Here is a 55623-nt window from a genome sequence, read left to right as displayed (position 1 = left end):
GCGACCTCTACCGCCTGGGCGAGCTCACGGAACTGTCGCAGGCGGTGGACCAGGGGCTGCTGGAGCGTTCGGTGCGCTGGCGTACGGGTATCGCGGCCCGCCAGCTCGGCGAGCTGGACAAGGCGCGGACGACGCTGTCGTCGGTGGTCGGCCTGTACCGGGAGGCGCAGCACGACGCGGGCGCGGCACTCGCGCTGTGCTCGCTCGGCATCACGCTGCACCACCAGGGCAACCTGACGGAGGCCGCGGCGAGACTGCACGAGGCCATCGAGCTGCAGTCCTCGCCCGAGCAGGCCGCGGACCGCGCGTGGTCGCTGCACGCCCTGGCCGCGGTGGAACGCGACCGGGCCGATCTGGCGGAAGCGCTGCGGCTGCTGGAGACGGCGCTGCGGCTGCACCGCGAGGGGGAGTCGCTGCACGGCGAGGCGTGGACGCGGTTCCAGCTGGGGCAGGTGTGCCTGCGGATGGGGGACGTCGCGGACGCCGAGGCGGCGCTGCGGGCGGCGCTCGACCTGTACGGGCGCACCCGCGACGACCGCGGCGAGGCGTGGGCGCTGACCCAGCTGGCGCGGGCGCGGCTGGTGGACGGTGATCCGGGCGCGGCGGTGGACGAGCTGAGGGCGGCGCTGTCCCGTCACCGGGAGAACGAGGACGCCCGCGGTGAGGCGTGGACCCTGTACTACCTGGGCCAGGCCCTGGAGGAACGCGGCGACCGGGACGAGGCGGTGCGCGAGCTGGAGCGGTCGCGGACGATGTTCTCGCGGATGCGTGACGTGTACGGGCTGGCCTGTGCGCGCCACCACTCGGGCCGTGTCACGCGCGACCAGCGCGCGGCGCAGACGGGCAACCTGCGCAACTCGGGATTCGCCCGGCAGCTGCTGATGGACGCCCGCGCGGATTTCGCGCGCATCAAGGTCGCCCACGGCGAGGCGTGGACGTGCCTGGAGCTGGCCCTGATCGACGCGGGCAACAACCGGGCCGCGCAGGCGCTGGCACTGTGCGACGAGGCGGCGGAGCTGTTCGCCTCCTACGAGGACCGTCGCGGCGCGGACTGGGCGGCGTTCCTGCGCTGCACGCTGCTGCCGTACGCGTCCCCGGGCGGGACGGAGGTCGGCACGGTGGTGGCGCAGGAGGAACTGGCCGGACTGATGGCGTCCACGCACGCCTTCAGGGACCCGAAGCTGGAGGACTGCGCGGAGGCGCTGACGGTGATGCTGGACCGCGGCATCCGCCTGGAGGACGGCTGGCAGGCCTGGCACCTGGGCCTGGTCCCGACGCGGCACGCGCGGGAGGTGATGGGGGTGCCTGTGGGGACGGCGAAGTAGGGCGGGTGCCGGTGCCGCGTTTGGAGCAGATGTACATCTGATCCGCTCGCGACCGCGCGCACGGCGTGACTCCGGGGCGCCATGTGCTGGATGCCCCGGAGTCAACACGCCTGATCGTCAGGCCGAGTCGCCCGCGGGCTTCCGCGACGCAGGCTTCTGCGACGCGGGCTCCCGCGTGGGCTCCGGCTCCTCCTCGAAGTTCACGCGCCCCATGTGCCGGTTCATCGACTTCATCAGGGCCCACACTCCGACCGCCAGCGCCGCGAACACGAGAAAGCCCAGGACACCAGGGGTGACCTTGTTCTCGTCGAGTTCCTTGGCGAGGGTGGCGACGTGCGTCATGGCGAGGTTTGCGCTTGCGCTCATGTCAGGCATTGTCCCGGATGCCCGCGAAGAGGTCGTCCTCGGGGAGGGACGTATCGACGAGCGACTTCGCCAGCTCGTACTCCTCCGTCGGCCAGACCTCCTTCTGGATCTCCATCGGCACGCGGAACCAGCCGCCGTCCGGGTCGATCTGCGTCGCGTGCGCGATCAGCGCCCTGTCGCGGACCTCGAAGAAGTCGGCGCACGGCACGTGCGTGGTCAGCGTGCGCTCGGCGCGCTGGAACTCTTTCCAGCGCTCCAGCCACTCCCCGTACGGCGACTCCAGGCCGCGCGCGAGCAGCGCCTCGTGCAGGGCGACCGTGCGCGGGCGGTTGAAGCCCTGGTTGTAGTAGAGCTTCTGCGGCTGGTACGCCTGCCCGTACTCGGACTCGGGGAACTTCTCGGTGTCCGCCGCGCCCTCGAACGCCACCATCGAGATCTTGTGGGTCATGATGTGGTCGGGGTGCGGGTAACCGCCGTTCTCGTCGTACGTCGTGATGACCTGCGGACGGAACGCGCGGATCTTGCGCACCAGCTCCCCCGCCGCCTTGTCGATGTCCTCCAGCGCGAAGCAGCCCTCGGGCAGCGGCGGCAGCGGGTCGCCCTCCGGCAGGCCGGAGTCGACGAAGCCGAGCCACTCCTGCTTGACGCCGAGGATCTCCCGGGCCTCGTCCATCTCCTTCCTGCGGACCTCGTGGATGTTCTCCTCGATGTAGGGGTCGCCCTGGAGCTTGGGGTTGAGGATGGAGCCGCGCTCACCGCCCGTGCAGGTCACGACCAGCACGTCCACCCCCTCGGACACATACTTGGCCATCGTGGCCGCGCCCTTGCTCGACTCGTCGTCGGGGTGGGCATGCACGGCCATCAGTCGAAGCTGCTCAGTCAAGACTCGATCCTCAGTGATTCGTCGCGATTCATAGGTGCCGTCCCGGAGGGACGTCGATGTGGGGCGGCGGTCGGGCGGCGGGAGGGAGACTTCTATAGTGACCGAATCGGCGGACGGAAAATTCCTGCCACCGCACTCGAGAGGACGATCATGACGGCTGTGCGCGAGGAGCTACCGCAGGGGCGTTACGGCCGCTCCGCGGACGAGCGTGCGGACCGCAGGCTCAAGATCCTCGGTGCCGTGCTGGGTGCCGGGCTGCTCGCGATGATCGGCTGGTTCGGCTACGACTACATCGCCGGCCAGAAGATCAGCGCCGAGGTGATCAAGTTCGATGTCGTCGAGGGCGCGAACGAGGTCCAGGTGCACCTGGAGGTGCGCAAGGACGAGGACGCCACCGGCACCTGCACCCTGCGCTCGCTGTCGGAGTCGGGCGCCGAGGTGGGCCGCCTGGACGTGCGGATCGGCCGTACGGGCGAGAGCCGGATCGACCAGGTCGTGAAGATCCGTACGACCGAGCAGGCGACCAGCGCCCAGCTGGTGGGCTGCAGCGCCGCCTGACCGGGCGGTTCCACCGGGCGCGTCACCCGTGTGACCAGGCCTTTTTCGTCCTGATCGTTTTTGTCTTCCCCCTTTCGCCCCGCAATTGTTAGGCTCGTGGTTTCGCCCGCTCGGGACGGACAATCCTTCTGAGTAGGGCGATGCTTTGTATTCCCAGTACCTACGAGGAGCACCTGTGACCCAGACCAGCGACAACGTCACCTGGCTCACCCAGGAGGCGTACAACCAGCTCAAGGCCGAGCTGGAGTACCTGTCTGGTCCCGCGCGCACGGAGATCGCCAAGAAGATCGAGGCGGCCCGTGAGGAGGGCGACCTGCGGGAGAACGGCGGGTACCACGCGGCCAAGGAGGAGCAGGGCAAGCAGGAGCTCCGTGTGCGCCAGCTGACCCAGCTCCTGGACAACGCGAAGGTCGGCGAGGCCCCCGCGGACGACGGCATCGTCGAGCCCGGCATGGTCGTCACGATCGCCTTCGACGGCGACGAGGACGACACCCTGACCTTCCTCATGGCGTCGCGGGAGTACGCGAGCTCGGACATCGAGACCTATTCGCCGCAGTCGCCGCTGGGCGTCGGTGTGAACGGCAAGAAGGTCGGCGACGAGGCCGAGTACGAGCTGCCGAACGGCAAGAAGGCCATGGTCAAGATCCTGGACGCCAAGCCGTACACAGGCTGATCCCCGCATCGCACGGCGAAGGGGCCGGCACCGCGCCAGGCGCGGTCCGGCCCCTTCCCGCTGTCCGGAGGATGCCGCTCAGGCGGTCGCCGAGCGGTACTTGCGCACCGCGAGGGTCCGGAAGACCGCGATGATGACGAGCGACCAGACGATCGAGGCGATCACGGGGTGCTGCATCGGCCAGGCGTCCGACGGCGAGGCGCCGGGGTTGCCGAAGAGCTCGCGGCAGGCCTGGACGGTGGCGCTGAAGGGGTTCCACTCCGCGATGTGCCGCAGCCACGGGGTGAGCTTGCTGGAGTCCACGAAGGCGTTCGAGATGAACGTGACCGGGAAGAGCCAGATCAGGCCCCCGGAGGTGGCGGCCTCGGGCGTGCGGACCGAGAGTCCGATCAGGGCGCCGATCCACGAGAACGCGTAGCCGAGGAGCAGCAGCAGGGCGAAGGCGCCGAGGGCCTTGGCGATGCCCTCGTGGGCCCGCCAGCCGACGAGCAGCGCGACGACCACGAGGACGACGACGGTCAGCGCGGTCTGCACGAGGTCGGCGAGCGTACGGCCGGTGAGGACCGCGCCGCGGGCCATCGGCAGCGAGCGGAACCGGTCGATGAGGCCCTTGTGCATGTCGTCGGCGATCCCCGCGCCCGCGCCCGCGGTGGCGAAGGTCACGGTCTGGGCGAAGATGCCGGCCATCAGGAACTCGCGGTAGACCTCGGGGGAGGTCGACTGGCCGATCTGCATGGAGCCGCCGAAGACGTAGCTGAACAGCACCACGAACATGACCGGCTGGATCATGCCGAAGATGATCATCTCCGGGATCCGGGTCATGCGGATCAGGTTCCGCTTGGCGACGACGAGCGAGTCGCCGACCGACTGCCCGATGCCGCCGCGCGGCCGGGGGGCCACGACGGTGGCGGCGTCCACTGAGGTGCTCACTTCGCGCTCTCCTTCCGGTTCTTGCGACCGTGGGTCTGGGGCCTGGCGTCCTGTTCCCCGTCGTCGGTCTCGTCGGCGACCTCGGCCGCGTGGCCGGTCAGCGAGATGAACACGTCGTCGAGGGTGGGGCGGCGCAGACCGATGTCGTCGATCTCCACGCCGCGGGAGTCGAGGTCGCGGATGACCTCGGCCAGCAGCTTGGCGCCGCCGGTGACCGGGACGGTCAGCTTGCGGGTGTGCTCGGCGATCGTGACCTCCCCCTTGCCGTAGCCGGCGAGGACCTCGCGGGCTGGGCCGATCTCGTCGGGCTCGTGCACGACGACCTCCACGCGCTCGCCGCCGGTGCGCGCCTTGAGCTGGTCGGCGGTGCCGCGGGCGATGACCTTGCCGTGGTCGACGACGCAGATGGTGTCGGCGAGGTGGTCGGCCTCCTCCAGGTACTGCGTCGTGAGCAGCAGGGTCGTACCGCCCCTGACGAGCTCCTGGATGACCTCCCACAGCTGCTGGCGGTTGCGGGGGTCGAGACCGGTGGTCGGCTCGTCCATGAACATCACGGGCGGGGAGACGACCAGTGCCGCGGCCAGGTCGAGCCGCCTGCGCATGCCGCCGGAGTAGGTCTTGGCGGGACGGTCGGCGGCCTCGGCGAGGTTGAAGCGGTCCAGCAGCTCGCCCGCGCGGATCTTCGCCTCGCGCGCGTTCATCTGGTAGAGCCGGCCGACCATCTGGAGGTTCTCCCGGCCGGTCAGGTACTCGTCGACGGCGGCGAACTGGCCGGACAGGCCGATGGACCTGCGCACCTCGTTGGGGTGCTTGAGGACGTCGATCCCGGCGACCACGGCGGAGCCGCTGTCGGGCCGGAGGAGGGTGGTCAGCACGCGCACGGTGGTCGTCTTGCCGGCGCCGTTCGGGCCGAGAAGTCCGAGGACCGTGCCTTCCGGGACGTCGAGATCGACGCCGTCGAGTGCCCTGACGTCGCCGAAGGTCTTCACCAGACCTTCGGCGTGGATGGCGCCTGGCATGGGGGTCTCCCAAGGAACAGGTGGAATGGGTCACTTCTGGACGCAAACATGCATGGAGTCGCGCATCCACCCAGGTGGATACGGTCACATGTTCACGGTATCGCGATACATCGCGTCTCATCAAGCGAATCGAGACATGACAAGGGGACGGATGCGGCGCGGTGGCCGCCGGAGCGCCCGCCGGGTCGGCGGGTCTCAGTCGAGAATGGTGTAACCCTTCGCGCGCAGGGCCGCCGCGACCTCCTCGCAATGCTCCGGCCCCTTCGTCTCCAGGTGCAGTTCCACCTCGACCTCCGTGAGCCCGAGCCGCGGATCGGTCCGCACATGACTCACGTCGAGGACATTGGCGTCCGCCACCGACAGCGCCCCCAGCAGCCCGGCCAGCGCGCCCGGACGGTCCGTCAGACGCAGCCGCAGCGACAGGTACCGCCCCGCCGCCGCCATGCCGTGACGCAGGATGCGCTGCATCAGCAGCGGATCCACGTTGCCCCCCGACAGCAGTGCCACCACCGGGCCCTCGAACGACGTCGGATCGCTCAGCAGCGCCGCCACCGTGCTCGCCCCGGCCGGCTCGACCACCATCTTGGCCCGCTCCAGACAGAGCAGCAGCGCGCTGGAGAGCTCGTCCTCGGAGACCGTACGGACGTCGTCCACAAGATCGCCAATGATTTTGAACGGCACGTCCCCTGGCCGGCCGACCTTGATCCCGTCCGCCATCGTCGCCGGAGCCTCGATCGACACCGGCCGCCCCGCCGCCAGCGAGGGCGGATACGCCGCCGCACCCTCCGCCTGCACGCCGATCACCTTCACATCGGGCCGCAGCGCCTTCACCGCCACGGCGATGCCGGCCACGAGACCGCCGCCGCCGACGCCCACGAGGATCGTCCGCACCTCCGGGCACTGCTCCAGGATCTCCAGCCCCACCGTGCCCTGGCCCGCCACGATGTCCGGGTGGTCGAAGGGGTGGATGAACACCGCGCCCGTCTCTCGCGCGTACCCCTCGGCCGCGGCCAGCGTCTCGTCGACCACGTGCCCCACCAGCCGCACGTCCGCGCCGTACTCCCGCGTCGCGGCCACCTTCGGAAGCGGGGCGCCGACCGGCATGAAGACGGTGGAGCGCACCCCGAGCAGCGACGACGCCAGCGCCACACCCTGCGCGTGGTTGCCCGCGGACGCGGCGACCACTCCGGCCGCACGCTCCTCCGGCCGCAGGCCGGCGATGCGCACGTAGGCGCCGCGCAGCTTGAACGACCCCGTGCGCTGCAGGTTCTCGCACTTCAGGTGGACCGGCGCCCCCACCAGCCGCGACAGGTGCCTGCTGCCCTCCATCGGCGTCATCCGCGCCACCCCGGACAGCATCTTCCGGGCTCCGCGGATGTCGTCGAGGATGACGGAACGGAGGATCTCGGGCGTGCGGAAGCTCATGCGACAAGTCTCGCAGTTCGCCCCGCTCCCCGGGTTGCCGTCCGCATCCCGGGCGGTCTGCCGCAGGATTGTGCAGCGCCCGTACGCGCCACGGCCCGGCCGCGTACTCTGTCCCCCACCAACCGACCACCGCACGAGAGAGCCCCCCACTGCCATGCCCACTTCACAGGACATGACGACAGATCTCGCTCCCGGCCTCCTCGATGCCCTCCAGCACCAGGTGGCCGTTTTCGCCCGGCGCGCGGAACAGACCCGGCTCGGTGGCGTGGGCCAGGTCCGCAACTCCATGGACCGCGCCGCCTACCTGCTGCTCAACCGCCTCGACCAGGAAGGCCCCATGGGCGTCAAGGCGCTCGCGGCGGGCATGGGGATCGACTCGTCGACCGTGACCCGCCAGGTGGCGCCGCTCGTCGACACCGGCCTGGTCAAGCGCACCTCGCATCCGGAGGACGGCCGCGCCGTCGTGCTGCAGCTCTCGCCCCGCGGCCAGGCCCGCCTCGACGAGGTACGTGCCTCACGGCGCGAACTGATGCGGCAGGTCACGGAAGGCTGGACGGAGAGCGAGCGCGAGTCGTTCTGCACGCTGCTCACCCGCTTCAACACCGCCCTGTCGGCCCGCCAGGCGGGGCTGCCCACGGCGGAGGCGGAGACACCGCCGGCCTCCTGACCAGGGCGGGGCCGACGGCCCCCGCCGACCCCTTGACCGGGGACGCGGCTTGGGCCCTATATGAGGACGTGAGCGAGCGGAATCCGGCCAGGGACCGCCGCCGTGCCCAGGAGTTCGACGCCTTCGTGGCGGGCGCGGCCGGCCGGCTGCTGCACGCCGCGACCCTGCTCACGGCCGAGCCCGCGGGCGCCAACCCCTGCGCCCAGCAACTGCTCACCGCCGCGCTCGCCCGCACCTACGCCGACTGGGACCGGCTGCGCGGAGAGGACCCGTACGACCGCACCCGCCAGGAGCTCGCCACCCGCTTCGCGCGCGGCGCCTGGCGTCACCACCGCTCGCGGGGCGGGGTGCTCGCCCGGCTCAGCCCGCAGGAGCGCCTGATCCTGGTGCTGCGGCTGTACGAAGGGGTCGCCGAGGAGCAGACCGCAGCGCTGCTCGGCATCCCCGCGGACCGGGTGCGTGCCATCTGCACGCGGGCCGTCGCGGTCATGCGCAGTGCGCCGCCCCGGCCTCCGGCGGCCCGGCTGCGGGCGGCGTCATGAGCGGCGCCGACCGCAAGGAGGGCGAGGTCCGCCGGATGATGGAGGGCCCCCTGCCCGCCGTGCCCGCCGATCTCGGGGTGCGCGCCACGGCCCACGGCGGACGGCTGCTGCGCCGCCGGCGCGCACTGCGCCGGACGGCCTGGCTGCTGATCGTCGCCGCGGCCGTCGCCTTCGTGGTCTGGGCGACGGTGAACCAGCCGTGGGTGGTCCCGCCGTCGGAGACGACACCACCGATCGAAGGCTTCTGACCTGCGACGATGCGCAACGGTGAGGTGAGGGCGACCGTCCGTCATGCCGGGTCGGCCCGGTCGTCCGGATCTATCCTGAGAACGAGCGGCACCCAGAGAAGCCGAGGAGGCCCCTCATGACCAGGAAAGTCGTCGACTGCCGCAAGAGCCCGAGCGTCTCCGGATGCACCCTCACCATCTCCGGCGAGGAGGACGAAGTCATACGGGCGGCCGCCGAGCACGCCGTGTCCGTCCACGAACACACCGACGGACCCGAGCTGCGGCAGATGATCCGTGACTCCCTCGAGGACGAGAAGGTGACTGCCTGACCCGGCACACGCACGTCGGGCCCCGGCCGTACCCGGCCGGGGCCCGACGTCGTCCGCGGGGGTCAACTCCCTCAGCCGAGCGCCTGCTTGAGGTCCGCCAGCAGGTCGTCGGCCGCCTCGATGCCCACCGACAGCCGCACCAGGTCGCCCGGCACCTCCAGCGCCGAACCGACCACCGACGCGTGAGTCATCCGCCCCGGGTGCTCGATCAGCGACTCGACGCCGCCCAGCGACTCGCCCAGCGTGAACAGCCTCGCGCGGTTGCAGACCTCGACCGCGGCCGCCTCGCCGCCCGCGACCCGGAACGACACCATGCCGCCGAACGCCTTCATCTGCTTCGCCGCCACCTCGTGTCCCGGGTGCTCCGGCAGGCCCGGGTAGAGCACCGAGGTGACCTTCGGGTGCTTGGTCAGCATCTCCGCGACGCGGGTCGCGTTCTCGCTGTGGCGGTCCATGCGCACGGGGAGCGTCTTGATGCCCCGCAGCACCAGCCACGCGTCGAACGGGCCGGCCACCGCTCCCATCGCGTTCTGGTGGTACGCCAGCTCCTCGCCCAGCTCCGCGTCGGCCGCGATCAGCGCACCGCCCACGACGTCCGAGTGACCGCCCATGTACTTGGTCAGCGAGTGCACGACGACGTCGGCGCCGAGGGAGATCGGCTGTTGGAGGTAGGGGCTCGCGAACGTGTTGTCGACGACGAGCTTCGCGCCCGCCGAGCGCGCCACCTCCGCGACCGCCGCGATGTCCGTGATGCCGAGGAGCGGGTTCGACGGGGTCTCGACCCAGATCAGCTGCGTACGGTCGTTGACCGCCGCGCGCACCGCCGCCGGGTCCGAGGTGTCCGCCACGGAGAAGTCCACGCCCCACCGCTCGACCACCTTGGCGAACAGCCGGAACGTGCCGCCGTACGCGTCGTTAGGGATCACCACGTGGGCACCGGGCTTCAGCAGCGTACGCAGCAGGCAGTCCTCCGCCGCGAGCCCGGACGCGAAGGCCAGACCGCGCCGGCCGCCCTCGACGGCGGCCAGGTTCTCCTCCAGGGCGGTCCGGGTCGGGTTGGCGCTGCGGCTGTACTCGTAACCGCCCCGCAGCCCGCCCACGCCGTCCTGCTTGTAGGTGGAGACCTGGTAGATCGGCGGCACGACGGCGCCGGTCAGCGGGTCGGCGGTGTTGCCCGCATGGATGGCGCGGGTCTCGAAGCTGTGCAAGGTGTGGTCGTCGCTCATGAGCCCCGAGCGTAGTCCCGCGCGAGGCGGTTCGCGGCGCGGACCTGCCCGCTGTGGACGCGGTGCCCGTCAAGGACAATGGAGCCATGGAGATTCTCTGGTTCCTGATCGCGATGTGCATGCTGGCCGCAGTCATCGGCCCCGTCCTCAGGCGCCGCAGCACGGGCATCCGGCTCGCCCGCCCCGGCTCGCCGGACGCCGCCGACCCGGACAACTACGGCTTCCTGCGTCAGGAGGAGCTGGACGTGCGCCTGCCCGGACCGGACCAGGACCTCCTCGACGTGCTCGACGTCGTCCAGCGCACCCAGGACTGGCGTGCCGCCGCCCAGCTGCTCGCCGGCACGCCGAAGGAGGGCGAGGTGCGCTGGCAGCGCGTCCAGGCCTTCGCCGGCGCCGCGTCGCTCGAGCTCCAGCAGCAGCCCGGCACCGGGGGCGCGTGGCTGCGCGCCTGGCGCGCCCAGTCTCCGAAGGACGCGGGCGGCGCCCAGGTGCACGCCGAGTTCCTCGTCCAGCAGGCGTGGCGGTCGTCGGCCGCCGGCACGGACGACTTCCGGATCATCCTGGAGGAGGCCAGGTCCGTGTGCGCCGAGGCCGCGCTCCTGGCGCCCGGAGACCCGGTCCCGTACATCACCGAACTGGCCGTCGCGCGCGGGCTCGGCGACTCCCAGGAGCAGTTCGACCAGCTGTGGGCGAAGGTCATCGACCGGGCGCCCAACCACATGGGCGCCCACCTCGCCGCCCTCCACTACCTGTGCGAGAAGTGGCACGGCTCCCGCGAGGAGGCCGACCACTTCGCGACGACCGCTGCGGCCCGCGCGCCGCAGGGCTCGCTGCTCGCGGCCCTGCCGCTGTTCGCGGTGTACGAGCACCTGCCCGAGCTCAACCTGGTCAGCGGCTTCTACCAGAGCGCGGTGGTCACCAAGGCGGTGGAAGGCGCCCTGTACGCGGTCCACTCGGCCCGCCCCGACGACCCGATGCTCGCGCACGTGCGCCATCTGCTCGTGATGTTCCTGGTCCGCTCCGAGCGCTGGGCCGAGGCGATGAACCAGCTGGTCCACGTGGACGGCCACGTGGGCGCGCTGCCGTGGACGCACAGCAGCGACCCGGCGGCCGAGTACGCGGTCTACCGCGCTCTCGCGGTGGCGGGCTACGAGGCGAACGGCGGCAGCCCGGCGACGCTTCCGCACTGACCCGGCGTGCCGCCCGCACGGGGCGGCCGTCCGGAATTCCCGGGGGCGCCGGGACGTTGTCCCGGTGCCGTCACAGTGAAGGAGAACCGCCATGCTCTTCGGCCGTACGCCCGTGCTGCCCACCCCGGAGGAGGCCCTCAAGGGCCGCCCCGAGCCGTCCTTCACCGTGCCCGACCGCCACACGGTCCTCGGCAACCCGCTGCTGGGCCCCTACCCCGAGGGCCTGGAGGTCGCCGACTTCGCCCTGGGCTGTTTCTGGGGCGCTGAGCGGAAGTTCTGGCAGACGAAGGGCGTGTGGACGACCCTCGTCGGCTATCAGGGCGGCCACACCCCCAACCCGACGTACGAAGAGGCCTGCTCGGGCCTGACCGGCCACACGGAGGCGGTCCGCGTCGTCTTCGACCCCGCGGTCGTGTCGTACGAGCAACTGCTGAAGCTGTTCTGGGAGTCCCACGACCCGACCCAGGGCTTCCGCCAGGGCAACGACGTGGGCACGCAGTACCGCTCGGCGATCTACACCCACTCCCCGGCCCAGGAGTTGGCGGCCAAGGCGTCGCGCGAGTCCTACCAGAAGGTCCTGACGGGCTCGGGCTACGGCACGATCACCACGGAACTGCTCCCGGCGGAGGGCCGCCCGTTCTATCCGGCCGAGGCGTACCACCAGCAGTACCTCGACAAGAACCCGGGCGGCTACTGCGGCATCGGCGGGACGGGCGTCTCCTGCCCGATCGGTGTCGCCAAGGCCGAAGGCTGACGTCGCCGGGTCGCCCTGGCAACCCCGTCCCATAACCTCGTTCCTGAGACGTCGGATGCCGTCTGCATCGACCTTGAGGGAGGCGATGGTGCGCGGAAGGGGCACATGGCTGCTCGCGGGCGCCATGACCGTCGCGTGCATGGTGCTCATCGGCCCCAGCGCACCGAGCGATGCCTTCCTGGCCGGGCCGCTGCCCGTGGGAGCCGTCAGGGATGTCGTGCCGAACCGGGTCATGACGTGGAACATCTGCAACCCCTGCGAGGGGAGCAATGCCGGCCGGGCAGCGGAGATCGCCACGTACGCGCCCCAGGTCATCGGTCTGCAGGAAGCGTGCGTGCGTGACGTCGAGAGCATCCGGGACCGTCTGGAGAGCCGCTACGGGCTGGTCTACCGGGTCGAGTACGGGACGGTTCTCCGCAACCGGGGCCGCTGCGGGGGATGGCCGTGGAGTCCGGGGGCGTACGGCCAGGCGATCCTCTCGGCGGCCCCGATGACGGACCGCGTGAACGTGGAATACCCCGACGGCGGATCCGAGGACCGTGGGTACATGGCAGTGACCACCACGGTGGGCGACCGACCCGTCAGAGTCTTCAACACGCACCTCGCCCAACGGCGTCAGGAAGCGGTCCGAGCCGACCAGGTCGGCGTGCTCGCCGCAGAGGTCGCCCGGCACGACCGGGCGATCGTTCTCGGCGACTTCAACGCCGTGCCGAACGCCCCCGAACTCACCGGGATGTGGGCACTGGCCGCGGATGCGGACCCCCATTGCCGTCCCTCGCCCACGGGCACCTGCGAGCCCACCACTGACTGGCACAGCAAGTTCGACTACGTCTTCCTGCGAGACCTCGTCCCGCTCGGGCACGGTGTGCATCCCACCTCGTACTCGGACCACCACCTGCTGCACACCGACGTGGACACATCGCGGGGCAGCTGACAGGGCACGACCGGGAGCCGGCACCGGAGATCGTCCCGCGGTCACTCAGCCGGGGCGCACGGCTTGCCGCCCATGTCCTCGGTGAACAGCCCGGGTTGGGCTCGACGCGGCCCGGGCCCGGGGGCCCGGGCCGTTAGGGTTCCGCCGTGGGGATCAGTGAGCGAGTCGTCACGGGGCCGGCCGCCGGAGCGCGGGGGGCGGCGGCGTGGTGGCGTGTCCCGCTGGTCGTGACGGGCGCCGTCGTGCCGCTGTACGCGCTGTGGGCCCTCGTGCTCGCGACCGGCGGTGGCGACCTGGCGGCGCAGTTCGCCTGGGCCGGGTTCTTCGAGCGGCACCCGGGCTCCGCGTACAACCTGTCCTGGTACGGCGGCACGCACACCGCGAACTACAGCCTGCTGACGCCGCCGTTGATGGCGCTCCTCGGTGTGCGCACGGTGTCGGTCGCCGCCGGGCTGGCGGCGACGTGGCTGCTTGCGCTGCTGTTGGTGCGGCGCGGCGTGCGGCATCCGCCGTGGCCGGCGCTCGCGGGAGCGCTCGCGCTGTGGTGCAACATCGCGTCGGGCCGTACGACGTTCGCCGTGGGGGTCACGATCGGTCTCGCGGCCGTGCTGTACGTGCGCCGCGCGGCACTCGCCGCGGTGTGCGCGGCGCTGGCGACCGCGGCGAGCCCGGTGGCCGGGCTGTTCCTCGTGGTCGTGGGGGTGGCGTACGGGCTGGACCGGCGGTGGCGCAGCGCGGCGGTGCTCGTGCTGCCGCCGGTGGCGGTGGTGGGCGCGGTGACGCTGCTGTTCCCGTTCGAGGGCGAACAGCCCATGGCCGCGGGCAAGGTGTGGCTGCCGGTGGTGCTGTCCGCGGTGACGGCCGTCGCGGCGCCGCGCGAGTGGCGGGTGGTGCGGTACGGCGCCGGGATCTACGGCGTGGGGGTCGTGCTCACGTATCTGATCGCCTCACCGATCGGTACGAACGTGGAGCGGCTGCTGGGCCTCGCCGGTCCGCCCGTGCTGATGGCGGCGGTGCTCGCGGGCGGTGTGGCGCGGATCCTGCGCACGCTGCTCGCCGCCGCGCTGGTGTTCGACGCGTACTGGCTGGCGGACAAGACGGAGGACGACCTCGTCGTCTCCAACGACGTGCCGGCGTGGGCGGCGCACACCGACGGTGTCGTCGCCGAGCTGGAGCGGCTGGGCGCCGACCGCACCCGGGTCGAGGTGGTGCCCGCCCGCAACCACCGCGAGGCGACCGCGCTCGCGCCGCACGTGAACATGGCGCGCGGCTGGAACCGTCAGCTGGACGTGGAGCGCGGGCGGCTGTTCTACGACGGGTCGCTGTCCCCCGCGACGTACCGCGCCTGGCTGGACCGATGGGCGGTGGGCCTGGTGGTCCTGCACCACGGCAAGCCCGACGGACCCGCGGAGGCCGAGGCGGCGATCGTGCGCGGCGAACCGGCGTGGCTGGAGCGGGTGTGGCGGGACGCCCACTGGACGGTCTACCGCGTGCGGGACGCGGTGCCGCTGGCCGCTGCCCCGGCGAGCGTGGTGGGCGGCGACGACGCGCAGCTGGTGGTCAGGATGCCGCGCGCGGGGACGGTGACGGTGCGGGTGGCGTACTCGCCGTGGCTGCGGGCGAAGGGGGCGTGTGTCCGGCCGGACGGCGCGTGGACGCGTCTGACCGTGCCGCACGCCGGTGACTACCGGCTGGACTCGGCGTACCGGCTGGACCGTTCGGCGGACGGCTCGTGCGACTGAGTCCGGTGCGGCTGAGCCCGGTGGGGCGGGGACTGTCAGTGGCGTGTGTCACGCTCGTGGAATGATCGACCACATCGCGGTCCAGGTGGCGGACCCCGCGGCGAGTGCCGCGTTCTACGACCGGGTCCTCGCACCGCTCGGCGGGAAGCGGCTGTTCGAGCGTGGCGAGGGCAGGGTGATCGGGTACGGGACCTCGTTCCCGACGTTCTGGATCGGCCCGGTGACGACGGGCGGGCAGGCGCGCGAGGGACACCTCGCGTTCTCCGCGCCCGACCGCGCCGCCGTGCGGGCCTTCTTCGCGGCGGCGGTGGACGCGGGCGCCGAGGTGCTGCACGAGCCGCGGGTGTGGCCCGAGTACCACCCGGCGTACTACGGGGCGTTCGTCCGCGACCCGGACGGCAACAACGTGGAGGCGGTCTGCCACGTGCCGGAGCAGCCCTAGCGGGTGCGGGCTCGTCCTGCGGTCGCCGTGACAGGCCGGGCCGGGCCGTTGGGCGCGTGGCCGGGCCGGGCCCGCCGGAGGCTGCGCGTCACGCCGCGGACTGCGCGGCGCGCAGCCGAGCCGCGGTCGCCGCGGCGTCGTAGCCGGGGGCGACCCCGTCGACGAGGACGACGTCGCCCGCCATGTGGCGGGTGCGCAGCGGTATCAGCTCCTGGTAGGCGGCTGACGCGTACCAGGCGCGCGCCTCGTCGATGCCGGGGAAACCGACGACGACGAGCCCGCCCGGCCAGCTGCCCTCGAGGACCTCGACGGTGGCGCCGTGGACGAGGAAGCGGCCGCCGAAGGGGGCGAGGGTCGACTGGATGCGCTCCATGTCGGCGAACACCTCCCCGTCGAGGCGGGCGGCGGGGTACAGGTGGCCGACGGCGTACGCGGTCATGGTGTCCTCCCGGGATCGGGGCCGTTGCGGTGCCTCGATCCTGCCGGGAACGGCGGCGCCCGGCGATTACCGTGAGGTAACCGCCGGGCAGCCGCGCGCGTGCCTCAGATCGTCGCCGCGTCGATCACGAAGCGGTAGCGGACGTCGCTCGCGAGCACCCGCTCGTACGCCTCGTTGATCTGGTCGGCCCGGATCAGCTCGATCTCGGCCCCGAAGCCGTGCTCGGCGCAGAAGTCGAGCATCTCCTGCGTCTCGCGGATGCCGCCGATCATGGAGCCCGCGAGCGTCTTGCGGCCGCCGATCACGGAGAACAGGTTGAGGGAGACCGGCTCCTCGGGCGCACCGACGTTGACGAGGGCGCCGTCGGTCTTCAGCAGGCCCAGGTACTTGTCGAACGGCAGCGGCGCGGACACGGTCGACACGATCAGGTCGAAGGTGCCGGCCAGCGCCTCGAACGTCGCCTCGTCGCTGGTGGCGTAGTAGTGGTCGGCGCCCAGCGCGAGGCCGTCGTCCTTCTTGCGCAGCGTCTGGGACAGCACGGTCACCTCGGCGCCGAGCGCGTGCGCGATCTTGACGCCCATGTGGCCCAGGCCGCCGAGGCCGACGACGGCGACCTTCTTGCCGGGGCCGGCGTTCCAGTGGCGCAGTGGCGAGTACAGCGTGATCCCGGCGCAGAGCAGCGGCGCGGCCTGGTCGAGGGACAGGCCCTCGGGAATGCGGACGGTGTAGTTCTCGTCGACGACGATGTGCGTGGAGTAGCCGCCGTAGGTGGGCTCCCCGTTCTTGTCGAGCGCGTTGTACGTGGCGGTCCCGCCCCCGGTGCAGTACTGCTCCAGACCCTGCCGGCAGTACTCGCACTCGCGGCAGGAGTCGACGAAGCAGCCGACGCCGACGCGGTCGCCCACCGCGAACCTCGTGACGCCGGGCCCGACCTCGGTGACCACGCCGGCGATCTCGTGGCCCGGGACCATCGGGTAGATGCCCTTGCCCCAGCCGTCACGGGCCTGGTGGATGTCGGAGTGGCAGATGCCCGCGTACTTGATGTCGATCAGGACGTCGTGCTCACCGACGGCGCGGCGGGGGACGGTCGTGCGCTCCAGCGGCGCGCCCGCTGCGGGAGCGGCGTATGCAGGGACAGAGGAAACGTTCGTGGTCATGGCCCCAAGCCTGTCCGGTCCCGAGGCGGCCACCCAGCCCCCTGTTGTGCCTACGTCCGCTGTGCCTACCACTGGCAGGGTCAGGACGATCGGACCGCACCGTCGCGCGAGCCGGAATACTTGCCGTATGGACCAGCGTGCCGAACTCAGCGAATTCCTCCGGTCCCGGCGGGCCAGGCTGAAGCCGGGGGACGTCGGGCTGCCCGATTTCGGACGTCACCGGCGGGTGCCGGGACTGCGCCGCGAGGAGCTGGCGCAGCTGGCCGGGGTGTCCGTCGCGTACTACACGCGTCTGGAGCAGGGCAACGGGCAGAACGTGTCCACGGAGGTGCTGGGCTCCATCGCTCGTGCGCTGCGCCTGACGGAGACGGAGCACGCGCATCTGACCCACCTGGCGAAGCCGAAGGCCAAGAAGAAGCGGGCGGCCGCGGCCCGGCCGCAGAAGCTGCGGCCCCAGCTCCAGCAGCTGATCGACGCGATGGAGACGGTGCCCGCGCTGTTCCTCGGGCGGCGGCTGGACATCCTGGGGTGGAACCGGATGGCCCGCGCGCTGCTCGGCGACTTCGCGGCCATGGCGCCGGAGGAGCGCAACATGGCCCGGTTGGTCTTCCTCGACCCGAACGCCCGCTCGCTGTACGCCGAGTGGGAGTGCAAGGCGGTCGAGGTGGTGAGCGTGCTGCGGCTGTGCGCGGGCTGCTATCCGGACGATCCGCAGCTGTCGGCGCTGGTGGGCGAACTATCCGTCAAGAGCGAGGAGTTCCGTTCACTGTGGGCGGCGCACACGGTGCAGGACAAGGGCCACGGCATCAAGCGCCTGCACCATCCGCTGGTGGGCGAGCTGACGGTGGCGTACGAGACGCTGAGGTTCCCCGACGACCACGACCTCTCCCTGCTCACGTACCACGCCGAGCCGGGCAGCCGCTCGGAGGAGTCGCTGCGGCTGCTGTCCGGCTGGGGCGTGGACGAGGTGGTGGACGCGGACGCGCGCTGAGCGGGGTCACTCCCGGAGCGTGGCCTGGAAGTAGCCGGCCGTCCGCTCGCGCCGGTAGCCGAGGCGTTCGTTGACGGCCAGCATCGGGCCGTTGTCGTCGGCGACGGTGGTGCCGATCTCCCGCACGCCGGGGCACGCCGCGGCGACGGCGCCCATCATGTGGTGCTTCACGGCTGTCCCGAGGCCGCGCCCGCGGTGGGCGGGGACGACGACGGTGTCGTACTGGAGCGCTCTGGTGGCCGAGGGATCGCGCAGGACGAGCTCGGTGTAGGCGGCGACGGTCTCCGCTCCGTGCGCCCCATGGAGGACCGCCGAGGACAGGATGACGCCGCCGCGGTCCTCCACCACCTGGGCAGCGGCGCGCACGCGTGCCGCGTTCCAGGCGCGCGGGGCCTGGTCCATGTCGCCGGTGGGCGCGTCCCGCATGGAGTCGTGGGCCTCGGCGAAGGCGTCGGCCAGCCGGTCGGGCACCACACCGGTCCAGTGCGCGTAGGCGTATCCGTCGGGCAGGACGGGCTGCGCGGGGCGGGCGGCGAGGGCGTCGGGGACGTTCTGTACGTACCAGCCGAGCGGGAGCACGTTCTCGAAGCCGAGGCCGCGGGCGAACGTCTCGCCCCGGCCGCCGTGTTCGACGACGGTGGACACGGAGGCCCGCCCGTCCCCGGCGAGTTCCGCGCGGGCGGCCTGCCACAGCGCGGCGCCGGTGCCCCGGTTCCTGGCGCGCGGGTGCACGGCGAGGAGGTCGAGGAAGGCGGTGTGCCGGTTGACGTCCTCGTCGAAGAGCACGAGCGTGGCCACGCCGTCGTACGAGCCGTCGGCGGCGACGGCGGCGAGGTGGACGGCACGGGTGCCGGGCCCGGTGTGGCGTAGCTTGCCCGCGCTCTCGGCCCGGCCGGGCGGGGGCACGGTGGCGGGCAGGTCGTGCGCGTGAGCGGCACGGACGACCTCGTGCCAGGCGTCGACGGCGCGGTCGGCGGGGGCGGCGGGCAGGCGTAGGACGGTCATCCGGTGGACGCTACGGGTCGCTGCGGGCGGCCGCAGGCGAATTTCCGCCGCCGGTCCGGGGACGGCTTCGGGGCCCGGACGCGGCCCTGGGCGGACGCCCCGGGCTCGTGGCCCCGGGCGGATTCGGGGGCCCGGACGTGGCCTCGGGCGGACTCGGGCCCGGGCGCGGCCCCGGAGCGGATTCGGGGGCCCGGACGTGGCCTCGGGCGGATTCGGGGCCCGGGCGCGGCCCCGGGCCCGGACGCAGCTCAGGCGGACTCCGGGCCCGGAACCGGCCCCGGGCGGGCTCGGACGGGAGCCGCACGCGGAAGCGGCGGCCCCGACTCCGGGTGCCGCCGCTTCGTGGTCGTGCGTGGTCGTGTACGGGGTGCGGATCAGACGGCGGAGCCGGCCTTCCACTGCGCCCAGTCCATGTTCCAGCCGTTCAGGCCGTTGTCCGGCTTGATGGTGGTGTCCTTGGAGTTCTTCACGATCACGACGTCGCCGATGAGCGAGTTGTTGTAGAACCAGGCAGCCGGCTGCTTGGGGTCGTTCGCGCCCTTGACGTCGTTGAGGCCGACACAGCCGTGGCTGGTGTTGGCGTTGCCGAAGACGGAGTCGGCGCCCCAGTAGTTGCCGTGGATGAACGTGCCCGACGTGGACAGCCGCATGGCGTGCGGGACGTCCTTGATGTCGTACTCGCCCTTGCCGTCGTCGTCGGTGAAGCCGACGGTGGCACCGTTCATCCGGGTCTCCTTGAACTTCTCGGAGATCACCATCTGACCGTTGTACGTGGGGTTCTCCGGAGAGCCGGCGGAGATCGGGATGGTCTTGACCGTCTTGCCGTCCTGCGTGACCGTCATGGTCTTGGTGCTCGCGTCGACGGTGGAGACCTGGTTGCGGCCGATCGTGAAGGAGACCGTCTTCTGCTGGACGCCGAAGACGCCTTCGGAGCCCTCGACGCCGTCCAGCGCGAGCTTCATGGTGACGGTCGAGCCCTCGGCCCAGTACTGCTCGGGGCGGAAGTCCAGACGCTGGCTGTTGAACCAGTGCCCGACGACCTCCTGGCCGCTGCTGGACGTGACGGTGATGCCGGACTGGACGGCCTTGCGGTCGGTGATCGGCTTGTTGAAGTTGATCGAGACCGGCATGCCGACGCCGACGGTGGAGCCGTCCTCGGGCGTGAAGTTCCCGATGAAGCTGTTCGCCGGCGAGACGGTGGTGAAGGACGCGTTCTCGTGGGCCTCCAGGCCCGCGTCGTCCTTGGCCGTCGCGGCGATCTTGTACGTGGTGGAGCGCTGCAGCTGGCCGTCCGGCTTCCAGCTCTTGCCGTCGGCGGAGAGGGTGCCCGCGACGGCCGTGCCGTCCGCCGTGGTCATGGTGACCTCGGTCAGAGTGCCGTCGGTGACGGTGACCTTGGCGGCGTTGTTGATGCTGGCGTTGGTCGAGCCGTTCTTCGGCGAGATCGCTATTCGGGCCTTGGAGACCTCCTTGGCCGCCGCCTCGTCGACCTGGGCCTGTGACGCCTTCGAGCTCTCGGCGCTGCCGGCTTCCTTGTCCCCGCCCCCGTCATTGCATGCGGAAAGCACCAGCACGCCGCCGAGCACCGCGGATGCGGCCATCAGACCCCTGCGCCGCTTGCTGTCCGTCATCACACGCTTCTCCATCGTTGCCGATTCCCCTGACCCTCTTCCATGGAAACCCCCATCTCGGGGCATCCGGTTCCCCATCCGCAAGGATGTGGGAAACACCACTGCCTGGCGGCGTGACCCCCGGCACCCACCTCACCGATGTGATCGACGCTGCTCCCGTCCCGACGGTTGCACGGGTCCCACAGATTCGGTGCGGAAAATTTCCGGGCCCCGGTGCGCCTGCCCGGCGGACCGGGACCCGATGCGTGCCGTCTCGCGGAGGGCCGGCCGCCACGCGTGCCACGGCGGGCGTCCGTTCCCCCCTCCCATCATCCCTCTCGCCGGCCCCGCCCCGGCACACGCCTCCCGTCCCGGCCCGGCGCGCTACGGCCTCCGCTCGTCCACGTCCGCGTCGTCGTACTCGTCGTCCTCGTCGTCCTCGTCGTCCTCGTCGTCCTCGTCACGGAGGCCGTCGAGGTCGTCGTCGAGGTCCCACTCCTGCGCCTCGGGGTCGTAGTCGACCTGCTCGCTGCTCCAGGACGCCTGCGCCAGCTCCACCCCGGGCACCTCGGCGACCAGGTCGAAGGGGTCGACGAGGTACGCGAGGGCCTCCGCCTCGTCCTCGCGCACGGCGGACTGCGCGCGGGTCCGCTCCTCGTCCGGCATGAACTCGTCGGCGTCGATGCGCTCCAGTGCCGCGCCGGTCAGGGCCTCGGAGTCCTCGATCTCCAGCACCAGTTCCACACGCAGCCGCACAAACCGTGATGTCTCAGAAGTCGTCATGGAGCGGAGCGTAGGGTGCCCGGCCGCCCGGGTTTCCCGCGACCCGCTGCTTTCACTAGCATCAGGTCACCCGGCCAATTCCAGGATGCCTCAAGGGGGATCGAGTCCGTGTCCGTCGCACGTCGACCGCTGCTGACCGCCACTGCCGCAGGGACTCTGCTGTGTGCGCTGTGGTTCGTCCCCTCGGCGAACGCCACTGCCGAGAGAGCGGGCGCGCAGCAGGCCGCCACCGGCTCGGCCGCCGACGCGCGGACGTCCGGCGGACAGGAGCTGCGGCTCGCGGAGACCGGCAGCGTGGACACCACCCCGTATGTGATCGGCGGGACGGCCTTCCTCGTGGTCGGCGCCGGTTTCGTGGCGTACTCCGTGCGCCGGAGCGGCGAGTACGCCGTCTGACGCCCACCCGACGCGCCGGAAGGGCCGCTCCGCCGTCGCCGGCGGGGCGGCCCTTCCACTCGGGCGTCAGGCCAGCGGGCCGGTCACCGGCTCCACGGCCGCGACGAGCCTCCCCTCCCGTACGAACGCCTCCGCTGCGTCCAGGTCGGGGGCGAGGAAGCGGTCGGGGCCCGGTCCCTCGACACCGGCCGCGCGCAGGGCGGCGATGGCGGCCTGCGAAGCGGGGGCGGGGGTCAGGTGGCGGCGCAGCTCGATGGCGCGGGTCGCCGCGTACAGCTCGACGGCGATGACGCGCGCCAGGTTGCCGACGGCGGTGCGCAGCTTGCGGGCGGCGGACCAGCCCATGGAGACGTGGTCCTCCTGCATGGCGGAGGACGGGATGGAGTCGGCGGACGCCGGGACGGCGAGCCGCTTCATCTCGCTGACCAGGGCGGCCTGCGTGTACTGGGCGATCATCAGGCCCGAGTCGACGCCGGCGTCGTCGGCGAGGAACGGCGGCAGGCCGTGCGAGCGGTTCTTGTCCAGGAGCCGGTCGGTGCGGCGCTCGGAGATCGAGCCGAGGTCGGCGGCGGCGACGGCGAGGAAGTCCAGGACGTAGGCGACGGGCGCACCGTGGAAGTTGCCGTTGGACTCCACCCTGCCGTCGCGGAGCACGATCGGGTTGTCGACGGCGGAGGCGAGCTCGCGCTCGGCGACCAGGCGGGCGTGCGCCATGGTGTCGCGGCCGGCGCCGGCGACCTGCGGGGCGCAGCGCACCGAGTACGCGTCCTGGACTCGGGGCGCTTCCTCCTCCTGGAAGTGGCCGGTGAGGCCCGAGCCCTTGAGGACGGCGAGCATGTTGGCCGCGGCGGCGCCCTGGCCGGGGTGCGGGCGGACGGTGTGCAGCTCGGGCGCGAGGACCTTCTCCGTGCCGAGCAGCGCCTCCAGGGTCAGCGCGGCGGTGATGTCGGCGGACTTGTAGAGGCGGTCGAGGTCGGCGAGGGCCATGATCAGCATGCCGAGCATGCCGTCGGTGCCGTTGAGGAGGGCGAGGCCCTCCTTCTCGCGCAGCTCGACGGGCTCGATGCCGTGCTCGGCGAGCAGCTCGCCCGCGGGCCGCACGGTGCCGTCGGGGCCCTCCGCGTCGCCTTCGCCCATGAGAGCGAGCGCGCAGTGGGACAGCGGAGCGAGGTCACCGGAGCAGCCGAGCGAGCCGTACTCGTGGACGACGGGCGTGATGCCCGCGTTGAGCACGTCGGCCATGGTCTGCGCGACCTCGGGGCGTACGCCGGTGTACCCGGAGCACACGGTCTTGAGCCGCAGGAACATCAACGCGCGCACGACCTCGCGCTCGACGCGCGGGCCCATGCCGGCGGCGTGCGAGCGGACGATGTTGCGCTGGAGCTGGGCACGGAGCTCGGGGCTGATGTGCCGGGTGGCGAGGGCGCCGAATCCGGTGGAGACCCCGTAGACGGGCTCGGGCTTGGCGGCCAGGGCGTCCACGATGGAACGGGCCTCGGCGAGGGCGGTGCGGGCTTCGGCGGAGAGCTCGACGCGGGCGCCGTCGCGGGCCACGGCGATGACGTCTTCGGCGGTGGTACCGGACGTCCCCACCACGACAGTGTGCATATCCATATTCAGCAGCGTACGGACTGAATCCCAACCTGTCACCAGTCGGCTCGGGACCCGCCCCTCACCGCCTCACGGCTCGCTCCACGGCTCCTGCGCGTCGGCGTCCTCCTCCGGGCGTGCGTCGCGGAAGCGGCGGCGGTCCTGCGCGGAGCGCGGCGGGCTGTCGGCGAGCCGCATGACGGCGTCGTCGCGGCCGGCGACCACGGGCCGGGGCGACCGGGCCGCTTTCGCCCGGTACTGGGCGGCGTCCGCCAGCCGGAACAGCCGCCGGCCCGAGTGGACCTGTCCGATCGGGTCGCCGGTGGACGCGACCCCGCACGCGACCCCCGCCCCGAGCTCCAACTCGCCGGCCCTCACGCACAGTTCGTCCGCCGCCTTGATCACCTCGTCGGCCGAGGGGCCCACGCTGACCAGACAGAACTCGTCACCGCCCAGGCGCGCCGCGAGGGCGCCCGGCAGCATCGCGCCGCACCGTGAGAGCACCGAGCCGAAGCGCTCCAGCAGACGGTCGCCGACCGCGTGCCCGAGTGTGTCGTTGACCTGCTTGAGACCGTTGAGGTCGCACACCACGAGGCTCACCACCGACTCGTCCCTGCGGTGCTGCTCCAGCGCCTCGTCGAGGCGGGTGTCCACGGCCCGGCGGTTGGCGAGGCCGGTCAGCGGGTCCGTGTACGCGAGCCTGCGCACCTCCTCCAGCCGCTCGGTCTGCGCGATGCCCGCGGCCACGACCGAGGCGAGCACGGTGGCGAAGTCGGCGTCCTCCCGGTCGAAGACGGGGGCGCCGAGCGGCCGCGCCACGTACAACTCGCCCCAGGCCCGGCCGTGCAGCACGATCGGGGCCACGACGCAGCAGCCGCGCCTGCGCCTGCGCAGCGCGGCGACCCTCTGGTGGCAGTAGCCGTGCCCGTCGGTGGCCGGCCCGTCCGCCGTCTCGACCCAGGCGTCCGGCTCGCCGCCACCGGCCCACTGCTCGTGCAGGAACTCGGTGATCTCGGGAAAACGGTTCACCGGGTACGTCTCCGACTCGGGGAACTCCTCCTCCCCCTCCGCCCGTTGCCCGGCGTTGACCAGCACCTTGAGCCGGCCCCGCTCGCGCTCCCACACCGAGAGCGCGGCGAAGGCGCCGTCCAGCGCGACGCAGCCGCCCAGGGCCGCCGCCCGCCAGGACTCGCGCGGCGTGTGGGCGGCCGCCATCGCCTGCGCCAGTGCCACCACGGCCCGCAATCGCCGATCCTCAGCCATCTCCCCAGCTTAGGGAGGTTTCGGCCGATTTGATCCCTTGACGCGGGTCACTCGCCGGGCCAGGCGGGCTTCCGCTTCTCGTTGAACGCGGCGACCCCCTCGGCGCGGTCGCCGGAGAAGGCCGTCGCCCGCCAGGCCGCGTCCTCGACCTCGAGCCCTGCGCGCAGGTCGAGTCCCTGCCCGAGCCGCATGGCCTTCTTGGCGTTGCGCAGGCCCACGGGTGAGTTGACGGCGATCCGGGCGGCGAGCGCGAGGGCCTCCGTGCGGGCGTCCGCCGCGAGCATGTCGACGAGCCCCAACTCCCGCGCCTCGGCCGCCTCCACGCGCCGTGCGGTGAACACCAGCTCGGCGGCCCGCGCCGCCCCGACCCGGCGGGGCAGCAGCTGGGTCCCGCCGCCGCCGGGGATCACGCCGACGGAGACCTCGGGCAGGCCGACCACGGCGGTGTCGTCGGCGACGATCACGTCGCAGGAGAGCGCGAGCTCGAACCCGCCGCCGAGGGCGAAGCCGTGCACGGCGGCGACGGTGGGCATGGGCAGCTCCAGCACGCCGGTGTACGCCCCGCGGGCGGTGGGGCGCTGGCGCACGAGGTCGGCGTCGGAGAAGGAGTTGCGCTCCTTGAGGTCGGCGCCGACGCAGAAGGCGCGGTCGTTGCTGGAGGTCAGCACGGTGACGCGCACCTCCCGGTCGCCGGCGAGCGCGTCGCAGGCGGCGCCGATGGAACGGGCCATGTCGGTGGACACGGCGTTCATGGCCTTGGGCCGGTCGAGCACGAGCTCGGCGACGTGCCCCTGCTCGTGCCTGCGGACGACGACGAACTCCCCGAAGCGCTGCTCGGACTCCGACATGACAGCCACCCTCCCGGTTAACGCTGGTTCACTCCGCGCAGCCTAGCGCCCTACGGGTCCGGGCCCGGCACCGAGCGGGTTCTTCACCGCGCCCGGAGAGGCCCCGGGCCACGTCCGACGCCACGGCGCCCGCGCCCGCCAGGCCCGGAGGGCAGCCGGCACCACGGGCGGGTGCCCGACCGGACTCCCGCAGCTGCGGCCGCGGGGGGCGCGTCGTCCGCGCCGCGAGGCGGGTGCCCGACCGGAACCCGCAGACACCCCCGCGAGGAGGCGACCGAACCCAGGCGCGGGCGCATCTGAGTCACGTGGCCCACGCCGCGAAGCCTGCCCAGCAACAAGGGGCCGCCGAGCCCGGCGAGCTGCCCGCGCGGCGAAGCAGGCGCTCGGCTCGAACGCTGGGAACACCGCCGTAAGGCGGTCGCACACGTCCACAGCCGCGCTGGCCGCGCGCCTAGCGTGTTCAACCGAGCTCAGCCCGCCGCACATGGGAGCAGGCCGTACCGGGAAACAGCTGCTTGGCCGGAGTCGCCCAGACACCGAGGAGCCGGGCGCAGTAAGAGCGGGGCCGGGGGGCAGCCCGCGCCGCGAGGCGGGCGCTCAACCGAAAACACCCCGCGAGGGGGTGACCGAACCCAGGCGCCGCACAGGCGCATCTGGAGTCACGCGGCCCACGCCGCGAAGCCTGCCCGGCAAAAACGGGGCCTCTGAGCCCGGCGAGCCGCCCGCGCCCCGAGGCGGGTGCACGACCGGAACCCTGCAGACACCCCCGCGAGGAGGCGACCGAACCCAGGTGCCACACGGGCGCACCCTGGAACCACGCGGCCCAAGCCGCGAAGCCTGCCCGGCAACAAGGGGCCGCCGAGCCCGGCGAGCCGCCCGCGCCGCGGAGCAGGCGCTCGAGCCGAACCCCGGAAGAACACCGCCGTAAGGCGGTCGCACCGAACGCGGCCCATGCGCCGCGAAGCGGGCGCAGCAGGAGCCCGGGCCGTCGGGCTCGGAGAGCAGGCGCTGCAGAAGCGGGTGCGTCGAGCAAGCGCACGGCCCGCGTGCGCAGCCGAAGCGCCGGACGCCGGGGCGTCGGCGGGCCTCGTCAGAGTTTCGGGGAGGGGCGGGGTGGGGGCGACCCTCACGCGGTGGGGCGCCGCGAGAGCAGCCACGGCTCCACCACGCCCAGGCCACGCACCGGGCGCTGCCACATCGGCTGGAGGCCGTAGCGGTAGGGCAGCGGCTCGTCGCTCTCCTTCTCCGCCGCGGCCGCCTCCGCCTCCGACCTCGGCGCGTCACCCGTCCTGATCAGCTCCTCCGCGAACGCGCCGTCCACCAGTACCGCGTCCTTCGGCGCTATCGACGTCAGCCGGCTCGCCAGGTTCACCGTCGTACCGAACACGTCGCCCATCCGCGTCGTGACCGTCCCGAACGCGATGCCCACCCGCAGTGCCGGCATCGTCTCGTCCTGGGTCATCGCGTCGATCAGCCGAAGCGCGATCTCCGCCGCCGTGCGGGCCTCGTCCGCCGCGTACAGGACCTCGTCGCCGAGGGTCTTGATGAGGCGGCCGCCGTGGGCCGCGACCAGGTCCGCGCAGGTCGTCTCGAAGGACTCGACGAGCTCGCCCAGTTCCTCCTCCTCCAGCCGGCGCGTCAGCCGGGTGAAGCCGACGAGGTCCGCGAAGCCGACGGCGAGACGGCGGTCGACCATCTCCTCGTCGTCGGCGGCCTGCACGACCCGGCCGGTCGCCGCGGCGAGCTGGCGCCGCCAGACGTAGACGAGGAACTCCTCCAGCTCGGGCAGGAGCAGCTCGACGAGCGGATACGTGACCTCCGTGCGGGTCATGCCGGGCTCGGGCGGCTCCGTCAGCCCCTCCAGGAAGGAGTCGATCTGCCATTCGGCCAGTCGGGCGGTGGTCTGCCCGGTGGACCGGGCCACCTGCACGGCCATCGGCTCGCTCAGCAGGCCGGCCTCGACCAGACCGGCGAGCCGCCGCAGCGCGAGCACGTCGGCCTCGGTGAGCGCCTTGGCCTGGCCGATGTCGGCGAAGCCCATCGCCCGCCAGAAGCGGGAGGCCAGCTCCATGGAGACGCCCGCGGTCCGGGCGGCCTGGAAGGCGGTGTAGCGCCGCTCGGCGCCGAGGATGAGCTGTTCCAGGCGGATCGCCAGCGGGTCGTCGGTCGGCTCCGCCGTGTGGTCGACCTCGTGGTGCGGTGTCGGATGCACCGACCCGGAGCCGGAGCCCGCACCGGAGCCGGGGCCCCGATCGCCCGCGCCGGAAGTGGTGTCGTCGACGGTCACCACCCGCCTCCTGCCCGTTCCCTGCGCACTGCCCTGCCGATCTGTCGCTCGATCGCCTCAACGATACGGCAGGTGTGCCCCAGCTCACGTCCCGACGACGGACCCGATTCGCGGCCGCCCCGCGGGGCGGCCGCCGAGCCCGCGCGGGGCACGGCGGGGCCGCTTCAGTCCGCCGGCCGCAGATGCACGATGTCGCCCGCGCTCACCGCGATCCGCTCGCCGTCCCCGGCCGCCACCAGCACCACCCGGCCCTGCCCGTCCACGGCCACGGCCTCGCCGGTGACGGAGCGCCCGCCGGGCAGGTCCGCGCGCACCGTGCGGCCGAGGGTCGCGCAGCCCGCCGCGTACGCCTCCTGGACCCCCGACGCGGCCGGGTCGCCGCCGGCCGCGCGCCACTCCCCGTACCAGTGCTCCAGCGAGCGCAGCACCGCCCTCAGCAGGGGGTCGCGGTCGGTCGACACGGCGTTGGCGAGCGCGAGGGAGCCCGCGGTGGGGACGGGCAGTTCGTCGGCGCGCAGGGTCACGTTGATGCCCATGCCGAGGACGACCGCGTCGTCCCCGGCGCGCTCGGCGAGGATGCCCCCGGCCTTGCGCTCCTCGCCGTCGACGGTGACCAGCAGGTCGTTGGGCCATTTGAGGGACATGTCGGTGCCCGCGGACCGGGCGAGGCCGGTCGCGGCGGCGACTCCGGCGAGCAGCGGGAGCCAGCCCCAGCTCTCGGCGGGCACGCTGCCGCCGGGCCGCAGGAGCACGGAGAAGAACAGGCCTGAGCGCGCAGGCGCGCTCCAGGTGCGGTCCAGGCGCCCGCGGCCCGCCGTCTGCTCCTCGGCGACGAGCACCGCGCCCTCCGGCAGGGACGCGGCCCGCGCCGCGAGGTCGGAGTTGGTCGAGCCGGTGGCCGCGACCACGTCGAGCGAGGTCCACAGCGAGCCGGGGACCAGCAGACCCCGGCGCAGCGCGGGGACGTTCAGAGGGGGACGGTCGAGGTCGGACCAGCGGCTTGCGGGCGCGCCGTCAGGCGCATTGTCTGGCGTCATGCAAGCCAGGTTAGGTGTGGTAAACGCCGCACTGCCGAACGGTATCCGCGCCGATACGCTACGAGTCAGTAGCAACGGAACACCTCAATCGACTTCCGTTTACCGTCCCCGTGATCAGCCAGGGAGCCGCATCCCGATGTCCGAGCCGGAACAGATCGACATCCACACCACCGCGGGAAAGATCGCGGATCTCCAGCGCCGTATCGACGAGGCGACGCACGCCGGCTCCGCACGCGCCGTGGAAAAGCAGCATGCGAAGGGCAAGTTGACCGCCCGCGAGCGGATCGATCTGCTGCTGGACGAGGACTCGTTCGTGGAGCTGGACGAGTTCGCGCGCCATCGTTCGACCAACTTCGGCCTGGAGAAGACCCGCCCGTACGGTGACGGCGTCGTCACCGGTTACGGCACGGTCGACGGCCGTCCCGTGGCCGTCTTCTCGCAGGACTTCACCGTCTTCGGCGGCGCCCTCGGCGAGGTCTTCGGCCAGAAGATCATCAAGGTGATGGACTTCGCGCTGAAGACCGGCTGCCCGGTCATCGGCATCAACGACTCGGGCGGCGCGCGCATCCAGGAAGGCGTCAGCGCGCTCGGCATGTACGGCGAGATCTTCCGCCGCAACACCCACGCCTCGGGCGTCATCCCGCAGATCTCGCTGGTCGTGGGCCCGTGCGCGGGCGGCGCCGTCTACTCCCCCGCGATCACCGACTTCACGGTGATGGTGGACCAGACGTCGCACATGTTCATCACCGGCCCCGACGTGATCAAGACCGTCACCGGCGAGGACGTCGGCTTCGAGGAACTCGGCGGCGCGCGCACCCACAACACCACGTCCGGTGTGGCGCACCACATGTCGGGCGACGAGAAGGACGCGATCGAGTACGTCAAGCAGCTGCTGTCGTACCTGCCGTCCAACAACCTCTCCGAGCCCCCGGCGTTCCCGGAGACGTCCGACACGGCGGTCAGCGACGAGGACCGTGAACTGGACACCCTCATCCCGGACTCGGCGAACCAGCCGTACGACATCCGCACCGTGATCGAGCACGTGCTGGACGAGGGCGAGTTCCTGGAGACGCAGGCGCTGTTCGCGCCGAACATCGTCACCGGCTTCGGGCGGGTGGAGGGCTTCCCCGTCGGCATCGTGGCCAACCAGCCGATGCAGTTCGCCGGCTGCCTGGACATCAACGCCTCGGAGAAGGCGGCCCGTTTCGTGCGCACCTGCGACGCTTTCAACGTGCCGGTGCTGACCTTCGTGGACGTGCCGGGCTTCCTGCCGGGCGTGGACCAGGAGTACGGCGGCATCATCCGGCGCGGCGCGAAGCTGATCTACGCGTACGCCGAGGCGACCGTCCCGCTCATCACCGTCATCACGCGCAAGGCGTTCGGCGGCGCGTACGACGTCATGGGCTCCAAGCACCTGGGCGCCGACCTCAACCTGGCGTGGCCCACCTCGCAGATCGCGGTGATGGGCGCGCAGGGCGCGGTGAACATCCTGCACCGCCGCACCATCGCGGCCGTCGAGGGCGAGCAGGAGCAGGAGGCCACCCGGGCCCGGCTGATCCAGGAGTACGAGGACACCCTGCTCAACCCGTACACGGCGGCCGAGCGCGGCTACATCGACGCGGTGATCATGCCGTCGGAGACGCGGGCGCAGATCGTGAAGGGGCTGCGCCAGCTGCGCACCAAGCGGGAGAGCCTGCCGCCGAAGAAGCACGGCAACATCCCCCTCTAGGAGGCCATCGAGATGATCAAGGTCGTACGAGGCAATCCCACCCCGGAGGAGCTCGCCGCCGCACTGGCGGTGGTGCAGGCCCGGGCCGCGGCCACCGCGCAGGCCGCGGCCGGGACGTCGGAGCAGGTGACCGAGGGCTGGTCGGACCCGGCGCGGATCGCGCGCACCCGCAGGCCGCAGCCGGGGCCGCGGTCGTGGGCGCGCAGCTACTGGCCGCTCTGAGGCCCTGAGCGGAAGGGGCCGGGCTCGCGTCGCGGGGGCCCGGTCCCTTCCCCGTTCCGTCCCTGTTCACAGGACCGCCGCCGAAGCCATGGCGTGAGCCGGGGAGGAGGCGCCGGCCACCCCGGACGCGGACCGCGTGCCGCAGGGGCTCCGTCGGTTGAGTACGCGTACTCAGGCGCGAGGCGGCTCCCGGACGCAGGATCGAAGGCATGCTGTGGTCCGACCCGAAGAACGAGCCTCCGAAGGAACTGCGCGACATGCAGGCGATGCTGCGCCGCGCGGGGGTGCTGCTCGCGCTGGCGATGGTGGTGGGCATGTTCGTGGTGGGCCTCCGTTGACATCTCCCCCGGGCGCGGACCCGGCCCGGAGCCGCGCAGACGGGTCGGCGGTGCGGGCCGCCGGCGCTCCCGGCGGAGCGGGAGGACCCCGCGGTGGGGCCCGGCGCGGCGCGCCTACCATGGGCGCATGACCTCCCCCGCCCGCCCGCGTCTCGTGCTCGCGTCCGCCTCCCCCGCGCGGCTCAACCTGCTCAAGCAGGCCGGACTCGATCCGCACGTCATCGTCAGCGGCGTCGACGAGGACGCCCTCACCGCCGCCACCCCCGCCGAGCTCGCGCTCGTGCTCGCCGAGGCCAAGGCCGCCGCCGTCGCGGCGCGGCCCGAGGCGGCCGGCGCGCTGCTCATCGGATGCGACTCCGTGCTGGAGCTGGACGGCCAGGCACTCGGCAAGCCCGCCGACGCCGAGGACGCCCTCGCCCGGTGGAAGGCGATGCGCGGCCGGGCCGGCGTGCTGCGGACCGGGCACTGCCTCATCGACACGGCGACCGGCAGGCAGGCGTCAGCGACCGCCTCCACGACCGTGCGGTTCGGCGAGCCGACGGACGACGAGATCGCCGCCTACGTGGCCAGCGGCGAACCCCTGCACGTCGCGGGCGCGTTCACGCTCGACGGGCTCTCCGCCCCCTTCGTCGAGTCCATCGAGGGCGACCACGGCAACGTCATCGGCCTGTCCCTGCCGCTGCTGCGCAGGCTCCTCGCCGAGCTGGACTTCTCGATCACCGACCTCTGGGTCTGACCGTCACGCGGGCGCGGCCTCGGACGAGACCGCCTCGTGTCCGGGGTCCTCCGTGCCGTACGCGATCAGTGACAGCACCACCAGGCCGAGCACGCCCATCATGTACGCGAACGCCGGCCACCCGACCAGGCCCACCGTGAGCGCGCCCAGCACCCCGTGCAGCACCGCGCAGCCGATCAGCACGATGCGGGCGAAGCGGCCCGGCGAGCGGTCGCGTATGCCCGTCACCAGCAACAGGACGCCGCACAGCGCGAGGAACAGTCCCGAGCCGATGCCCATCCCCCACGTGCCTGCCACCATCACGTCCGGGTCGAGGCCGTCCAGCGACATGCTCTGCGCCTCGACGAACCGGGCCATGATCCCGTTGAGCACGACGATGCCGACGGCCTCCACCCACAGGACGATCGCAGCCACGACGGCCACCGGTCTGCGCACCACGGCGCCCCCAACCCTCAGTTACCGGACGTACGTACGACAGCGCGAGGCTACTGACCGGTAAACGCAGGGACAAGAGGTGTGACACTCTCTGTCACAAGGCAAAGAATCATTGGGCCATTCGTAGGGACTCCACAAAGAAACCCATTCGGCCGCTGGGCCCCTGAACAGAGACCTTGGCCACACCAGAGGGCTACTGTGCGAGGGAGGAACCCGTCGTACCGTGGTGCGACAAGGGATTTCGCGTGTCAGCGAGCCTCGAATCACGCTCCGTGTGGGCAAGCTCACCATTGGGGACGGGTCGAAAGGCCGTGTCGGCAGTCCCTAAACTCAGCTTGTTTCAAGGAGGGAGCCATCGTGCGCAAGGTGCTCATCGCCAACCGTGGCGAAATCGCTGTCCGCGTTGCCCGTGCCTGCCGGGACGCCGGGATCGGATCCGTAGCCGTCTACGCCGATCCGGACCGGGACGCTCTGCACGTCCGCGCAGCCGACGAAGCGTTCGCCCTGGGCGGTGACACCCCGGCCGCCAGTTATCTGGACATGGCCAAGGTGCTCCAGGCCGCCGCCGATTCCGGAGCGGACGCCGTCCACCCGGGCTACGGCTTCCTGTCCGAGAACGCGGAGTTCGCCCAGGCCGTCATCGACGCGGGCCTGACCTGGATCGGCCCGCCGCCGCAGGCCATCCGCGACCTCGGCGACAAGGTCGCCGCCCGCCACATCGCCCAGCGCGCCGGCGCCCCGCTCGTCGCGGGCACGCCCGACCCGGTCTCCGGGGCGGACGAGGTCGTCGCGTTCGCGCAGGAGCACGGTCTGCCGATCGCCATCAAGGCCGCCTTCGGCGGCGGCGGCCGCGGCCTGAAGGTCGCCCGCACCCTCGAAGAGGTGCCGGAGCTCTACGACTCCGCCGTCCGCGAGGCCGTCGCCGCCTTCGGCCGCGGCGAGTGCTTCGTCGAGCGCTACCTCGACAAGCCGCGTCACGTCGAGACCCAGTGCCTGGCCGACAAGCACGGCAACGTCGTGGTCGTCTCCACCCGTGACTGCTCGCTCCAGCGCCGCCACCAGAAGTTGGTCGAGGAGGCCCCGGCCCCCTTCCTGACGGAGGCCCAGAACGCCGAGCTGTACCGCGCGTCGAAGGCCATCCTCAAGGAGGCCGGCTACGTCGGCGCCGGCACCGTCGAGTTCCTGGTCGGCGTCGACGGCACGATCTCCTTCCTGGAGGTCAACACCCGCCTGCAGGTCGAGCACCCGGTCACCGAAGAGGTCACCGGCATCGACCTGGTGCGCGAGATGTTCCGTATCGCCGACGGCGAGAAGCTGGGCTACGACGACCCGGCCGTGCGCGGCCACTCCTTCGAGTTCCGCATCAACGGCGAGGACCCGGGCCGCAACTTCCTGCCCGCGCCCGGCACCGTCACCACCTTCCGCCCGCCGACCGGCCCCGGCGTCCGCCTCGACGCGGGTGTCGAGTCCGGCTCGGTCATCGGCCCGGCGTGGGACTCCCTGCTCGCCAAGCTGATCGTCACCGGCGCCACCCGTGAGCAGGCGCTGCAGCGCGCGGCGCGTGCGCTCGCGGAGTTCGAGGTGGAGGGCATGGCGACCGCCATTCCGTTCCACCGCGCGGTCGTGGCCGACCCGGCGTTCACCGCGGACCCCTTCCGGGTCCACACCCGCTGGATCGAGACCGAGTTCGTCAACGAGATCAAGCCGTTCGCGGTTCCCGCGGAGGCCGAGGAGGACGAGGCCGGCCGCGAGACGATCGTGGTCGAGGTCGGCGGCAAGCGCCTGGAGGTCTCGCTGCCCTCCTCACTGGGCATGACGCTGGCGCGCACCGGCCTCGCGGCCGGCGCGAAGCCGAAGCGCCGCGCGGCGAAGAAGTCCACGTCCGCCGCCTCCGGTGACACCCTCACCTCCCCGATGCAGGGCACGATCGTCAAGGTCGCGGTCGAGGAGGGGCAGCAGGTCACGGAGGGCGATCTCATCGTCGTCCTCGAGGCGATGAAGATGGAGCAGCCGCTGAACGCGCACCGCTCCGGCACGATCAAGGGCCTCGCGGCGGAGGTCGGCGCCTCGCTGACCTCGGGCGCGACGATCTGCGAGATCAAGGACTGACCCAGCACGTCGGCTTGTGGGGCCTGCCCCGTCCGCCCGAGCGGACCGGGCAGGCCCCATGTTCGTGTCCACATCACGACCGGGCGCCGATCCGGCAATGGCATCCTGGAACCGGGGGCGGACTCCGGAAGGACGAGGAGCGATGGCGACGAGTACGGACCGCACGGCGGCGGGCACGGGCATGCCCGCACCGCGGCCCATGCGGGCCGATGCCCGCCGCAACTACGAACGTCTGCTCACCGAGGCGCGCGCCGTCTTCGCCGAGCACGGCACCGACGCGTCACTGGAGGAGATCGCCCGCCGCTCGGGCGTGGGCATCGGCACCCTGTACCGGCACTTCCCCAACCGCCACGCGATGATGAGCGCGGTCTTCCAGGAGGCCCTGGCGGACCTGCTGGAGCGCTCCCGGGAACTGGCCGGCGCCGAGCAGCCCTGCGCGGCGCTCGTGGAGTGGCTGCGCGCCCTCATCACCCATGCGGGTGAGTACCGGGGGCTGGCCCGCGCGCTCATGTCGGCGTCCGCCGACAAGGGTTCGGCGCTGGCGTCGTGCAGTGTCCCCCTGCGCGCGGCGGGCGAACGGCTGCTGGCGCGGGCGCAGGAGAGCGGCGCGGTGCGGACGGACGTCTCGATCGGCGATCTGATGCAGCTGACGAACGCGATCGCACTGGCGGCCGAAGAGAGCCCCGGCGACGCCCGCTTGGCCGACCGGCTGCTGACGCTGACGCTGCGCGGCCTGAAGGCGGACCGGCCCGCTGACCGGCCGGGCGGCGCGCCGACAGGCTCCTGAGCGCCCGGCCCGCGTCCCGGCCTCGCCGCACGAACCGGTAGTCCGCCGGCGTGTGGCCCGCCGGACGGAACTCGGGACCCCGGGCCTGGGCCGCATCCCGGGAGTCGGTCGCGGCGCACGGCACCGCGCTGGGGGCGACGCCGTGCGGTGAGCTCAGCGGCGGCGGAGGTCCGCGACCCGCGGCGCCCGGTCCTGCAGCTGCTCGGGGGTCAAGGAGCCGTTGCCGCTGCGCAGTTGGGCGCGGGTACGGCGCTGGCCGGGGAGGGGGACCTCGTGGCGGGCAGGGCCCGCCACCGCTGCCGCGCCCGCCACGGCGATCTGCACGCCCTGGTCCGCCAGCGCCTGCAGCTCCGTCGCGGCCCGGTCGTCGTGGGGCGGGGGCTCGTCCGTCACCAGGCGGGTGATCACGTCCGTCGGCACCGTCTGGAACATCGTGTCGGTGCCGAGTTTGGTGTGGTCCGCCAGCACGACGACCTCCGCGGCCGCCTGCACCAGCGCCCGGTCCACGCTCGCCGAGAGCATGTTGGAGGTGGACAGGCCCCGCTCGGCCGTGAGCCCGCTCCCGGAGAGGAAGGCCCGCGAGACCCTCAGCCCCTGGAGCGACTGCTCGGCCCCGCTGCCCACCAGGGCGTAGTTGGAGCCGCGCAGCGTGCCGCCGGTCATGACGACCTCGACCCGGTTGGCGTGCGCCAGTGCCTGTGCCACCAGCAGGGAGTTGGTGACCACGGTCAGGCCCGGGACGCGGGCGAGCCGGCGGGCCAGCTCCTGCGTCGTCGTCCCGGCCCCGACGACAATGGCCTCGCCCTCTTCGACGAGTCCGGCGGCGAGGTCCGCGATGGCCGTCTTCTCGGCGGTCGCGGACAGGGATTTCTGCGGGAAGCCGGACTCGCGGGTGAAGCCGCCCGGCAGTACCGCACCGCCGTGCCGGCGGTCGAGGAGTCCTTCTGCCTCCAGTGCCCGCACGTCCCGCCGTACGGTCACTTCGGAGGTCTGGACGACGCGGGCGAGCTCCCGGAGCGACACGGCTCCGTTGGCGCGCACCATTTCGAGGATCAACTGACGACGTTCTGCAGCGAACACGAAACTGACAGTAACCCCACCGCCCGTCAGTTTTCAGCTCTATGCGCCGGATAGCAGAAAATGCGCATTTGAGAGGCCGCCAAGTGGTATATGCGGCCTCTCAGTTGATCGCTCACCGCGTGGAGTGCCCGCACTTCACCCGGTTTCGCCCCTCAGGGGGCTCCGTCAGCTCTCGGCGGTGGCCTTCCGGGTGTGCAGCTGGCGTGCGACCTCCGCGATCGAGCCCGACAGAGACGGGTACACGGTGAACGCGTTTGCGATCTGCTCCACCGTCAGGTTGTTGTCGACGGCGATCGAGATGGGGTGGATCAGTTCCGAGGCGCGGGGGGAGACGACCACACCGCCGACCACGATGCCGGTGCCCGGACGGCAGAAGATCTTGACGAAGCCGTCCCTGATGCCCTGCATCTTGGCCCGCGGGTTGCGCAGCAGCGGCAGCTTGACGACGCGGGCGTCGATCTTGCCCGCGTCGATGTCCGCCTGCGTGTAGCCGACGGTGGCGATCTCGGGGTCGGTGAACACGTTCGACGAGACGGTCTTGAGGTTCAGCGGGGCGACCGCGTCGCCGAGGAAGTGGTACATGGCGATACGGCCCTGCATCGCCGCGACCGAGGCGAGCGCGAAGACGCCGGTGACGTCCCCGGCCGCGTAGACACCGGGAGCGGAGGTGCGCGAGACCTTGTCGGTCCAGATGTGGCCCGACTCCTTCAGCCGCACACCGGCCTCCTCCAGGCCCATGCCCGCCGTGTTCGGGATGGCGCCGACGGCCATCAGGCAGTGCGTGCCGGAGATGACCCTGCCGTCGGAGAGCGTGACCTCGACGCGGTCGCCGACCCGCTTGGCGGACTCGGCACGGGAGCGGGCCATCACGTTCATGCCCCGGCGGCGGAAGACCTCCTCCAGGACCGCGGCGGCGTCCGGGTCCTCGCCCGGCAGGACGCGGTCGCGGGAGGAGACGAGGGTGACGCGCGAGCCGAGCGCCTGGTAGGCGCCGGCGAACTCGGCGCCCGTGACACCGGAGCCGACCACGATGAGCTCCTCGGGGAGCTCGTTCAGGTCGTAGACCTGCGTCCAGTTCAGGATGCGCTCGCCGTCGGGCAGCGCGTCGGGGATCTCGCGCGGGTGACCGCCGGTCGCGATCAGGACGGCGTCAGCGGTGAGCGTCTCCTCGCTGCCGTCGGCGGCGCGCACGACCACCTTGCGGGACCCGTCCATCGCCTGCTGCCCGTCGAGGCGGCCGCGGCCGCGCATGACACGGGCGCCGGCACGGGTGACGGAGGCGGTGATGTCGTGCGACTGGGCGAGCGCGAGGCGCTTGACACGCCGGTTGACCTTGCCGAGGTCGACGCCGACGACGCGGGCGGCCTGCTCGATGTGCGGGGTGTCGTCGGCCACGATGATGCCGAGCTCCTCGTAGGAGGAGTCGAAGGTCGTCATGACCTCGGCGGTGGCGATCAGGGTCTTCGAGGGCACGCAGTCGGTCAGCACCGACGCCCCGCCCAGACCGTCGCAGTCGACGACGGTCACCTCCGCACCGAGCTGGGCGGCGACGAGCGCCGCCTCATAGCCGCCGGGTCCGCCACCGATGATCACGATCCGGGTCACGAAAAAGTCCGCCTCGCATTGTCGAGCCCGGCCCGCCTGCCCGCTCTGCCGGGGGTCCGGGGGTGCCCCCGGGGGAATGCAGTACGTACTTCATTGTCCCGCACCGCGTGCCGGTTCTCGCCCCGGGGCCGGGATACGCCCGCGACCACGGCACTTGCCGCTCACTCGGGGACCTCCGGCCGTCGCGAGGGCCCGGACGCGTCGGCCGTCTCTCCCTGCGCTCCCGTACCCTCGATCCCATGTCGCTCTACGCCGCGTACGCCGGCAACCTCGACGCGCGGCTGATGACCCGCCGCGCACCGCACTCGCCGCTGCGCGGCACCGGCTGGCTGAACGGCTGGCGGCTGACCTTCGGCGGCGAGCAGATGGGCTGGGAGGGAGCGCTGGCCACGATCGTGGAGGCGCCGCGCTCCCAGGTCTTCGTCGCGCTGTACGACATCGCGCCGATGGACGAGGACTCGATGGACCGCTGGGAGGGTGTCGGCCTCGACATCTACCGGCGCATGCGGGTGCGGGTGCACACGCTGGACGGCGAGGAGCCGGCCTGGGTGTACGTGCTGAACGCGTACGAGGGCGGTCTGCCGTCCGCCCGCTACCTCGGCGAGATCGCCGACGCGGCCGAGTCCGCGGGCGCGCCCCACGACTACGTCATGGAGCTGCGCAAGCGCCCCTGCTGACGCGGCGCCCGCGGGTTCAGGGCGGTCGCCGAGGGCACACATCCGTGTCCGGCACGTGACGCCGCGCCTCTTCGTCGGAAACGACAAGGCAACGATCCGAAGACCGTGTGCTGCGTCATCTACGCGCGTAGGGATTGTCGGGTTACCCTCATCGGCGTGAACGCATCTGTGAATCCGGACCTCGTCGGCGCTCTCGCCGACCCCCATGCCGCGGCCGACGCCGCCGCCGCGCGGCTGCGCGAGCTGACCGGCACCGAGACCCATGACGTCGCACTGGTGATGGGCTCCGGCTGGGCCCCCGCGGTCGACGCGCTCGGCGCGCCCGAGGCCGAGTTCCCCGTCACCGAACTGCCCGGCTTTCCCCCGCCGGCGGTCGAGGGTCACGGCGGCAAGATCCGCTCCTACCGCATCGGCGACAAGCGCGCGCTGGTCTTCCTGGGCCGTACGCACTTCTACGAGGGCCGCGGCGTCGCCGCCGTCTCGCACGGCGTGCGCACCGCCGTCGCCGCCGGCTGCAAGACCGTCGTGCTGACCAACGGCTGCGGCGGTCTGCGCGAGGGCATGCGCCCCGGCCAGCCGGTGCTGATCAGCGACCACATCAACCTGACGGCCACCTCGCCGATCATCGGGGCGAACTTCGTGGACCTGACGGACCTGTACTCGCCGCGGCTGCGGGCGCTGTGCAAGGAGGTGGACGAGACGCTGGAGGAGGGCGTGTACGTCCAGTTCCCCGGCCCGCACTACGAGACGCCGGCCGAGATCAACATGGTGCGCGTGCTGGGCGGCGACCTGGTCGGCATGTCCACGGTCCTCGAGGCGATCGCTGCACGCGAGGCGGGCGCGGAGGTGCTCGGCATCTCCCTGGTCACGAACCTGGCCGCCGGCCTGACGGGCGAGCCGCTGAACCACGAGGAGGTCCTGCAGGCGGGACGCGACTCGGCGGCGCGGATGGGTGAGCTGCTGACGCGGGTGCTCGCCCGCCTGTGACCCGTCCGGCTTCCCGGGGCGCTGCATCGGACCGGTGGCCTCCGCGCCAGGCGGGCGCTCCGCACCGCCTGACGGGCACCGGACCCGGGCTCGCGGGTCCCGGGTCTCCCGCGCCGGACCCGGGTGCCGTACGCCCTCACGGGCGCGGACCCCGGGGCTGACCCCCAGGACCGTGTGCTGCGCGTCCTGGAGGACGCGGGCCCCGGTTCGCCCGGGCCACGCGGGCTTCTGGGGCTTTGCGTCCTCACGGGCGCGAACTCGGGGGGCGTGCCCGGCCCTGGGCGTCCGTCGCTGACAGGGGCCGGTCAGGGCCGGCACCACCGGCCTGCGGCGGTGCGCCCGGTGGACGACTCCGGAGTTCCACCCCCGAGGCTTCCGGACCCCGGGCCCGCGCTTCGCCCTCGGACTCCCGGCCTGGCGGCCGGGGGGCAGGCCGGGAGGCGGGACAGTACCCCCGGACGGGCTGGGACTGCGCCCCGCCGGATGCCGACAAGGGCGCCGCACAGCCGGCTCCCCCGGGCCCTCCCGGCACCTGCCGAACCCGGGGCCGGCACACCCAGCCCCCGCCGGCGTTCGAGGCGCGGGTCCGGGGCGGAGCCCCGACAAGGGTGGAGCACCCACGGCCCCGCCCGCGACCGAGGCGCCCCGACAGGCAGCGCCGCAGGGGCGGAAAAGCACCGCGCGCCGGGGCACGGCGCGCACACTCGACGTACGCACACACGAGAGGCGGACCTACCGTGCAGCAGGACCTCATCGCGCGGGCCCGGGCGTGGCTCGCGGAGGACCCGGACAGCGAGACCCGGGACGAGCTCGGCAAGCTCATCGAGGCGGGTGACCTGGCCGAGTTGGGCGACCGGTTCGGCGGGACGCTGCAGTTCGGGACCGCCGGACTGCGCGGGGAGCTGGGCGCCGGACCGATGCGGATGAACCGCGTCGTCGTCATCCGGGCGGCCGCCGGGCTCGCCGCGTACCTCAAAGCCAAGGGGCAGGGCGACGGACTCGTCGTCATCGGCTACGACGCCCGCTACAAGTCGGCCGACTTCGCGCGCGACACCGCCGCCGTCATGGTCGCCGCCGGCCTGCGCGCCGCGGTGCTGCCGCGGCCGCTGCCCACTCCCGTACTCGCCTTCGCCATAAGGAAGCTGGGCGCCGTCGCGGGCGTCGAGGTCACGGCGAGCCACAACCCGCCCCGCGACAACGGCTACAAGGTCTACCTCGGCGACGGCTCCCAGATCGTGCCCCCCGCCGACGCGGAGATCGCCGCCGAGATCGGCGCGATCGCCGGCATCGACGACGTGCCGCGTGCCGAGGAGGGCTGGGAGGCCCTGGGCGACGAGGTCCTGGAGGCGTACCTGGAGCGTACGGACGCCGTCCTGACGGACGGCTCGCCGCGTACCGCCCGCATCGTCTACACGGCCCTGCACGGTGTCGGCAAGGACGTCGTGCTCAGCGCCTTCGCGCGGGCCGGCTTCCCCGCACCCGCGCTGGTGGAGGCGCAGGCGGAGCCCGACCCCGCGTTCCCGACCGTCGCGTTCCCCAACCCGGAGGAACCGGGGGCGATGGACCTCGCGTTCGAGAGCGCCCGCCGCGTCCGGCCGGACGTCGTCATCGCCAACGACCCGGACGCGGACCGCTGCGCGGTCGCCGTCCCGGACGACTCCGCCGAGGCTGGGTGGCGCATGCTGCGCGGCGACGAGGTCGGCGCGCTGCTCGCCGAGCACCTCGTCCACAAGGGCGCCACCGGCGTCTTCGCCGAGTCGATCGTGTCCTCGTCCCTGCTGGGCCGCATCGCCCGGGCGGCGGGCCTCGGGCACGAGGAGACGCTGACGGGCTTCAAGTGGATCGCGCGGGTCGAGGGGCTGCGCTACGGCTACGAGGAGGCGCTCGGCTACTGCGTCGACCCCGGCGGCGTGCGCGACAAGGACGGCATCACCGCCGCGCTGCTCGTCGCCGAGCTGGTCTCGGAGCTCAAGGAGCAGGGCCGTACGCTCTCCGACCTGCTCGACGACCTGGCCGTCGAGCACGGCCTGCACGCCACCGACCAGCTCTCGGTGCGGGTCGAGGACCTCGGGGTGATCGCCGACGCCATGCGCGCGCTGCGCGAGCGGCCGCCGGTGATGCTCGCGGGACTGCGGGTCACGAGCGCCGAGGACCTGACGCGGGGCTCCGAGAAGCTGCCGCCGACGGACGGGCTGCGCTACTACCTGGACGGGGAGTTCACCGCCCGCGTGATCGTCCGGCCGAGCGGCACCGAGCCCAAGCTCAAGTGCTACCTGGAGGTCGTGGTGCCGGTCGCCGACGCGAGCGAGCTGGCCACGGCACGCGAGCGGGCGGCCGGTGTGCTCGCGGACGTCAAGCGGGACCTCTCGGCCGCGGCCGGCATCTGAGGACCGCCCGCCGGCCGCAGCGACCGCGCTTCGGGCCTCGGAGCCGGTGGCCTGCGAACGCAGGGCACCGGCGCCTGCCCGTCAGGTCAGGTCAGGCCAGGCCGAGCACCAGGGCGAGCAGCACCGCGCCCGCCACCACGGGCGCGAGCAGCTCGTACGCCCAGCGCACCTGGGGCCCGCCCTGTGCGGACGAGCGCGGTCCCAGGCGCTCCGCCATCTCGCGCAGGTCCGCGATCGTCTGGTCCGCCGGCGCCATCCGCGCCGCGGAGTCGGAGACGTCCGCGTGCACGGACGTCGTGCCGTGCGGGTCGTCCGTCGCGCGCTGCATCTGCCGCCGGGCCGCCCGCTTGCGCTGGCGCAGCGAGACGGGGACGGCCCACAGCTGGTACTTCACGCCCTCCGTGGTGAACACTTCGCTGGAGTACCCGGCCCGTACGTCGGCGACCGCGCTCCAGGGCAGCGTGATCGTGCGGAACGGGTTCCTGATCCGCAGCCGCTCCTCGTTCACGAAGACGGCGGGGCGGACGCTGAAGGCGACGATCAGCGGCACCGCGATCAGCGCGGCCGCGAGCGCCAGCCACGGCGTGCGGCCCTCGCCGCGCACCAGGGCGTCCCCGACCATCCAGGCGAGCAGCGCGAGCAGCAGCCCGCCGCCCGCGATCCCGGCGGGCGACCGGAAGACCCGGTCGGCGTAGGAGGGCTCGGCAGGCTGCTGGGGGCTCGTCATGGGTCCGATTCTGCCGTACGCCCAGGGCCGTCGGCCCGGGCCCATCCCCGCGTTCGGGCCGATGTGCGACCGACCCGTGACCTGTCGGAGCGCCGTACCCCCTGTACAGGTCGCTACGCGCGTAGATATGCTCATCTGGTGACCATGCCCACCAATGCACCAGCATTCGCTGACGTGACCGCGTCCGACAGCACGCTGCGCCGCTTCCTGCACGGGCTGCCCGGCGTCGACGCCGTCGGCCTCGAAGCGCGCGCCGCGTCCCTCGGTACCCGCTCGATCAAGACCACGGCGAAGGCGTACGCCATCGACCTGGCCATCTCGATGATCGACCTGACGACGCTCGAAGGCGCGGACACCCCGGGCAAGGTCCGGGCGCTCGCCGCGAAGGCCGTCAATCCCGACCCGACCGACCGCACGACGCCGCACACCGCGGCGGTCTGCGTCTACCCCGACATGGTGGCGACCGCCAAGGCCGCCCTCGCGGGCTCCGACGTCAAGGTCGCCTCCGTCGCGACCGCCTTCCCGGCCGGCCGGGCCGCGCTCGACGTGAAGCTCGCGGACGTCCAAGACGCCGTGGCGGCCGGGGCCGACGAGATCGACATGGTGATCGACCGCGGCGCCTTCCTCGCGGGCGACTACATGAAGGTCTTCGAGGAGATCCGGGCCGTCAAGGAGGCCTCCGGCAACGCCCGGCTCAAGGTCATCTTCGAGACCGGCGAGCTCTCCACGTACGACAACATCCGCCGCGCCTCCTGGCTCGGCATGATCGCCGGCGCCGACTTCATCAAGACCTCGACCGGCAAGGTCGCGGTCAACGCCACCCCGGCGAACACCCTGCTGATGCTGGAGGCCGTCCGCGACTTCCGGGAGCAGACTGGGGTACAGGTGGGCGTGAAGCCCGCCGGCGGCATCCGCACCAGCAAGGACGCGATCAAGTTCCTCGTGCTGGTGAACGAGACCGCGGGCGAGGACTGGCTGGACAACCACTGGTTCCGCTTCGGCGCCTCGAGCCTGCTCAACGACCTGCTGATGCAGCGCCAGAAGCTGGCGACCGGCCGCTACTCCGGCCCCGACTACGTGACGGTGGACTGATCATCATGGCTTCCGCATTCGATTACGCACCCGCACCCGAGTCGCGGTCGGTCGTCGACATCGCGCCGTCGTACGGCCTGTTCATCGACGGCGAGTTCACCGACGCCGCGGACGGCAGGGTCTTCAAGACCGTCTCGCCCGCCAGCGAGGAGGTCCTCTCCGAGGTCGCCCAGGCCGGCGCCGAGGACGTCGACCGCGCGGTGAAGGCCGCCCGCAAGGCGTTCGAGAAGTGGTCGGCGCTGCCCGGCCCGGAGCGCGCCAAGTACCTGTTCCGTATCGCGCGGATCATCCAGGAGCGCAGCCGCGAGCTGGCCGTCCTGGAGACGCTGGACAACGGCAAGCCGATCAAGGAGACCCGCGACGCGGACCTCCCGCTGGTCGCGGCGCACTTCTTCTACTACGCGGGCTGGGCCGACAAGCTCGGCCACGCCGGCTTCGGTCCGGACCCGAAGCCGCTGGGCGTCGCTGGCCAGGTCATCCCGTGGAACTTCCCGCTGCTGATGCTCGCGTGGAAGATCGCCCCGGCGCTCGCCACCGGCAACACGGTCGTCCTGAAGCCCGCCGAGACGACCCCGCTGTCCGCCCTGTTCTTCGCGGACATCTGCCGCCAGGCGGGCCTGCCGAAGGGCGTCGTCAACATCCTCCCGGGTTACGGGGACACCGGTGCGGCGCTCGTGGAGCACCCGGGCGTCGACAAGGTGGCCTTCACCGGCTCGACCGCGGTCGGCAAGGCCATCGCCCGCCAGGTCGCCGGCACGCGCAAGAAGGTCACCCTGGAACTGGGCGGCAAGGGCGCCAACATCGTCTTCGACGACGCCCCGATCGACCAGGCCGTCGAGGGCATCGTCAACGGCATCTTCTTCAACCAGGGCCAGGTCTGCTGCGCGGGCTCGCGCCTGCTGGTCCAGGAGTCGGTCCAGGAGGAGCTGCTGGCGTCGCTCAAGCGCCGCCTGTCCACGCTGCGCCTCGGCGACCCGCTCGACAAGAACACCGACATCGGAGCGATCAACTCCGAGGAGCAGCTGTCCCGGATCACCACGCTCGTGGAGCGGGGCGAGGCGGAGGGCGCCGAGCGCTGGTCGCCCGCCTGCGAGCTGCCGACGTCCGGCTACTGGTTCGCGCCGACGCTCTTCACGAACGTCACGCAGGCGCACACCATCGCCCGCGACGAGATCTTCGGCCCGGTGCTGTCCGTCCTGACGTTCCGTACCCCGGACGAGGCGGTCGCCAAGGCGAACAACAGCCAGTACGGCCTGTCCGCCGGCATCTGGACGGAGAAGGGCTCCCGCATCCTCGCGGTGGCGAACAAGCTCCGCGCGGGTGTCGTGTGGGCCAACACGTTCAACAAGTTCGACCCGACCTCGCCGTTCGGCGGCTACAAGGAGTCGGGCTTCGGCCGCGAGGGCGGCCGTCACGGTCTGGAGGCCTACCTCGATGTCTGACCGACTCACCGTACTGAAGACCTACAAGCTGTACGTCGGCGGGAAGTTCCCGCGTTCCGAGAGCGGCCGGGTGTACGAGGTGACCGACTCGCAGGGCAAGTGGCTGGCCAACGCGCCGCTCTCCTCCCGCAAGGACGCCCGTGACGCGGTCGTCGCCGCGCGCAGGGCGTTCGGCGGCTGGTCGGGCGCCACTGCCTACAACCGCGGCCAGATCCTCTACCGCGTCGCCGAGATGCTGGAGGGCCGCAGGGGCCAGTTCGTGCGCGAGGTGGCGGACGCGGAGGGTCTGTCCAAGTCGAAGGCGGCCGCGGTCGTCGAGGCCGCGATCGACCGCTGGGTCTGGTACGCGGGCTGGACGGACAAGATCGCGCAGGTCGTGGGCGGGGCGAACCCGGTCGCGGGTCCGTTCTTCAACCTCTCCACTCCCGAGCCGACGGGCGTCGTGGCGGTCCTCGCGCCGCAGGAGTCCTCGCTCCTGGGCCTGGTCTCCGTGGTCGCGCCGGTGATCGCGACCGGCAACACGGCGGTCGTGGTCGCCTCCGAGAAGTCGCCGCTGCCGGCGCTGTCGCTGGGAGAGGTGCTGGCCACGTCCGACCTGCCGGGCGGTGTGGTCAACGTGCTGTCGGGGCGGACGGCGGAGATCGCGGCCCCGCTCGCCGCGCACCAGGACGTCAACGGCATCGACCTCACCGGCGCCGACGAGATCCTGGCGAAGGAACTGGAGGTCGCGGCGGCGGACAACCTCAAGCGAGTCCTGCGTCCACAGGCTGTGGACAACGACTGGCCGGCCGATCCCGGCACCCACCGCCTGACGGCGTTCCTGGAGACCAAGACGGTCTGGCACCCCACCGGTTCGCTCGGCGCATCGGGTTCGTCCTACTGAGCCTGCCGCGCGAAGCCCCCACGGCCGAGGCCGTGGGGGCTTGCCCGTCGGTGCGAACCCGGCGCTTAAGGCAGCACGCCGTTCGCCAGCGGGCCGGCCACCGGCAGGTCCTCGAGCGCCTGGCCGCGGGTGAGGTTGTCCGTCACCACCGCGGTGCTCACCGGCTTGAAGTCCGCGACCTGGGTGGCCACGGTGTTGTCGAGGGGGTCGACGCCGGTGTTCGCCAGCGGGTTCAGCGGGAGGCTCCTGAGCTCGCCGAGCCCGTCCACGGACCGGGTGACGACGCCCGTGAGGGTCGCCAGCGGCGCGGCGCCCACCCGGGCGTCGGGTCCGACGACCGACTGGGCGCCGACCGTCTCGGGTACCGTCGCAGCCTGCGCGGCCGCCGAGCCCGCTCCGAGGGCCGCGCCCGCCGCGGCGACGGTCAGTCCGGCGCGCGCGAGCGTGCGGCGCCGTTGGGGGGAAGCTGCATGACGAGCCATGTTTTTCCTGCCTGTTCGAGTGATCGTGGGCGCACGGACAGTGGTTGAGGTGTGAGACGGGCAACCAGCCCGCCTCCGGGGGGTCCTCCGGGCGGCTGCATGCGTCACACTTGTCTCCCGTGAATTCCCAACCCATCCCGACCCGCGTGGTGCTGCTCGCGGGCCCCTCAGGTTCCGGCAAGTCGTCGCTGGCTGCCCGCACGGGACTTCCGGTCCTGCGTCTGGACGACTTCTACAAAGAGGGCAACGACCCGACGCTGCCCCGGGTGACGGGCAGTGCCGACATCGACTGGGACTCACCGGCCTCGTGGGACGCCGACGCGGCCGTCGCCGCCATCGTGGAACTGTGCGCCACCGGGCGCGCGGACGTCCCCGTGTACGACATCGCGTCGAGCAGCTGCGTGGGCCGCGAGACGCTGGACATCGCCCGCACCCCGCTGTTCGTCGCCGAGGGCATCTTCGCGGCCGACCTCGTCCGCCGCTGCCAGGAACTCGGCGTACTGGCCGACGCACTGTGCCTGCGGGGCCGCCCCTCCACGACGTTCCGCCGCCGCCTCGCGCGCGATCTCCGGGAGGGCCGCAAGTCGGTCCCGTTCCTGCTGCGCCGCGGCTGGCGCCTGATGCGCGCGGAGCGCGATGTCGTCGCGCGCCAGACCGGTCTCGGCGCCCACCCGTGCGGCAAGGCCGAGGCCCTGGGGCGCCTGGCGGACGCGGCGGCCGGCCGCTGCCGTACGCCCGCCGTACGCCAGCCCGCCTGACGCGGCCGGCTCCCGGCCGGCGGCCGCGGACATGGGAGCGGGGCCGGACAGACCCCCCGATCTGTCCGGCCCCGCTCCCATGTCCCCCGTGGATCCCCGTGTCCCCCGTGTCCCCCGCGTACCCGTGGATCCCCTACCGCCGTCTCCCCCGAAACAGCGGCCCCCGTTTCCCCCGTTGTCCCCCGTGTCCCCGTGCCTTCAGGCCACCAGCTCGCCGAAGGACTCCTCCTCGTCACGGCCGAAGCTGAGGACCTCGTCCTCGCGCAGCCGGCGGAGCGACCGCCAGATGCTCGACTTCACCGTGCCGACACTGATGTCCAGGATCTCCGCGATCTCCGGGTCGGTGCGGCCCTCGTAGTAGCGCAGGACCAGCATGGTGCGCTGGAGTTCGGGGAGCCTGGCGAGCGCCTGCCACAGGACCGCGCGCAGCTCCGTGCCCCGCATCGCGTCGGTGTCGCCCGCCGTCTCCGGCAGCTCCTCCGTCGGGTACTCGTTGAGCTTGCGCCGGCGCCAGGCGCTGATGTGCAGATTGGTCATGGTCCGCCGCAGATAGCCGCCGACCGCCGCCTTGTCGCTGATCCGGTCCCAGGCCCGGTACGTCGAGAACAGCGCGCTCTGCAGGAGGTCCTCGGCCTCGTACCGGTCGCCGGTCAGGTGGTAGGCGGTCGCGTACAGAGAGGCGCGGCGTTCCTGGACGTAGGCGGTGAACGCCGCTTCGGCGTCAGCCGCCCTCGCCTGGTCCGTCCGCTCCCCCGTGGCCTCTCCGTACGCCTCTCCCCCGTCGGGCACGGCCACCATGTAGGTCGCCTTGTGCTGACGCCCGGCGCCGCGAACGCACCCCCGCCCTCCCCCGTGCTCCGGGCTCCGCCCGAGCAGGGAGGTACCGGCCACGCCGGACTTCTCAGCGCTCCGCGCGACGTCGTGGAGACGCGTGACAACTGCGCTTGAGGTGGTGCTGTGCAGTGCGTTCATCTCGCGCCCCCCGTCGAGTGGAGTCTGCTTCGTTCCGTGTGACAAGAAGCTTGCCCGGCCACTTTCATGGCGGTGTCCGCCGACTGTCACAGGCGCGTCACAGAGGCCGGGGACAACGGTGATGCACCAGGGAGTCGAACGAGGACGACCGCATGGGCCAGAATGGGCCCGTGCCTTTCCTGTTGCTGATCGAGGACGACGACGCCATCCGCACGGCGCTCGAACTCTCCCTGTCCCGTCAGGGCCACCGTGTGGCCACCGCGGCGACGGGAGAGGACGGCCTGAAACTGCTGCGCGAGCAGCGGCCGGACCTGATCGTGCTGGACGTGATGCTGCCCGGCATCGACGGGTTCGAGGTGTGCCGCCGCATCCGGCGCACGGACCAGCTGCCGATCATCCTGCTGACCGCGCGCAGCGACGACATCGACGTGGTCGTGGGGCTGGAGTCCGGTGCCGACGACTATGTGGTCAAGCCGGTTCAGGGGCGGGTGCTGGACGCCCGTATCCGTGCCGTGCTGCGCCGCGGCGAGCGGGAGTCCACCGACTCGGCGACGTTCGGCTCCCTGGTGATCGACCGCTCCGCGATGACGGTCACCAAGAACGGCGGCGACCTGCAACTCACGCCGACCGAGCTGCGACTGCTGCTGGAGCTGAGCCGCCGGCCCGGGCAGGCCCTCTCGCGCCAGCAGTTGCTGCGCCTGGTGTGGGAGCACGACTACCTCGGCGACTCGCGCCTGGTGGACGCCTGCGTGCAGCGGCTGCGGGCGAAGGTCGAGGACGTGCCGTCCTCTCCGACCCTGATCCGTACGGTGCGTGGCGTCGGCTACCGGCTGGACGCTCCCCAGTGATCCACAGGCTTGGCGCGGGCGCGCCGGACGGGACCGTTCGGTGAGCGGTGGTACGAACAGCGGTGCGGCGGACGGCACGAACGGCGGCGCGGGCGGGGCGGGCGTGCGGCGCGGTCCGCTCGCCGGGCTGCGCCTGACGAGCCTGCGCGTGCGGCTCGTGGTCGTCTTCGCGCTGGTCGCGCTGACCGCGGCCGTGTCCGCTTCCGGCATCGCGTACTGGCTCAACCGCGAGGCGGTGCTGACCCGCACCCAGGACGCGGCGCTCGGCGACTTCCGGCAGGAGATGCAGAACAGGGCGGCGGCGCTGCCGCTGCGGCCCACGCAGGGCGAACTGCAGAAGGCCGCCGAGCAGATGGCGGGCGGCGACTACAGCGTGGTGCTGATCGGCGAGCGCGCCGAGGGCAAGCCGATCACCGGAGCGTCCGACCGCGACGCGTTCACGATGGAGGACGTGCCGCAGTCGCTGCAGGACGCGGTGAACGACCGGCAGGACGTCGACGCCGGCAACTCCGAGCCGTACCACCTCTACTGGCAGCGCACCGAGCGCCGCGGCGAGCCGTATCTCGTCGGCGGCACACGGATCACGGGCGGCGGGCCGACCGGCTACCTGTTCAAGTCGCTCGACCAGGAGCGCCAGGACCTGAACTCCCTGGCCTGGTCGCTGGGCATCGCCACCCTGCTGGCCCTGATCGGCTCGGCGCTGCTCGCGCAGGCCGCCGCCACGACCGTGCTCAAGCCGGTGCACCGGCTCGGCGAGGCGGCGCGAAGGCTCGGCGAGGGCAAGCTCGACACCCGGCTGCGGGTCTCGGGCACCGACGAACTCGCGGAACTCGCCCGGACGTTCAACAAGACGGCCGCCTCGCTGGAGAAGAAGGTCGCGGACATGAGCGCGCGGGAGGAGTCGAGCCGGCGCTTCGTCGCCGACATGTCCCACGAACTGCGCACCCCCCTGACCGCGCTGACCGCCGTCACCGAGGTGCTGGAGGACGAGGCCGACAGCCTCGACCCGATGATCGCCCCGGCCGTGAACCTCGTGGTGAGCGAGACGCGGCGGCTGTACGACCTCGTGGAGAACCTGATGGAGGTCACCCGCTTCGACGCGGGTACCGCAAGGCTCGTGCTGGACACCGTGGACGTGGCCGACCAGGTCACCGCGTGCATCGACGCCCGTGCCTGGCTGGACGCGGTCGAACTGGACGCCGAGCGCGGGATCATGGCGCGGCTGGACCCGCGCCGGCTCGACGTGATCCTGGCCAACCTGATCGGCAACGCCCTCAAGCACGGCGGGTCCCCGGTGCGGGTGTCGGTGCGCCCGGGCGGTGACGAACTGCTCATCGAGGTGCGCGACCACGGTCCCGGCATCCCCGAGGACGTCCTGCCGCACGTCTTCGACCGGTTCTACAAAGCCAGCGCGTCGCGACCGCGCTCCGACGGAAGCGGTCTGGGCCTCTCGATCGCCATGGAGAACGCCCACATCCACGGCGGCACCATCACCGCGGCCAACTCCCCCGACGGCGACGGCGCGGTCTTCGTGCTGCGCCTGCCGCGCGACGCGTCCGCGCTCGTGGACTGCGAGGCGGCCGGGTCGGACGACGCGGACAGCGGTACAGGCGGCGGGAACCGCGACGGGCGGACCGAGGGGGACGCACAGTGATATTCCCCAGGAGACGGGCGGGCCGCGGACCGGTGGCCGTGCTCGCCGTGCTCGCGGGCGCCCTCGTGCTCGCGGGCTGTGGCATCAGGCCCACCCAGGTGCCCGTGGACGCCGGGCCGGCGCCCTCACGGGTGCCGTGCCAGGTGTCGGCGGTGGACATCGCCCCGCAGGCGGGACGTGCCGGGGTCCCGGTCCGGGTGTACCTGGTGTGCGCCTCGCAGCTGATGTCGGTCGACCGCACGGCCGAAACGACGGAGGAGAAGGCTCCGGCCGACCGGGTCGCGACCGCGCAGGCGCTGCTCGACGAGCTCCAGCGGGAGCCGCTGTCGTCGGAGCACGAGGCGGGCTTCTCGACCTACGTACGCGGCCCGCTGCTGCTGAACGCCGGGCGGCGCGACGACCCCACGGGTACCTTGCGCCTGAGCCGCCAGCCCGAGGACCTGCCGCCGGCCGCGCTGGCGCAGATCGTCTGCACGCTGCTGGAGAACGGGGCGGCGACGGACGGCTCGGTGCTGCTGGGCGGCCCCGGCGAGTACGCCCCGCGCGCGTACACCTGCCCGAACGCGACCAAGGAGCGTCCCGACTCCGCGGTCCCGACGACGGACACGCCCCGCCTGGCCGACTGACCCCCGCGCGCCGGTCCCGGCCGCGTCGGGGCGCGGAGCGTCGAGGGTCGTGCGGAACCGTTTCCGGGTGAGGCTGCGTCTTGGGGGGCGTGCAGCGTCAAGGTTCGGGCGGCAGCGCCGCCATCCGCTTCCGCGCAGCGGGGCTCGTGCTCCTCCTCCTTCATCTGGTTCTCGTCGCCTGGCTGACACTGCGCCCGCGCGACGTGCTGTGGGTGACCGCGGCGAACCTGCATCCCTTCGCAGGCATCGAGGCCGCGCTGGCGACGGGACCGCGGGAAGCGGCCCGGCACATCGGCGGTGGCCTGCTCCTTCTCGCACCGCTCGGCGTGCTGCTGCCTCTGGCCGGCGGGCGGCTGGCCGTCTCCCCGTGGGCCTCGCTGGCCCGTACGGTCGCCGCCGGCGTGCTCCTGTCGCTCGGCATCGAACTGCTCCAGACGGGCGTGCCGGGCCAGGTCGTCGACATCGACTCGATCCTGCTCAACACCTGCGGCGTCGCGCTCGCGCATCTCGCCGTCGTCCCGGCGGGCCGGGCGCGGCTGCGGCGCAGACTGCTGCACCCCGGCCGGGGGTCCGCGCGCCGTGACGGCGGCCGCGGGCAGGAACCCCGGGCCATGCTCAGGGACGAGGGTCCTCAGGGTGCGACCCCGACGATTCCCAGGGTCGGGATCGCCCCGTAGAGCGACGTTTCGCCCCCCTTCGCGGCGCGACCATGGACGCATCGGGAGCACGACGAGAGGCTCCCCGGACGGTTCTCGCGAAGGAGCCCATCATGGCCGCACTTGTCCGCCCCCGTAACGGCCGCATGCTCGGCGGAGTGTGCGCGGCGCTGGCCCGGCGCTTCGGCACGTCCGCGACGACGATGCGTGTGATCTTCGTGGTCTCGTGCCTGCTGCCCGGACCGCAGTTCCTGCTCTACCTGGCGCTGTGGCTGCTGCTGCCGTCGGAGAAGACGGCCGCCGCCTGGTGACCCGCGGTCGGGTGCGTGGCCGCACCGGCTACGGCCCCGACCGCCGGTGGCGCCGTCCGCCGGTGATCTCCTCCACCCGTGGCACCGTCCACCCGTGGCACCGTCCACCCGTGGCACCGTCCACCGGTGGCCCCATCCGCCGGTGGCCCCATCCGCCGTGGCTCCGTCCGCCGGTCCGGACCGGCCGGCCACGGGCCGTCGGCCCACGGCGGGCCCCCGCCGAACGCGACGCGGCGACGGGTCCCGGATCGCGACGGCCCTGCCCGCGGGGCACCAGCTACGCAGGCGGACCGCGAGCTCGCGGGCGGGGCCGGAACGAGAAGCGCCGCTCCCGCACCCCTCAGCGGCCGCCCGGCGACCGGTGAACGCCGTGGGGCGCACACCCCGGCTCGGGTGTGCGCCCCACACGCGTACGGCCGTCGCGGCGCATCGGCCGGTTCGTCAGCCCGCGAGTCCGCCGGGCAGCAGGCCGCCACCCAGCTCGCCCGTCCTGAGGCCGCCGATCAGGCCGCTGACCGGCGCGGTCGCGTCGTCGGCCGACAGCACCCTGCCGGCCGTCTTCTGGAGGGTGCCGGGCAGCATCGGGGCGGACTTCGCCAAGGCCGCCCGGCCGGCGGCGAGGGACTGCGGGGCGCCCGGGAGCTTGGTGGCGACCTCCTGGACCGGTGTGACCTGGGAGACGGCGCCCAGCGCGCCGGTGGTGTCGGGCAGCGCGGGCGCGGCGGAGGCGGTGCCCGCACCGGCAGCGGCGAAGGCGGCGCCGAGGGCGGCGACGCCGAGGGTCTTTGCGGAATTCTTCATCTCGGACGATTCCTTGGGGACGGAAATATGAGCGGCTCCGCAAGCTAGTCAGCTTGGCACAGGCGCCGCAAACACCGCGAAGCGGCCGGATATTGACGCTTCCGGCCGCTTCGGTGTACGCGTGTCGGCGGGCCCGCCGGACGCTCAGTTCCCGCTCGTGGCGGTCTGCCGGAACAGCCATTCGGATTTCAGCTCGGCATAGCCGGGCTTGATCACATCGTTGATCATCGCCAGTCGTTCATCGAAAGGAATGAATGCCGACTTCATGGCATTGACGGTGAACCACTGCATGTCGTCGAGCGTGTATCCGAAGGCCTCGGTCAGCAGCTCGAATTCGCGGCTCATGCTGGTGCCGCTCATCAGACGGTTGTCGGTGTTGACCGTGGTCCGGAAGTGCAGCCTGCGCAGCAGCCCGATGGGGTGGGCGGCGTACGAGTCGGCCGCGCCGGTCTGCAGGTTGGACGTCGGACACATCTCCAGCGGGATGCGCTTGTCGCGCACGTACGCCGCGAGCCGGCCCAGCTTCACGGAGCCGTCCTCGGCCACCTCGATGTCGTCGATGATGCGCACCCCGTGGCCCAGGCGGTCCGCCCCGCACCACTGGAGCGCCTGCCAGATGGACGGCAGCCCGAAGGCCTCGCCCGCGTGGATGGTGAAGTGGTTGTTCTCGCGCTTGAGGTACTCGAAGGCGTCCAGGTGCCGGGTGGGCGGGAAGCCGGCCTCGGCTCCCGCGATGTCGAAACCGACGACGCCCGTGTCGCGGTAACGGTTCGCCAGTTCGGCGATCTCCAGGGCGCGGGCGGCGTGCCGCATCGCGGTCAGCAGCGCCCCGACGCGGATGCGGTGGCCGCTCTCCCGGGCGCGGCGCTCGCCTTCCCGGAAGCCGGCGTTGACCGCCTCGACGACCTGCTCGAGGGTGAGCCCGCCCTCCAGGTGCTGCTCGGGGGCATAGCGGACCTCGGCGTAGACGACGCCGTCCTCGGCCAGGTCCTCGGCGCACTCGGCGGCGACACGGAAGAGCGCGTCGCGCGTCTGCATGACGGCGCAGGTGTGCGCGAACGTCTCCAGATAGCGTTCCAGGGAACCGGAGTCGGCGGCCTCGCGGAACCAGATGCCGAGCTTGTCGGGCTCCGTCTCGGGCAGGGCGCCGTAACCGCTGTCCCGGGCGAGTTCGACGATCGTGCCGGGACGCAGACCGCCGTCGAGGTGGTCGTGGAGCAGGACCTTCGGCGCGCGGCGGATCTGGTCCTGGGTGGGCGAATTGAGGGTCTGGCTCGTCATCTGCGCACTCTAGCCTCTATGCGCGTAGAGCGCGCCCCCTGGCGAGGCCCGTCGATACGTAACAGTGACCCCGCGTACGGGTGGAGTACACCTGCCCTTCTGAGACTGTTGGGCCATGGCACACCACGCACTGCCCCGGTGGCGGGGGCGTCCGGACGGACCGGGCGTCGGGTCGGCAGCCCTACGTGAGACGGCGGTTGGGCGAGTGGAGCGCATGGGACGGACAGCGGCGCAGGCCCGGCTGGGCCGGCTGCCGGGGCGTCTTGGGGCACGCGACGGCGCGGACACGGCGGTCGGGGGCGTGGTCCTGCTGCTGCCGGACGGCGAGCCGGAGTCGGAGCGCCGGGCATCCGCGCTGTCGTACGCGGCGGTGCTCCCGCTGGGCCGGGCGCTGGCGCGGGCGGGGCGCGCGGAGGGGCTCGTCGTGCACTGGGTGCGGTACCGCTCGCGCGGCTGGAACGGACCGGACGCGCGTCTCGCGGCGGACGCGACGTGGGCGGTGGAGGAGGTCGTACGCCGTTACGGCGACGTTCCCGTCTGTCTGGCGGGACACGGCATGGGTGGCCGGGCGGCCCTGCACGCGGCGGGCCACCCTGCGGTCGACTCGGTGCTGGCGATGGCTCCGTGGCTTCCGGAGGACGACGTGGCGGCGAGCCCGGAACCGGTGGAGCAGCTGGCGGGCCGCCAGGTGCTGATCGTGCACGGCACGAACGACCGCAGGACGGATCCGGAGCTGTCGTACCGGCTTGCGGAACGTGCGAAGAAGTCGAACCGGGACACGTGCCGCTTCGAGGTGCACTCCGACGGGCACGCGCTGCGGCAGTACCAGGAGGAAGTCCTGGCGCTGGCTGCGGACTTCATGCTGGGCTCGCTGTTCACGCGGACGTACGCGCGCCCGGTGGCGGACGCGCTGGCGGCTCCGCCGCCGCTGGGCCTGCGCATGCCGCTGGCGGCGGGCTTCGGCCGCGCCTTGCGCGCCTAGGCGGCCGTCAGAGTGGGTTGAGGCGGGGCTTGAGCAGGCAGAACTCGTTGCCTTCCGGATCGGCGAGGACATGCCAGGACGCCTCCGCGGGCTGACCGATGTCGACGAGTTCGGCCCCGGCGGCCAGGAGGCGTTCGAGCTCGGCGTCCTGATCGCGGTCGGTGGCGTTGACGTCGATGTGCAGCCGGGCATGACCGTTCTGCGGCTCGTCGCTGTGGATGAGGAAGATCGTCGGCTGCGGGCCGCCGAACCCTTCGCGCGGACCTATCTCGATACAGCCCTCCTCCTCGCGATCGAGCACGACGAAGTCCAGGACCTCGCACCAGAACCGCGCCAGCACCTCGGGGTCGCGGCACTTGAGCACGAGTTCACTGATAC

The 55623-nt window shown here is 72.4% G+C and carries 58 protein-coding genes (2 of these 58 cut by a window edge); 33 read left to right on the top strand and 25 right to left on the bottom strand.

Annotated features, from left to right (window positions below):
• On the top strand, positions 1-1325 hold the 3' end of the coding sequence (locus AB0K02_RS20615) for a tetratricopeptide repeat protein (protein WP_365993902.1). Its footprint begins 1882 nt before the window's first position; only the last 1325 of its 3207 coding nucleotides appear in the window; its start codon lies beyond the left edge, outside the window; it ends in the stop codon at positions 1323-1325.
• Positions 1326-1442: 117 nt separating this feature from the next.
• Here AB0K02_RS20615 and AB0K02_RS20610 read toward each other — a convergent pair whose 3' ends face one another.
• The gene (locus tag AB0K02_RS20610) at positions 1443-1700 is read right to left on the bottom strand and encodes a hypothetical protein (protein WP_365993901.1); all 258 of its coding nucleotides are present in this window, start codon (positions 1698-1700) and stop codon (positions 1443-1445) included.
• Positions 1693-2574 carry a mycothiol conjugate amidase Mca gene (gene mca, locus AB0K02_RS20605; protein WP_365993900.1) on the bottom strand — a complete coding sequence of 294 codons (882 nt, stop codon included), beginning with the start codon at positions 2572-2574 and terminating at the stop codon, positions 1693-1695. Before mca ends, AB0K02_RS20610 begins: the two co-directional genes overlap by 8 nt.
• 150 nt (positions 2575-2724) lie before the next feature.
• On the opposite strand from mca, the gene AB0K02_RS20600 reads away from it, so the two are divergent.
• Entirely contained in the window at positions 2725-3132 is a 408-nt protein-coding gene (locus AB0K02_RS20600) for a DUF4307 domain-containing protein (RefSeq protein WP_365993899.1), read from the top strand.
• Between the two features lie 175 nt (positions 3133-3307).
• Positions 3308-3805, top strand: coding sequence for a transcription elongation factor GreA (greA, locus tag AB0K02_RS20595; protein ID WP_365993898.1), 498 nt, complete (start codon positions 3308-3310; stop codon positions 3803-3805).
• A gap of 78 nt (positions 3806-3883) precedes the next feature.
• Here greA and AB0K02_RS20590 read toward each other — a convergent pair whose 3' ends face one another.
• From AB0K02_RS20590 to ilvA, 3 genes are all read right to left on the bottom strand, one after another.
• A complete protein-coding gene (locus tag AB0K02_RS20590) occupies positions 3884-4735 on the bottom strand; it encodes an ABC transporter permease (RefSeq protein WP_365993897.1) in 852 nt (283 codons plus the stop codon).
• Positions 4732-5754 carry an ATP-binding cassette domain-containing protein gene (locus AB0K02_RS20585; RefSeq protein ID WP_365993896.1) on the bottom strand — a complete coding sequence of 341 codons (1023 nt, stop codon included), beginning with the start codon at positions 5752-5754 and terminating at the stop codon, positions 4732-4734. The genes AB0K02_RS20590 and AB0K02_RS20585 overlap by 4 nt, the downstream gene beginning before the upstream one ends.
• A gap of 195 nt (positions 5755-5949) precedes the next feature.
• Complete coding sequence (gene ilvA / locus AB0K02_RS20580) at positions 5950-7179, bottom strand: threonine ammonia-lyase (protein ID WP_365993895.1); 1230 nt, start codon at positions 7177-7179, stop codon at positions 5950-5952.
• Positions 7180-7333: 154 nt separating this feature from the next.
• On the opposite strand from ilvA, the gene AB0K02_RS20575 reads away from it, so the two are divergent.
• The 4 genes from AB0K02_RS20575 to AB0K02_RS20560 all read left to right on the top strand — a co-directional run bounded on the left by AB0K02_RS20575 (position 7334) and on the right by AB0K02_RS20560 (position 8944).
• The gene (locus AB0K02_RS20575) at positions 7334-7846 is read left to right on the top strand and encodes a MarR family transcriptional regulator (protein ID WP_365993894.1); all 513 of its coding nucleotides are present in this window, start codon (positions 7334-7336) and stop codon (positions 7844-7846) included.
• A 68-nt stretch (positions 7847-7914) separates the two neighbouring features.
• Positions 7915-8388 (top strand): sigma factor-like helix-turn-helix DNA-binding protein, encoded by a 474-nt coding sequence (locus tag AB0K02_RS20570; RefSeq protein ID WP_365993893.1) that lies wholly within the window; start codon positions 7915-7917, stop codon positions 8386-8388.
• Positions 8385-8636 (top strand): hypothetical protein, encoded by a 252-nt coding sequence (locus AB0K02_RS20565; RefSeq protein ID WP_365993892.1) that lies wholly within the window; start codon positions 8385-8387, stop codon positions 8634-8636. Before AB0K02_RS20570 ends, AB0K02_RS20565 begins: the two co-directional genes overlap by 4 nt.
• Positions 8637-8752: 116 nt before the next feature.
• Positions 8753-8944, top strand: coding sequence for a DUF1059 domain-containing protein (locus tag AB0K02_RS20560; RefSeq protein ID WP_307713756.1), 192 nt, complete (start codon positions 8753-8755; stop codon positions 8942-8944).
• 71 nt (positions 8945-9015) lie between these two features.
• Here AB0K02_RS20560 and AB0K02_RS20555 read toward each other — a convergent pair whose 3' ends face one another.
• Entirely contained in the window at positions 9016-10170 is a 1155-nt protein-coding gene (locus AB0K02_RS20555) for a cystathionine gamma-synthase (RefSeq protein ID WP_365993891.1), read from the bottom strand.
• A gap of 86 nt (positions 10171-10256) precedes the next feature.
• Between AB0K02_RS20555 and AB0K02_RS20550 the strand changes: the two genes are divergently transcribed.
• The 5 genes from AB0K02_RS20550 (at position 10257) to AB0K02_RS20530 (ending at position 15232) form a co-directional block, all read left to right on the top strand.
• Entirely contained in the window at positions 10257-11360 is a 1104-nt protein-coding gene (locus AB0K02_RS20550) for a hypothetical protein (protein ID WP_365993890.1), read from the top strand.
• Between the two features lie 91 nt (positions 11361-11451).
• Positions 11452-12114, top strand: coding sequence for a peptide-methionine (S)-S-oxide reductase MsrA (msrA, locus tag AB0K02_RS20545; protein ID WP_365993889.1), 663 nt, complete (start codon positions 11452-11454; stop codon positions 12112-12114).
• A gap of 85 nt (positions 12115-12199) precedes the next feature.
• Positions 12200-13048 carry an endonuclease/exonuclease/phosphatase family protein gene (locus AB0K02_RS20540; protein WP_365993888.1) on the top strand — a complete coding sequence of 283 codons (849 nt, stop codon included), beginning with the start codon at positions 12200-12202 and terminating at the stop codon, positions 13046-13048.
• Positions 13049-13200: 152 nt separating this feature from the next.
• Positions 13201-14790, top strand: a complete 1590-nt coding sequence (locus AB0K02_RS20535) for a hypothetical protein (RefSeq protein ID WP_365993935.1) — start codon at positions 13201-13203, stop codon at positions 14788-14790.
• A gap of 61 nt (positions 14791-14851) precedes the next feature.
• Positions 14852-15232: a VOC family protein gene (locus AB0K02_RS20530; RefSeq protein ID WP_365993887.1), complete on the top strand. Its 381-nt coding sequence runs from the start codon at positions 14852-14854 to the stop codon at positions 15230-15232.
• 88 nt (positions 15233-15320) lie between these two features.
• Here AB0K02_RS20530 and AB0K02_RS20525 read toward each other — a convergent pair whose 3' ends face one another.
• Together AB0K02_RS20525 and AB0K02_RS20520 are read right to left on the bottom strand one after the other, a co-directional pair.
• On the bottom strand, positions 15321-15671 hold the full coding sequence (locus AB0K02_RS20525) for a DUF1330 domain-containing protein (RefSeq protein WP_365993886.1): 351 nt from the start codon (positions 15669-15671) through the stop codon (positions 15321-15323).
• A 104-nt stretch (positions 15672-15775) separates the two neighbouring features.
• Positions 15776-16828 (bottom strand): NAD(P)-dependent alcohol dehydrogenase, encoded by a 1053-nt coding sequence (locus AB0K02_RS20520; protein ID WP_365993885.1) that lies wholly within the window; start codon positions 16826-16828, stop codon positions 15776-15778.
• A 127-nt stretch (positions 16829-16955) separates the two neighbouring features.
• Here AB0K02_RS20520 and AB0K02_RS20515 point away from each other — a divergent pair, with 127 nt between their 5' ends.
• Positions 16956-17819, top strand: coding sequence for a helix-turn-helix transcriptional regulator (locus AB0K02_RS20515; protein WP_365993884.1), 864 nt, complete (start codon positions 16956-16958; stop codon positions 17817-17819).
• Positions 17820-17825: 6 nt separating this feature from the next.
• Here AB0K02_RS20515 and AB0K02_RS20510 read toward each other — a convergent pair whose 3' ends face one another.
• From AB0K02_RS20510 to AB0K02_RS20500, 3 genes are all read right to left on the bottom strand, one after another.
• Positions 17826-18824, bottom strand: a complete 999-nt coding sequence (locus AB0K02_RS20510; RefSeq protein WP_365993883.1) for a GNAT family N-acetyltransferase — start codon at positions 18822-18824, stop codon at positions 17826-17828.
• Between the two features lie 374 nt (positions 18825-19198).
• Positions 19199-20470: an Ig-like domain-containing protein gene (locus tag AB0K02_RS20505; RefSeq protein WP_365993882.1), complete on the bottom strand. Its 1272-nt coding sequence runs from the start codon at positions 20468-20470 to the stop codon at positions 19199-19201.
• Between the two features lie 348 nt (positions 20471-20818).
• A complete protein-coding gene (locus AB0K02_RS20500) occupies positions 20819-21217 on the bottom strand; it encodes a hypothetical protein (RefSeq protein ID WP_365993880.1) in 399 nt (132 codons plus the stop codon).
• Positions 21218-21325: 108 nt separating this feature from the next.
• Between AB0K02_RS20500 and AB0K02_RS20495 the strand changes: the two genes are divergently transcribed.
• Positions 21326-21613, top strand: a complete 288-nt coding sequence (locus AB0K02_RS20495; RefSeq protein ID WP_365993879.1) for an LAETG motif-containing sortase-dependent surface protein — start codon at positions 21326-21328, stop codon at positions 21611-21613.
• A 66-nt stretch (positions 21614-21679) separates the two neighbouring features.
• On the opposite strand, the gene hutH is transcribed toward AB0K02_RS20495, so the two are convergent.
• The 5 genes from hutH to AB0K02_RS20470 form a co-directional block, all read right to left on the bottom strand.
• Positions 21680-23221 carry a histidine ammonia-lyase gene (gene hutH / locus AB0K02_RS20490; RefSeq protein WP_365993934.1) on the bottom strand — a complete coding sequence of 514 codons (1542 nt, stop codon included), beginning with the start codon at positions 23219-23221 and terminating at the stop codon, positions 21680-21682.
• 72 nt (positions 23222-23293) lie between these two features.
• Complete coding sequence (locus AB0K02_RS20485) at positions 23294-24466, bottom strand: diguanylate cyclase (RefSeq protein ID WP_365993878.1); 1173 nt, start codon at positions 24464-24466, stop codon at positions 23294-23296.
• 47 nt (positions 24467-24513) lie between these two features.
• Positions 24514-25314: an enoyl-CoA hydratase-related protein gene (locus AB0K02_RS20480; RefSeq protein ID WP_365993877.1), complete on the bottom strand. Its 801-nt coding sequence runs from the start codon at positions 25312-25314 to the stop codon at positions 24514-24516.
• 1126 nt (positions 25315-26440) lie between these two features.
• Complete coding sequence (locus tag AB0K02_RS20475) at positions 26441-27601, bottom strand: adenylate/guanylate cyclase domain-containing protein (protein ID WP_365993875.1); 1161 nt, start codon at positions 27599-27601, stop codon at positions 26441-26443.
• A 164-nt stretch (positions 27602-27765) separates the two neighbouring features.
• The gene (locus AB0K02_RS20470) at positions 27766-28638 is read right to left on the bottom strand and encodes a biotin--[acetyl-CoA-carboxylase] ligase (RefSeq protein WP_365993874.1); all 873 of its coding nucleotides are present in this window, start codon (positions 28636-28638) and stop codon (positions 27766-27768) included.
• 136 nt (positions 28639-28774) lie between these two features.
• Between AB0K02_RS20470 and AB0K02_RS20465 the strand changes: the two genes are divergently transcribed.
• The 4 genes from AB0K02_RS20465 to AB0K02_RS20450 all read left to right on the top strand — a co-directional run bounded on the left by AB0K02_RS20465 (position 28775) and on the right by AB0K02_RS20450 (position 31663).
• Entirely contained in the window at positions 28775-30367 is a 1593-nt protein-coding gene (locus tag AB0K02_RS20465; protein ID WP_365993873.1) for an acyl-CoA carboxylase subunit beta, read from the top strand.
• A gap of 12 nt (positions 30368-30379) precedes the next feature.
• A complete protein-coding gene (locus AB0K02_RS20460) occupies positions 30380-30589 on the top strand; it encodes an acyl-CoA carboxylase epsilon subunit (RefSeq protein ID WP_365993872.1) in 210 nt (69 codons plus the stop codon).
• A gap of 209 nt (positions 30590-30798) precedes the next feature.
• The gene (locus AB0K02_RS20455) at positions 30799-30927 is read left to right on the top strand and encodes a hypothetical protein (protein ID WP_365993871.1); all 129 of its coding nucleotides are present in this window, start codon (positions 30799-30801) and stop codon (positions 30925-30927) included.
• A gap of 127 nt (positions 30928-31054) precedes the next feature.
• The gene (locus tag AB0K02_RS20450; protein WP_365993870.1) at positions 31055-31663 is read left to right on the top strand and encodes a nucleoside triphosphate pyrophosphatase; all 609 of its coding nucleotides are present in this window, start codon (positions 31055-31057) and stop codon (positions 31661-31663) included.
• Positions 31664-31666: 3 nt separating this feature from the next.
• On the opposite strand, the gene AB0K02_RS20445 is transcribed toward AB0K02_RS20450, so the two are convergent.
• Complete coding sequence (locus tag AB0K02_RS20445; RefSeq protein ID WP_365993869.1) at positions 31667-32101, bottom strand: hypothetical protein; 435 nt, start codon at positions 32099-32101, stop codon at positions 31667-31669.
• A 354-nt stretch (positions 32102-32455) separates the two neighbouring features.
• Between AB0K02_RS20445 and AB0K02_RS20440 the strand changes: the two genes are divergently transcribed.
• Together AB0K02_RS20440 and AB0K02_RS20435 are read left to right on the top strand one after the other, a co-directional pair.
• Positions 32456-34207, top strand: a complete 1752-nt coding sequence (locus tag AB0K02_RS20440; RefSeq protein WP_365993868.1) for a biotin carboxylase N-terminal domain-containing protein — start codon at positions 32456-32458, stop codon at positions 34205-34207.
• 142 nt (positions 34208-34349) lie between these two features.
• A complete protein-coding gene (locus tag AB0K02_RS20435; protein WP_365993867.1) occupies positions 34350-34994 on the top strand; it encodes a helix-turn-helix domain-containing protein in 645 nt (214 codons plus the stop codon).
• Positions 34995-35147: 153 nt separating this feature from the next.
• Here AB0K02_RS20435 and AB0K02_RS20430 read toward each other — a convergent pair whose 3' ends face one another.
• On the bottom strand, positions 35148-36074 hold the full coding sequence (locus AB0K02_RS20430) for a DeoR/GlpR family DNA-binding transcription regulator (protein ID WP_365993866.1): 927 nt from the start codon (positions 36072-36074) through the stop codon (positions 35148-35150).
• Positions 36075-36239: 165 nt separating this feature from the next.
• Positions 36240-37679, bottom strand: a complete 1440-nt coding sequence (locus AB0K02_RS20425) for an NAD(P)H-quinone dehydrogenase (RefSeq protein WP_365993865.1) — start codon at positions 37677-37679, stop codon at positions 36240-36242.
• A 239-nt stretch (positions 37680-37918) separates the two neighbouring features.
• On the opposite strand from AB0K02_RS20425, the gene AB0K02_RS20420 reads away from it, so the two are divergent.
• The 3 genes from AB0K02_RS20420 to AB0K02_RS20410 all read left to right on the top strand — a co-directional run bounded on the left by AB0K02_RS20420 (position 37919) and on the right by AB0K02_RS20410 (position 41730).
• Positions 37919-38356 carry a gamma-glutamylcyclotransferase gene (locus AB0K02_RS20420; protein ID WP_356885787.1) on the top strand — a complete coding sequence of 146 codons (438 nt, stop codon included), beginning with the start codon at positions 37919-37921 and terminating at the stop codon, positions 38354-38356.
• A 156-nt stretch (positions 38357-38512) separates the two neighbouring features.
• Positions 38513-39343 carry a purine-nucleoside phosphorylase gene (locus AB0K02_RS20415; protein ID WP_365993864.1) on the top strand — a complete coding sequence of 277 codons (831 nt, stop codon included), beginning with the start codon at positions 38513-38515 and terminating at the stop codon, positions 39341-39343.
• 737 nt (positions 39344-40080) lie between these two features.
• Entirely contained in the window at positions 40081-41730 is a 1650-nt protein-coding gene (locus AB0K02_RS20410; RefSeq protein ID WP_365993863.1) for a phospho-sugar mutase, read from the top strand.
• A 91-nt stretch (positions 41731-41821) separates the two neighbouring features.
• Here the strand turns inward: AB0K02_RS20410 and AB0K02_RS20405 are convergent, their stop codons facing one another.
• A complete protein-coding gene (locus AB0K02_RS20405; protein ID WP_365993862.1) occupies positions 41822-42457 on the bottom strand; it encodes a PH domain-containing protein in 636 nt (211 codons plus the stop codon).
• 138 nt (positions 42458-42595) lie between these two features.
• On the opposite strand from AB0K02_RS20405, the gene deoC reads away from it, so the two are divergent.
• From deoC to AB0K02_RS20390, 3 genes are read left to right on the top strand one after another with little or no spacing between them, the layout of a single operon-like run.
• Positions 42596-43549, top strand: a complete 954-nt coding sequence (gene deoC / locus AB0K02_RS20400; RefSeq protein ID WP_365993861.1) for a deoxyribose-phosphate aldolase — start codon at positions 42596-42598, stop codon at positions 43547-43549.
• 5 nt (positions 43550-43554) lie between these two features.
• Positions 43555-44991, top strand: coding sequence for an aldehyde dehydrogenase family protein (locus AB0K02_RS20395; RefSeq protein WP_365993860.1), 1437 nt, complete (start codon positions 43555-43557; stop codon positions 44989-44991).
• Positions 44984-45874 carry an aldehyde dehydrogenase family protein gene (locus tag AB0K02_RS20390; RefSeq protein ID WP_365993859.1) on the top strand — a complete coding sequence of 297 codons (891 nt, stop codon included), beginning with the start codon at positions 44984-44986 and terminating at the stop codon, positions 45872-45874. Before AB0K02_RS20395 ends, AB0K02_RS20390 begins: the two co-directional genes overlap by 8 nt.
• A gap of 65 nt (positions 45875-45939) precedes the next feature.
• Here the strand turns inward: AB0K02_RS20390 and AB0K02_RS20385 are convergent, their stop codons facing one another.
• On the bottom strand, positions 45940-46356 hold the full coding sequence (locus tag AB0K02_RS20385) for a hypothetical protein (protein WP_365993858.1): 417 nt from the start codon (positions 46354-46356) through the stop codon (positions 45940-45942).
• Positions 46357-46475: 119 nt separating this feature from the next.
• Between AB0K02_RS20385 and AB0K02_RS20380 the strand changes: the two genes are divergently transcribed.
• The gene (locus AB0K02_RS20380) at positions 46476-47114 is read left to right on the top strand and encodes a uridine kinase (protein WP_365993857.1); all 639 of its coding nucleotides are present in this window, start codon (positions 46476-46478) and stop codon (positions 47112-47114) included.
• Positions 47115-47312: 198 nt separating this feature from the next.
• Here AB0K02_RS20380 and AB0K02_RS20375 read toward each other — a convergent pair whose 3' ends face one another.
• Entirely contained in the window at positions 47313-48086 is a 774-nt protein-coding gene (locus AB0K02_RS20375; RefSeq protein ID WP_365993856.1) for a SigE family RNA polymerase sigma factor, read from the bottom strand.
• Between the two features lie 170 nt (positions 48087-48256).
• Here AB0K02_RS20375 and afsQ1 point away from each other — a divergent pair, with 170 nt between their 5' ends.
• The 5 genes from afsQ1 (at position 48257) to AB0K02_RS20350 (ending at position 52181) form a co-directional block, all read left to right on the top strand.
• Positions 48257-48934 (top strand): two-component system response regulator AfsQ1, encoded by a 678-nt coding sequence (gene afsQ1 / locus AB0K02_RS20370; RefSeq protein ID WP_365993855.1) that lies wholly within the window; start codon positions 48257-48259, stop codon positions 48932-48934.
• Between the two features lie 103 nt (positions 48935-49037).
• The gene (locus AB0K02_RS20365; RefSeq protein WP_365993933.1) at positions 49038-50588 is read left to right on the top strand and encodes a HAMP domain-containing sensor histidine kinase; all 1551 of its coding nucleotides are present in this window, start codon (positions 49038-49040) and stop codon (positions 50586-50588) included.
• A complete protein-coding gene (locus AB0K02_RS20360) occupies positions 50585-51214 on the top strand; it encodes a hypothetical protein (protein WP_365993854.1) in 630 nt (209 codons plus the stop codon). Before AB0K02_RS20365 ends, AB0K02_RS20360 begins: the two co-directional genes overlap by 4 nt.
• A gap of 89 nt (positions 51215-51303) precedes the next feature.
• Positions 51304-51891, top strand: coding sequence for a VanZ family protein (locus AB0K02_RS20355; protein WP_365993853.1), 588 nt, complete (start codon positions 51304-51306; stop codon positions 51889-51891).
• Between the two features lie 92 nt (positions 51892-51983).
• The gene (locus tag AB0K02_RS20350) at positions 51984-52181 is read left to right on the top strand and encodes a PspC domain-containing protein (protein WP_365993852.1); all 198 of its coding nucleotides are present in this window, start codon (positions 51984-51986) and stop codon (positions 52179-52181) included.
• Positions 52182-52622: 441 nt separating this feature from the next.
• On the opposite strand, the gene AB0K02_RS20345 is transcribed toward AB0K02_RS20350, so the two are convergent.
• Both AB0K02_RS20345 and AB0K02_RS20340 read right to left on the bottom strand, forming a co-directional pair.
• Positions 52623-52982, bottom strand: coding sequence for an ATP-binding protein (locus AB0K02_RS20345; RefSeq protein ID WP_365993851.1), 360 nt, complete (start codon positions 52980-52982; stop codon positions 52623-52625).
• A gap of 144 nt (positions 52983-53126) precedes the next feature.
• Positions 53127-54263, bottom strand: a complete 1137-nt coding sequence (locus AB0K02_RS20340; protein WP_177152070.1) for an adenosine deaminase — start codon at positions 54261-54263, stop codon at positions 53127-53129.
• Positions 54264-54477: 214 nt separating this feature from the next.
• Between AB0K02_RS20340 and AB0K02_RS20335 the strand changes: the two genes are divergently transcribed.
• Positions 54478-55245, top strand: coding sequence for an alpha/beta hydrolase (locus AB0K02_RS20335; RefSeq protein ID WP_365993850.1), 768 nt, complete (start codon positions 54478-54480; stop codon positions 55243-55245).
• Between the two features lie 7 nt (positions 55246-55252).
• Here the strand turns inward: AB0K02_RS20335 and AB0K02_RS20330 are convergent, their stop codons facing one another.
• A protein-coding gene (locus AB0K02_RS20330) for a VOC family protein (protein WP_365993849.1) crosses the window boundary here: on the bottom strand, positions 55253-55623 show its 3' portion. 10 nt of this gene lie beyond the right edge of the window; only the last 371 of its 381 coding nucleotides appear in the window; the start codon falls outside the window, past its right edge; its stop codon occupies positions 55253-55255.

This window comes from Streptomyces sp. NPDC049597 (assembly GCF_040675505.1).
Taxonomy (GTDB): domain Bacteria; phylum Actinomycetota; class Actinomycetes; order Streptomycetales; family Streptomycetaceae; genus Streptomyces.
This window is presented reverse-complemented; position numbering and strand designations above follow the sequence as displayed.

Coding starts and splice junctions, on each gene's coding strand:
- AB0K02_RS20610 (WP_365993901.1), bottom strand. CDS start 1,700: ATGCCTGACATGAGCGCAAGCGCAAACCTCGCCATGACGCACGTCGCC.
- AB0K02_RS20600 (WP_365993899.1), top strand. CDS start 2,725: ATGACGGCTGTGCGCGAGGAGCTACCGCAGGGGCGTTACGGCCGCTCC.
- AB0K02_RS20585 (WP_365993896.1), bottom strand. CDS start 5,754: ATGCCAGGCGCCATCCACGCCGAAGGTCTGGTGAAGACCTTCGGCGAC.
- ilvA (WP_365993895.1), bottom strand. CDS start 7,179: ATGAGCTTCCGCACGCCCGAGATCCTCCGTTCCGTCATCCTCGACGAC.
- AB0K02_RS20575 (WP_365993894.1), top strand. CDS start 7,334: ATGCCCACTTCACAGGACATGACGACAGATCTCGCTCCCGGCCTCCTC.
- AB0K02_RS20565 (WP_365993892.1), top strand. CDS start 8,385: ATGAGCGGCGCCGACCGCAAGGAGGGCGAGGTCCGCCGGATGATGGAG.
- AB0K02_RS20560 (WP_307713756.1), top strand. CDS start 8,753: ATGACCAGGAAAGTCGTCGACTGCCGCAAGAGCCCGAGCGTCTCCGGA.
- AB0K02_RS20555 (WP_365993891.1), bottom strand. CDS start 10,170: ATGAGCGACGACCACACCTTGCACAGCTTCGAGACCCGCGCCATCCAT.
- AB0K02_RS20550 (WP_365993890.1), top strand. CDS start 10,257: ATGGAGATTCTCTGGTTCCTGATCGCGATGTGCATGCTGGCCGCAGTC.
- msrA (WP_365993889.1), top strand. CDS start 11,452: ATGCTCTTCGGCCGTACGCCCGTGCTGCCCACCCCGGAGGAGGCCCTC.
- AB0K02_RS20540 (WP_365993888.1), top strand. CDS start 12,200: ATGGTGCGCGGAAGGGGCACATGGCTGCTCGCGGGCGCCATGACCGTC.
- AB0K02_RS20530 (WP_365993887.1), top strand. CDS start 14,852: ATGATCGACCACATCGCGGTCCAGGTGGCGGACCCCGCGGCGAGTGCC.
- AB0K02_RS20525 (WP_365993886.1), bottom strand. CDS start 15,671: ATGACCGCGTACGCCGTCGGCCACCTGTACCCCGCCGCCCGCCTCGAC.
- AB0K02_RS20520 (WP_365993885.1), bottom strand. CDS start 16,828: ATGACCACGAACGTTTCCTCTGTCCCTGCATACGCCGCTCCCGCAGCG.
- AB0K02_RS20515 (WP_365993884.1), top strand. CDS start 16,956: ATGGACCAGCGTGCCGAACTCAGCGAATTCCTCCGGTCCCGGCGGGCC.
- AB0K02_RS20510 (WP_365993883.1), bottom strand. CDS start 18,824: ATGACCGTCCTACGCCTGCCCGCCGCCCCCGCCGACCGCGCCGTCGAC.
- AB0K02_RS20505 (WP_365993882.1), bottom strand. CDS start 20,470: ATGGAGAAGCGTGTGATGACGGACAGCAAGCGGCGCAGGGGTCTGATG.
- AB0K02_RS20500 (WP_365993880.1), bottom strand. CDS start 21,217: ATGACGACTTCTGAGACATCACGGTTTGTGCGGCTGCGTGTGGAACTG.
- hutH (WP_365993934.1), bottom strand. CDS start 23,221: ATGCACACTGTCGTGGTGGGGACGTCCGGTACCACCGCCGAAGACGTC.
- AB0K02_RS20485 (WP_365993878.1), bottom strand. CDS start 24,466: ATGGCTGAGGATCGGCGATTGCGGGCCGTGGTGGCACTGGCGCAGGCG.
- AB0K02_RS20480 (WP_365993877.1), bottom strand. CDS start 25,314: ATGTCGGAGTCCGAGCAGCGCTTCGGGGAGTTCGTCGTCGTCCGCAGG.
- AB0K02_RS20470 (WP_365993874.1), bottom strand. CDS start 28,638: ATGACGCCAGACAATGCGCCTGACGGCGCGCCCGCAAGCCGCTGGTCC.
- AB0K02_RS20465 (WP_365993873.1), top strand. CDS start 28,775: ATGTCCGAGCCGGAACAGATCGACATCCACACCACCGCGGGAAAGATC.
- AB0K02_RS20460 (WP_365993872.1), top strand. CDS start 30,380: ATGATCAAGGTCGTACGAGGCAATCCCACCCCGGAGGAGCTCGCCGCC.
- AB0K02_RS20455 (WP_365993871.1), top strand. CDS start 30,799: ATGCTGTGGTCCGACCCGAAGAACGAGCCTCCGAAGGAACTGCGCGAC.
- AB0K02_RS20450 (WP_365993870.1), top strand. CDS start 31,055: ATGACCTCCCCCGCCCGCCCGCGTCTCGTGCTCGCGTCCGCCTCCCCC.
- AB0K02_RS20435 (WP_365993867.1), top strand. CDS start 34,350: ATGGCGACGAGTACGGACCGCACGGCGGCGGGCACGGGCATGCCCGCA.
- AB0K02_RS20420 (WP_356885787.1), top strand. CDS start 37,919: ATGTCGCTCTACGCCGCGTACGCCGGCAACCTCGACGCGCGGCTGATG.
- AB0K02_RS20405 (WP_365993862.1), bottom strand. CDS start 42,457: ATGACGAGCCCCCAGCAGCCTGCCGAGCCCTCCTACGCCGACCGGGTC.
- AB0K02_RS20395 (WP_365993860.1), top strand. CDS start 43,555: ATGGCTTCCGCATTCGATTACGCACCCGCACCCGAGTCGCGGTCGGTC.
- AB0K02_RS20390 (WP_365993859.1), top strand. CDS start 44,984: ATGTCTGACCGACTCACCGTACTGAAGACCTACAAGCTGTACGTCGGC.
- AB0K02_RS20385 (WP_365993858.1), bottom strand. CDS start 46,356: ATGGCTCGTCATGCAGCTTCCCCCCAACGGCGCCGCACGCTCGCGCGC.
- AB0K02_RS20375 (WP_365993856.1), bottom strand. CDS start 48,086: ATGAACGCACTGCACAGCACCACCTCAAGCGCAGTTGTCACGCGTCTC.
- AB0K02_RS20350 (WP_365993852.1), top strand. CDS start 51,984: ATGGCCGCACTTGTCCGCCCCCGTAACGGCCGCATGCTCGGCGGAGTG.
- AB0K02_RS20345 (WP_365993851.1), bottom strand. CDS start 52,982: ATGAAGAATTCCGCAAAGACCCTCGGCGTCGCCGCCCTCGGCGCCGCC.
- AB0K02_RS20340 (WP_177152070.1), bottom strand. CDS start 54,263: ATGACGAGCCAGACCCTCAATTCGCCCACCCAGGACCAGATCCGCCGC.
- AB0K02_RS20335 (WP_365993850.1), top strand. CDS start 54,478: ATGGGACGGACAGCGGCGCAGGCCCGGCTGGGCCGGCTGCCGGGGCGT.